A 57,671-nucleotide genomic window follows, 5' to 3' on the forward strand; every position below is an offset into this window, starting at 1 on the left:
AGCTGCTCAGGAGCCTCGTGGCCTCGGAGATGTGTATAAGAGCCAGCCTTCCGGCACCCCACGCGCGGATCGGCAGCCCAGGTCACCTGCGATGGGCAGGATCGCGCGCCAGGTGGGGGGAGGGCGGACGGGAGGATCGTGGCGGCACCGCCACGATCCTCCCGTCCGGCGCGCCATCGGACCGCCACGATCTTCTGAAAGTCCTCCACTTTCCTCCACTGCGCTGAGCCGCGCCCTGATCGCCGTGATTCCGGGGATGTGGTCCACGCGCCGGCTCGCTGACCCTGCCCTGGACGCCCCCATTCCGGGGGATCCGGGGAATTCACGGGGCCGCTTCCGGTTCGCGGGGAGCGAAGTGGAGTAAAGTGGGGAACACGACGGTCCGGTGGAGCGGAGGGGAGGCCCCGACGTGCTGCTCGGTACCCATGCCCCGAAGCTCGACGAGAAGGGTCGCGTGATCCTCCCCGCCAAGTTCCGGGACGAGCTGTCCGGCGGGCTCGTGATGACCCGTGGGCAGGAGCGCTGCGTCGTGGTCTTCAGCGCGGACACGTTCGAGCAGCTGCACGAGCGGATCCGCACGGCGCCGATGACCTCGAAGCGCACCCGGGACTACATGCGCCTGTTCCTCTCCGGAGCGAGCGCGGAGACCCCGGACAAGCAGAACCGCGTGACGATCCCGCAGAACCTCCGCGAGTACGCGGGGCTCGAGCGGGACCTCACGGTCATCGGCAGCGGTGACCGTGCCGAGATCTGGTCGACCCCCGCGTGGGAGGCCTACTACGCCGAGGTCGAAGAGGGCTTCGCCGACAACGACGAGGAGGTGATCCCGGGGATCTTCTGATCCGCGGATCGGGACTCCCAGCCGTGGTGCCCTGACACACCTTCCCCGGTGTCAGGTCGCATGGATGGGGATCCGGATGCGTGGCCCAGGAGTCCGAGGGGCTGCACATGGCCGACGACCAGCCGAAGTTCCCGCACACGCCGGTGATGCTCGACCGCATCGTCGAGCTGTTCGTGCCCGCCCTCGACGGCCCGGGCAAGGTCGTCGTCGACGCCACCCTCGGCATGGGCGGCCACTCCGAGGGCCTGCTCGAGCGCTTCCCGGACCTGACGCTCATCGGGCTGGACCGGGACACCGACGCGCTCGGCATCGCGGGGGAGCGGCTCGCCCGCTTCGGTGACCGCGTCCGCCTGGTGCACACGGTCTACGACGGGATCGCCGACGCGATCGCGGGCGAGGGCTTCGACGCGGTGGACGGCGTGCTGTTCGACCTCGGCGTCTCCTCGCTGCAGCTCGACCGGGCAGAGCGCGGCTTCGCGTACAGCCAGGACGCGCCGCTCGACATGCGCATGGACCGGACCGAGGGGCAGACCGCCGCCGACGTCCTGGCCACGTACGACGAGGGCGAGCTGCGCCGGATCTTCCAGCGCTACGGCGAGGAGAAACTCGCCGGCCGCTACGCCCGGGCGATCGTCGCGCGGCGGACCGAGCGCCCGTTCGAGATGTCCGGCGACCTCGTCCAGGTCCTGCACGACGCGACCCCCGTCGCCGTGCAGCGGCAGGGGCACCCGGCCAAGCGGGTCTTCCAGGCGCTCCGGATCGAGGTCAACGCCGAACTGGCTGTCCTCGAGCGGGCGATCCCGGCGGCGCTCGACGCCGTCGCGGTCGGCGGTCGGATCGTCGTCGAGTCCTACCAGTCCCTCGAGGACCGGCTCGTCAAGCGGGCCCTCGTCGAGCGCACCACCTCGAGCGCCCCCGCCGGCCTGCCGGTCGAGCTGCCCGAGCACGCCCCCACCTTCTCCCTCGTCGTCAAGGGCGCGGAACTGGCCGACGAGGCCGAACGCGCCGCCAACCCCCGAGCCATCCCCGTGCGCCTGCGCGCGGCCCAGCGGATCCGGAAGTGACATGAGCACGAACCTCGCACTCGTCGACCCTGCCGTCGCCCCGCCCCGTGCGCCCCGCGGCTCCCGTCACGAGCGTCCCGAGCTCGTCGAGGTCGCCCCGACCAAGGCGCAGCGACGGGCCCGCCCCCGCATCGCCTACGCGGTGGTGGCGGTCGCGGCGCTCGGCGTGCTGCTGCTCGCGCAGCTCGGCATCAGCATGGTCCTGAGCCAGGGCGCGTACACGCTCAGCTCACTCGGGGCTGAGCAGACCGCGCTCTCCCGGACGCAGCAGTCGCTGTCCGAGGAGCTCCGGGTGCTCGACTCCCCGCAGAACCTCGCCAGGAACGCGCAGTCCCTCGGGATGATCGCGAACTCGACGCCGGTGTACCTCGACCCGAAGACCGGGCAGGTGTTCGGCACGCCGACGCCCGCCGCCCCGGACGAGGCGACGGCGAGCAGCGACAACCAGGTCCCGAACGCCCTGCTCGACCAGGTGCCGCTCGCCGCGAAGTCCGGCGACACGGCCGCCAGCAAGGAGACGGGCGGCGCAGCCGACGCATCGGCGACGAGCGCACCCTCGACGGACGCGTCCTCGACGAGCGCACCGTCGAGCGGCGACGCTGGGAAGACCACAGGGTCCAGCGCGTCGGCCGGGGCATCCTCCACCCCCGACGTAGAGTCCGACCCGAACCAGCTCCAGGCTCCCGCCACCCGGTGACCTGCGGGTCGGGACACCCTGCCGCACAATCCGGGAAGGACCGCACCGCGTGACGAAGACGATCCGCAACCGCCGACTGCGCTACGGCATCGTGATGATGGCGGTGATCGCCCTCGTGGCGGTCTTCGTGATCCGTCTCGTGGACATCCAGGTCGTGCAGGCCGCCGAGCTCAACGAGCAGTCGAAGGCCAAGCGCAGCATCCCGGTCACGATCTACGGCACCCGCGGTGACATCGTCGACCGCAACGGCGTCGAGCTCGCGGACAGTGTGAACCGCTACAACATCACGACGGCCCCGCGCCTGGTCGCACCCTTCAAGGGCAGGCTCGGCGGCACCCGTGTGAAGGACGTGTCGGTCGACGACGCCCTCCAGGCGATCGCGAAGGCGTCCGGCGGAGACGTCGCCACGATGCATAAGAACATCGCGGCGAACCCGAAGTCGGACTTCGCGTACCTGGTCAAGGGCCTCGACGTGAAGCACTACGAGGCCGTCCGCGACCTCGAGGTGCCGTGGCTCTACCCGGAGCAGCAGTCCGCGCGCATCTACCCGACCGGTGCGACCGCCGGTGCCCTGACCGGCTTCATGGGGACCGACGGCGCCCAGGCCGGCCTCGAGTACTCCTACAACCAGTGCCTCGCGGGCACGAACGGCTCGGAGACGTACGAGCGCGGCGAGGACGGCGTCCAGCTCCCCGGCAGCACGGTGACGAAGCAGCAGGCCAAGGACGGCGGCACGCTGCAGACCACGATCGACAGCGACCTGCAGTACATGGCGCAGCAGACCATCGCGTCCGCGGCGAAGGAGCTGCAGGCCGAGTCGGCGACCGCCACGGTGACGAACGCGAAGACCGGCGAGCTCCTCGCGGTCGCGGACTACCCGACGGTGGACCCGAACGACGTCGACGCGACGAAGGACACCGGTGCCTACGGCTCCCGCGCGCTGACCGCGACGTACGAGCCCGGCTCGACCATCAAGGCGGCGATCGCCGCCGCGCTCATCAACGAGGGCAAGTCGAGCCCGACCGACCGCGCCGTCGTGCCGTACTCCCGCTCGTTCCCGTGGGGCGGACGGATCCAGGACTCGGAGTTCCACCCCACCGAGAACCTGACGCTGACCGGCATCCTGCAGAACTCGTCGAACGTCGGCATCACCGAGCTCGGTGAACGCCTGACGCAGCAGCAGCGCTACGAGTACATGAAGAAGTTCGGCCTGTTCGAGCCCGAGTCGGCGATCGAGTACCCGGGCCAGCCGTCGATGCAGTACGGCGCCACCCCCGACTGGAGCAGCCAGACGAACATCAACTCGATGTTCGGCCAGGGCATCTCGACGACCGCGATCCAGGTCGCGAGCGTCTTCCAGACCCTGGCGAACAACGGCGTCCGTATCCCGCTGCACATGGTCAAGGGCTGCCAGACGGCCGACGGCAAGACGATCGACGCGCCCGACGTGCAGGGGACGCAGGTCGTCTCGCCGGCCGCCGCGCAGCAGACCGTGAAGATGCTCCAGAGCGTCGTCACGGGCGGCACGCTCGTCGGCATGAAGCCGATCTCCGGCTACAACGTGGCCGCGAAGACCGGTACCGCCGAGGTCGCCGAGGGCTCGAAGGGCTACGGCGGGCAGCGCATCACCTCGGTGGCCGGAATGGCACCCGCCGAGGACCCCCAGTATGTTGTCACGGTGACGTTCACGAAGCCGCAGACCAACAAGTGGTCCAGCGGAGCGGCTCCGGCGTTCCGCACACTCATGTCCCAGGTGCTCGAGAAGTACCGAGTAGCCCCCTCCACGTCCGAGGCGCAGCTGTACCCGTCCACGTGGTGAGGAAGAAGGAGCACTTGTCCGCACGGATCCCCCCGGTCCTCCGACCCGAACACCCGACCCCGAGGAGCGTGGCCGAGCTCGCGAACGCGTTCGGCATGCGCGTCGTGGGGACGGTCGACGCCGTCGAGACGACGGGCGTCACCCTGAGCGCCGCCGAGGTGCAGCCGGGTGACCTGTTCGTCGGCGTGCACGGAGCGAACCGGCACGGTGCGCAGTTCGCCGCCGAGGCCGCCGAGCGCGGCGCGGTGGCCGTCCTGACCGACGCCGACGGCGCCGCCCTGGCAGAGCCCTCCGGGCTGCCGGTGCTCGTGGTCGAGGACCCGCGCGCGGCCCTCGGCGACGTCTCGGCGTGGGTCTACCGCACCCACCCGGACGAGGCCACCGACCTGCCGCAGCTCTTCGCGACGACCGGCACGAACGGCAAGACGAGCACGTCCTACATCCTCGAGGGCATCCTCAAGCAGCTCGGCCTGATCTCCGGTCTGAGCTCGACCGCCGAGCGCCACATCGGCTCGCTCAGCGTGACGAGCCGTCTGACCACGCCGGAGGCCAGCGAGATGCACGCCCTGCTCGCCCGCATGCGCGAGTCCGAGGTCCGCGCCGTGGCCGTCGAGGTCAGCGCCCAGGCCCTCAGCCGGCACCGGGTCGACGGCATCGTCTTCGACGTGGCCGGCTTCACGAACCTGTCGCACGACCACCTCGACGACTACGCCGACATGGAGGAGTACTACCAGGCGAAGCTCCCGCTGTTCCAGCCCGAGCACGCCCGCCGCGGCGTCGTCTCGCTGGACACGGACTGGGGCCACCGCGTGGTGCAGGACTCCCGCATCCCGGTGACGACCATCACGGTGCACCCCGACGTCGAGGCCGAGTGGCACGTCGACGTCACCGCCGCACACGCGGCCTACACCGAGTTCCGCCTGACCGGTCCCGAGGGCCGCGAGCTCACCACCCGCGTGCCGCTCATCGGCTGGCACATGGCGGCGAACGCGGCGCTCGCGATCGTCATGCTCGTCGAGGGCGGCTTCGAGCTCGGCGCGATCGCCCAGGCGCTCGAGTCCGGGCACCGCCGCTACCCGGACGAGACCGAGGACGGCCCCCGCGTCAGCGCCATCGAGTGCTACCTGCCCGGTCGCACTGAGCGGGTGTCCGGTCCGCACGGCCCGAGCGTCTACGTCGACTTCGGTCACTCCGCCGACGCCTTCGAGAACACCCTCGCCGCCGTCCGGCAGTTCACGCCCGGCCGCGTCCTGATGCTGTTCGGCGCCGACGGTGACCGCGACACGACGAAGCGCGGCGACATGGCGCGCGTCGCCGCCGCGGGGAGCGACATCCTCGTGATCACCGACCACCACCCGCGCTTCGAGGACGCCGCGAGCATCCGGAAGACGCTGGTCGACGCGGCGCGCGAGGCGTTCCCCGACCACGAGCTCCACGAGGTCAGCCCGCCCGAGGCGGCGATCCGCACGGCCGTCGGCCTGGTCGGCGAGGGCGACTCGATCCTGTGGGCCGGTCCCGGTCACCAGGACTACCGCGACATCCAGGGCGTCCGCACGCCCTACTCGGCCCGTGACGAAGCGCGTCAGGCGCTCCGCGAGGCCGGATGGGAGCCGAACAGCGGCCCGGCGGAGGAGATCCGATGATCGCCGTGACCCTCGCCGAGATCGCTGCCGCGATCGGCGGCGAGCTCGTCAGCGGCGCCCCGGAGCAGGTCGTCGACGGGTCCGTGCAGACGGACTCGCGGCTCGTCGGCCCCGGCAGCGTGTTCTTCGCCCTGCTCGGCGAGGAGACCGACGGCCACCGCTTCGTCCCCGCCGCCGCGGAGGCCGGTGCGGCGCTCGTCGTCACCGAGCGCGTGGTCGACCTGCCCGAGGGCTCCGCCACCGCGCAGGTCGTCGTGTCCGACGGGTACGCCGCCCTCGCCGCGCTCGCGCACGAGGTCGTCGCCCGCGTCCGGGCATCGACCGCGGACCGCGTCGACGCTGACGGACGCCCGGCACCGCTGCGCGTCGTCGGCATCACCGGGTCGAACGGCAAGACGAGCACGAAGAACATGCTCCGCACGATCCTCGCCACCCAGGGCGAGACGGTCGCGCCGCAGGGCTCGTTCAACAACCACGTCGGCGCCCCGATCTCGATGCTCGGGATCACGCACGACACCCGGTTCCTGGTCGTCGAGATGGGCGCGAGCGGCAAGGGCCACATCGCCAAGCTCGTCTCGATCGCCGAGCCGGACGTCGGCGTCGTCCTCAAGGTCGGACTCGCGCACGCCGGCGAGTTCGGCGGGATCGAGGCCACGCAGCGCGCGAAGTCGGAGATGGTCACCGACCTCCCCGCGACCGCCACAGCCCTGCTGAACGTCGACGACGACCGCGTCGCGTCGATGCGCGGCCTCACGGCCGCCCACGTCGTCGGGTTCGGCACGTCGGAGACGGCCGACTACCGCATCACCGGCATCGAGACGGACCGCAGCGGCACCCGCTTCACCCTCACCGCGCCTCCCGTCGACGGTGGCGACAGCCCGCCCGCAGGGACGGAGCAGGCCGACGTCCGTCTCGCCATCCTGGGTGAGCACCACGCGATGAACGCGTCCGCCGCGCTCACGGTCGCCCACCTGTGGGGCGTTCCGCTCGCGGACGGCGCCGCGGCGCTCGCGTCGATGACGCGCGCCGAGCGCTGGCGCATGGAGCTCCTGCAGGGCGGCCCCGAGGGCGTCACCGTGATCAACGACGCGTACAACGCGTCGCCGGACTCGACCGCCGCGGCGCTGCGCACCCTCGCGCAGGTCGTCCGACCGGGGGAGCGGTCCGTCGCCGTGCTCGGCGAGATGGCCGAGCTCGGGGAGTTCTCGACGGAGGAGCACGACCGCATCGGCCGGCTCGTCGTCCGTCTCGGCATCGGACAGCTCGTGGTCGTCGGCCGCGGTGCGATGGCCATCCACCAGGCCGCCACCCTCGAGGGATCGTGGGACGGCGAGTCCGTGTTCATCGAGGACGTCGACGACGCCGTCCACACCCTGCAGGAGATGGTGCGCCCCGGCGACGTCGTCCTCGTCAAGTCCTCGAAGTCCGCCGAACTGCGATTCCTCGGCGACCGCCTCGGAGGTGTCCCCGAATGATCGCACTCCTGATCGCCGGCGCCGTCGCGCTGGTGTTCACACTGCTGACCACGCCGCTGTTCATCAAGCTGTTCCACCGCCTCGGCTGGGGACAGTTCATCCGCGACGACGGTCCGCAGTCGCACCACACCAAGCGCGGCACGGCGACCATGGGCGGCATCGTCCTCATCATCGGCGCGGTGCTCGGGTACTTCGTCGGACACCTCGTCGGCCGTGACTCGGTGACGCTGTCCGGCCTGCTCGTGCTGTTCCTCATGGTCGGACTCGGCTTCGTCGGCTTCATCGACGACTTCCTCAAGGTCCGGCGGCAGCGGAGCCTCGGGCTCGGCGGCTGGGCGAAGGTCCTCGGGCAGGTGATCGTCGGCGTCGTGTTCGCGACGGTCGCGCTCGTGGTGCCGACCGGCAACGGCAAGCCCCCGGCGTCGACGATGATCTCGGCGATCCGGGACGTGCCGTGGCTCGACTTCATGGCGCTCGGCACCGTCATCGGCACCGTGCTGTTCCTGGCGTGGATCGTGCTGCTCACGGTCTCGACGTCGAACGGCGTGAACGTGGCGGACGGCCTCGACGGCCTGGCGACCGGTTCGAGCATCCTCGCGATCGGCTCGTACGTCATCATCGGCTTCTGGCAGTCGAACCAGATCTGCGGTGGTGTCCGGCTCGACGCCTCGACGGAGCACGCCTGCTACAGCACCTCGGACCCGCTCGACCTCGCGGTCGTCGCGGCTGCCGTCTGCGGTGGGCTGATCGGCTTCCTCTGGTACAACACGTCGCCCGCGCAGATCTTCCTCGGCGACACCGGCTCGCTCGGCCTCGGCGGTGCCCTGGCCGGTCTCGCGATCCTGAGCCGTACCGAGCTCCTGCTGATCCTGATCGGTGGCCTGTTCTTCATCGTCACCGGGTCGGTCATCCTGCAGCGCGCGTACTTCAAGATCACCCACGGCAAGCGGATCTTCCGGATGAGTCCGCTGCACCACCACTTCGAGTTGAAGGGGTGGGCCGAGGTGACCGTCGTCGTCCGGTTCTGGATCATCGCGGGGCTCTGCGTCGCGGCCGGGGTCGGGCTCTTCTACCTGGAGTGGATCGCGCGTGTCGGCTGAACGCCTGGACGGACTCGACAGCTGGTACGCCGAGGGCTGGAAGGGGCTGCGGGTCGCCGTCCTCGGTCTCGGCGCCACCGGGTTCTCGGTCGCCGACACCCTCGTCGAGCTCGGCAGCGCCGTCACCGTGTACGCGCCGGACGGCCCCGCCGACACGGTCGAGCTGCTCGACGTGATCGGCGCCGGGTTCGAACGCACCGCGCTCGACACCGTGCCCGCAGCGCTCGAGCAGCAGGCACCGGACCTGGTCGTCGTCTCGCCCGGTCTGCCGCCGCACAACGCCTCCGTCCGCTGGGCCGTCGAGCACAGCACCGTCTGGGGCGACGTCGAGCTCGCCTGGCGCGTGCGCGACAAGGTCGTCCGCGGACCGATCGCGGCGCCGTGGGTGACCATCACCGGCACGAACGGCAAGACCACCACCACGCAGCTGACGACGGCGATGTTCGCCGCCGCCGGGCTCCGGGCGGTCGCCTGCGGGAACATCGGCGTGCCGGTGCTCGACGTGGTCCGCGACCCCGAGGGCTTCGACGTGCTCGTGGTCGAGCTGTCGAGCCACCAGCTGCACTACATGCCGACCACCGGCGACGGCGCCGTCGTCCCGCTCGCCAGCGCGTGCCTGAACATCGCCGACGACCACCTCGAGTGGCACGGCTCGGCCGAGGCCTACCGCGCCGCCAAGGCCAAGGTGTACGAGCGCTCGGTGATGGCGTGCGTCTACAACACCTCCGACGACGCCACGCGGCGCATGGTCGAGGGCGCCGACGTCGTCGAGGGCTGCCGCGCCGTCGGCTTCACCCCGGGGGTCCCGGCGCCCGGCGACGTCGGGATCGTCGACGACGTGCTCTGCGACCGCGCCTTCACCGAGGACCGGCGGAACAGCGCGCTCGAGCTCGCGACCCTGGCCGACCTCGAGCAGGCCGGGCTGGCGAGCCCGCACATGACGATGAACGTCCTGGCCGCGGCGGCCCTCGCCCGCGCCGCCTCGGTCGAGCCCGCGCACATCCGGGCCGCCGTGCAGGGCTTCCGCGCCGACCACCACCGCACCGAGCACGTGGCGACCGCCGACGGCGTCACGTGGGTGGACGACTCGAAGGCCACGAACCCGCACGCGGCGACGGCCTCGCTGGCGTCCTTCGACACCGTGGTGTGGATCGTCGGCGGCCTGTTCAAGGGCGTCGACGTCGACGGGCTCGTCGAGCGCTTCGGTCCCGGCGTCCGCGCGGTCGTCGTGATCGGCACCGACCGGACGCCCGTGCTCGAGGCATTCGCGCGACACGCGCCCGGGGTCCCGGTCCTCCAGGTCGAGGCGACGGACACTGAGCAGGTCATGCCCGAGGCGGTCCGGCATGCCGCCTCGGTCGCACGACCGGGCGACACGGTCCTCCTCGCCCCGGCCGCCGCGTCGTTCGACCAGTTCGGGTCGTACGCGGACCGGGGGCAACGATTCGCGGCGGCGGTCCACGAGCACCTGGGAGGCACAGCCGATGGCGACCACGGATCTCCCGAGCAGCCGTAGCGGGCGTCCCGGCAGCAGCGCTGGACGCGGCGCGAGCGGGGCTGCTCCCCGCCGTCCGCACGGCGCGGTCGTCGCGGTGAAGAACGTCTTCGTCGCCGAGTCGAGCACGTTCTACACGATCCTCGGCGTCACGCTGTTCCTGGTCGTCTTCGGCGTCGTGATGGTGCTGTCGTCCTCGAGCGTCGAGCAGTACGCCAAGACGCACGACTTCTTCGGCGCCGCGTCCCGCCAGGGTCTCTACGCCGTCCTCGGTGTGCCGCTCATGCTCGTCGCGAGCCGCATCCCGGCGCGGGTCTGGCGGAAGTGGGCGATGCGCTTCTTCGGCGCGGCCCTCGCGCTGCAGCTGCTCGTCTACACACCGCTCGGCATCGAGGTGCAGGGCAACCGGAACTGGGTCGGGTTCGGCTCCTTCACGGCGCAGCCGTCCGAGGCGATCAAGCTCGCCCTCGCGCTCGGCATCGGCGCCATCATGTACGTCAAGCGCGACAAGCTCGACGACTGGAAGGAGATCTTCGTCCCGGTCGGCATCGCCACGGTGCTGCCGCTCGGCATGGTGCTCCTCGGCGGCGACCAGGGCACGGCGATGATCATGCTCATCCTCGTGCTCGGCGCGCTGTACATCGGCGGTGCCCGGGCGCGGCACCTGCTCGTGATCCTCGGATCGATCGCGGTCGTGCTCCCGTTCGTCACGATGTCCTCGGCGTCCCGCCAGGTCCGCATCAGTGCGTGGCTGTCCGGGTGCACCGACTCGAACCAGTACCAGGACCTCTGCTGGCAGCCCGTCCACGGCATGTGGGCGCTCGCGTCCGGCGGCGTGTTCGGCGTCGGGCTCGGCAACTCCAAGGCGAAGTGGTCGTGGCTGCCCGAGGCGGACAACGACTACATCTTCGCGATCATCGGCGAGGAGCTCGGGCTCGTCGGCGCCGTCGTCGTGCTGGCGCTGTTCATCGTCCTCGCGGTGAGCATGATCAAGGTGATCCGGCAGTCGGACGACCCGTTCGTCAAGACCGTGACCGGCGCGATCATGGCCTGGATCATCGGGCAGGCGCTCGTCAACATCGCCGTCGTGCTCGGGCTGCTGCCGGTTCTCGGCGTACCCCTCCCACTCATCTCCGCCGGTGGGTCCGCGCTCATCATGACGCTCATCGCCATCGGCGTCGTGCTGTCCTTCGCGCGCGACCTCCCCGGTCGCCGCACCGACACCGGCCTCGACCCGAGGACCTTCGGCGCGGGCGGCACCGCACCACAGAACGGACGGCTCCGGTGAGCACCTACCTCTTCGCCGGCGGCGGGACCGCCGGGCACGTGAACCCGCTGCTCGCGGTCGCCGACCGGCTGACCGAGCGTGACCCGGACGCCCGCGTCCTCGTCCTCGGCACGGCGGAGGGCCTCGAGGCCCGGCTCGTCCCGATGCGCGGTTACGAGCTGCTGACGATCCCGCGCCTGCCGTTCCCGCGGAAGCTGAACGGCGCCGCACTCCGGTTCCCCGGCCGCTTCCTGGCCGCCGTCCGTCGGACCGAGCAGCTCATCCGCGAGCACGACGTCGAGGTCGTCCTCGGCGTCGGGGGCTACGCGGCCGCGCCGGCGTACATCGCCGCGAAGCGGACCGGCACCCCGATCGTCGTGCACGAGCAGAACGCCAAGCCCGGGCTCGCGAACCGGCTCGCGGCGTTCCTGACGAAGCACGTCGGCCTGACCTTCTCGAACACCCGACTCCGGCACGGCCGCGTGGTGGGCATGCCGCTCCGCCGCGAGATCGAGACGCTCGACCGCCGGGTGTCCCGTGCCGAGGGCCTCGCCGAGTTCGGGCTCGACCCGGACCGCCCGGTGCTGCTCGTGACCGGCGGGTCCTCGGGCGCACGGAGCATCAACCGCACCGTGAACCGCGCGGCGGCGACGATCGTCGGCGCCGGGTGGCAGGTGCTGCACGTCGTCGGTGGCAAGTCGGACATCGGCCCGAGCGACCTCGACGGCTACCACGTGCTGCCGTACTGCGACCGGATGGACCTGGCGTACGCGGCGTCCGACTTCGTGGTGTCCCGCTCGGGCGCCGGCATGGTGTGCGAGCTCACGGCCGTCGGGCTGCCGAGCGTCCTGGTGCCCTACCCGGTCGGCAACGGCGAGCAGCGGCACAACGCCAAGGACGTCGTCGACGCCGGGGGAGCGGTGCTCGTGGCGGACGGGGAATTCGACGAGCAGTGGGTGACGTTCCACCTGCTCGGCATCCTGCAGGACCGCGCCCGGATCGCGGACATGGCCGTCCGGGCCGGCAGCGTCGGACACCGCGACGGCGCCGACCGGATGACCGAACTCGTCCGCGACGCGGCTGCAGCCCCGAGCACGACCAGCACCACGGAGGAACGATGACCATCAAGCCGGACCTGACCCAGCCGATCCCGGACGACCTCGGCACGGTCCACTTCGTCGGCATCGGCGGCTCCGGCATGAGCGGCATCGCCCGCATGTTCCTCGCCGCGGGGCACCGCGTGACCGGCAGCGACTCCCGCGAGACCGCGACCACCACCACGATGCGCGACCTCGGCGCCGAGGTGCACATCGGCCACGACGCGGCGAACGTCGGCGCGGCGGACACGATCGTCGTGACCAGCGCCCTCTGGCCGGACAACCCCGAGCTGCTCGAAGCGCAGCGCCGTGGTCTGCCGGTCCTGCACCGGTCCCAGGCCCTCGCCGCGCTCATCGCCGAGCACCGCCTCGTCGCGGTCGCCGGCGCCCACGGCAAGACCACCTCCACGGGCATGATCGTCACGGCGATGGTCGAGCTCGGCCTGGACCCGAGCTTCGTCAACGGCGGGGTCATCCAGTCCCTCGGCACGAGCTCCGCCCCCGGCAGCAGCGACCTGTTCGTGGTCGAGGCCGACGAGTCCGACGGTTCCTTCCTGCTCTACGACGTCGCGGTCGCGCTGATCACGAACGTCGACGCGGACCACCTCGACCACTACGGCAGCGAGGAGGCGTTCATCGACGCGTTCGTCGAGTTCGCCGGCAAGGCGAGCGAGCGCATCGTCGTGTCGAGCGACGACGCCGGGGCGCAGCGCGTCACCGCGGGGGTCCGTGCACGCGAGCACGCGCCCGAGATCGTCACCTTCGGCGAGGCCGCGGACGCCGACGTCCGGATCGACCGCATCGTTGAGGCAGCGAGCGTCGAGGTCGACTTCACCGCGGGCGGTGCGTCGCACCACCTGACGCTGCGCGTCCCGGGCCGCCACAACGCGGTGAACGCGGTCGGCGCCTTCGCCGTGCTCACCGGGCTCGGCGTCGAGCCGACGGACGCGATCCGGGGCATCGAGGCGTTCGGCGGGACCGAGCGCCGCTTCGAACTGCACGGCGTCGAGCGCGGCGTGTCGGTCTACGACGACTACGCGCACCACCCGACCGAGGTCGCGGCCGCCCTCCGCGCGGCCCGCAACGTGGTCGGCGACGGCCGGATCATCGCGATCCACCAGCCGCACCTGTACTCGCGCACCCGGCTGATGGCCGGCGACTTCGCGAAGGTCTACGAGGAGCTCGCCGACCACACGGTCGTGCTCGACGTCTACGGCGCGCGCGAGGACCCGGAGCCCGGCGTCACCGGCGCCCTGGTCCAGGAGCGCTTCGCGGACCAGTCACGCGTCGAGTTCCTGCCGGACTGGGACGAGGCCTCGGCCCGCGCGGCCGCCGTCGCGCGCGACGGCGACATCATCATGACCCTGAGCTGCGGCGACGTGTACCGCATCATCCCGCAGGTGCTCGGCGCCCTGCGCCAGGACGAGGACACCCCGGCGCGATGAAGCGGCCGGAGGGCTTCGACGACCGACCGGACGAGCCGGCCGGTCCGGCCGAGGGCGCGTCGGCTCCCCGGCAGCGTCGTGGTCCCCGGCAGCGCCCTGTTCCTTGGTCGGCGCGCCGTCCGTTCCGCCCGTTCGCCGACGCGGGTGCTCCGGACGACGGCCTGGAGGCACGCCCCGCGGCCGACGCGCCCGTGACGGACGACGAGACGGCCGGTCCCGTCGACGACCGCGTGACCGACCGCGCGGCCGCACCCTCCAACCGCGAGCGCGCGGGCGCGCTCGCGGGCGCCGCCGGACGGCGGCTCGGCGCCGGCTTCTCGTCGGTGGCGGAGCAGCTCCGCGGCTACTCACCGGACGAGGAGCACCCGAGCGCGTCGCGTCGGACCGCCGAGCGCGACCACGTCGCGACCGTGACCGACGTGCTCGACGTGCACCGTGCCTCCCGGTCGACCGACCCGGAGGCGGACGGCCACGACACCCGGGACGACCACGGCGACGCGCCAATCGGTACCGGTGTCCGCGCTGCGGAGACCGCGCGTGAGGCGCGCGTCGCGAAGCGGCGCCGGCGCCTGCTCGAGCGGGCCGAGGTCCGACGGTTCACCCGTCGCGCCCGCCACCGCCGAGCGGCCTGGATCACCGCGGGCGTGGTGGTCGTGGTCTTCGGCGCGTCGCTCCTGGTGGCGGTCTACTCGCCGCTCATGGCGCTGCAGACCATCGAGGTCAAGGGCACGAACCGGGTCGACGACGCCGCGCTCCGGCAGGCGCTGTCCGACCAGGTCGGCACCCCGCTGGCGCGACTCGACTTCGACGAGGTGAAGCGCGACATCGCGAGCTTCCCGCTCATCGAGAGCTACGTGACGGAAGAGGTGCCGCCGCACACGCTCGTCGTCACCGTCACCGAGCGGACGCCGGTCGTCGCGGTGCAGTCCGGCGATGCGTTCGACCTCGTGGACCCCGCGGGCATCGTCGTGCAGTCCTCGCCCTCGCGTCCGGACGGCATGCCGCTCGCCGACGTTGCCCGTGCGAAGCTCGGCTCGCCGGTGTTCCGGACGATGACCGAGGTCGTCCTCGCGCTGCCGTCGACCGTTCGGGCGCAGGTCACCGACGTCGCCGCCTCGACCGCCGACGACGTGACGCTCACGCTGCAGGGCGGGTCGACGGTGGTGTGGGGGAGTCCCGAGGACTCGAGCGCCAAGGCGGCCCTGCTCGCCGCGCTCGTCAAGGACCACGAGGCCCGCAGCCCCGGCTCGGTCGTCGAGTACGACGTGTCGGCGCCGGACAACGGCATCGTCCGCGCGAAGTCCTGACCACGGGGCCGGGCGGTGCGTCGGTCGACCGGCGATGTCGAGGCGGAATCGCGCGACACGCGGCGTGGCGGGGCGACAGTGCGCGGAGCGCACCCGTAGCGTCGTCGGGAGCACCACATCTACCAGCATTGCCCCTGAACTTCAAGTAGAGGTTGAGGGTTCAACCGGAGGCCCGACTGACGTGACCACGAACCACAACTACCTCGCCGTCATCAAGGTCGTCGGTGTCGGCGGCGGCGGCGTGAACGCCGTGAACCGCATGATCGAGCTCGGCCTCCGCGGCGTCGAGTTCATCGCGATCAACACCGACGCACAGGCACTGCTGCTGAGCGACGCCGACGTCAAGCTCGACGTGGGCCGCGAGATCACCCGTGGTCTCGGCGCGGGCGCGGACCCCGAGGTCGGCCGTCGCGCCGCCGAGGACCACGCCGAGGAGATCGAGGAGGTCCTCGCGGGTGCCGACATGGTCTTCGTCACCGCGGGCGAGGGCGGCGGCACCGGCACGGGTGGTGCGCCCGTCGTCGCGCGCATCGCGAAGTCGATCGGTGCGCTCACCATCGGCGTCGTCACGAAGCCGTTCAGCTTCGAGGGCAAGCGCCGCCAGTCCCAGGCCGAGAACGGCGTCGCGGGCCTCAAGGACGAGGTCGACACCCTCATCGTCGTGCCGAACGACCGCCTGCTCGAGATCTCCGACCGCGGCATCTCGATGGTCGAGGCGTTCGCGACCGCCGACCAGGTGCTCCTCGCCGGCGTGCAGGGCATCACGGACCTCATCACGACCCCGGGTCTGATCAACCTCGACTTCGCCGACGTCAAGAGCGTCATGCAGGGTGCCGGCTCGGCGCTCATGGGCATCGGCTCGTCCCGCGGGGCGGACCGGGCGATTAAGGCGGCCGAGCTCGCCGTGGCGTCCCCGCTGCTCGAGGCCTCGATCGACGGTGCGCACGGCGTGCTGCTCTCGATCCAGGGCGGTTCGAACCTCGGCATCTTCGAGATCAACGACGCCGCGCGCCTGGTGCAGGAGGCGGTCCACCCCGAGGCGAACATCATCTTCGGTGCGGTCATCGACGACACCCTCGGCGACGAGGTCCGCGTGACGGTCATCGCCGCCGGGTTCGACGGCGGCGAGCCGAGCGCGCAGCAGAAGGAGCGTCGCTCGAGCTGGGTCGACCCGGAGTCGGGCGCCGCGTCGTCCGCCGCCGGTGCGACCGGTTCGGTGGAGGACACCGCGACCACGAGCCCGTCCTGGGCGTCGCAGCAGCACGAGGCCCCCGCGCAGCGCGCCGCCGACCCGGCCTTCGACGGCGACGACGAGCTCGACGTCCCCGACTTCCTGAAGTAAGCCGTCCTTGGCAGCCGACACGCGCCTCCCGTCCGCCTCGTCACCCGACGACGGACCGGAGGCGCGTCTCGCGTCCGTCCGGTCCGGGATCGCGGACGCGGCCCGCGCCGCGGGTCGGAGCGTCGACGAGCTGACGCTCGTCGTCGTGACGAAGTACCACCCGGCGTCGCTCGTCCGCGAGCTCGCCGCACTCGGCGTCACGGACGTGGGGGAGAACCGGCACCAGGAGGCGCAGACCAAGGCCGCCGAGCTGGCCGACCTCGACCTGACCTGGCACTTCGTCGGGCAGCTCCAGTCGAAGAAGGCCCGCCAGGTACGCCGGTACGCCGACGTGGTGCAGTCGCTCGACCGTGACTCCGTGGTGGACGCCTTCGCGCCGACCGAGGCCGAGCCGGACCCGCGGGTGATCGACGGCTTCGTGCAGGTCAACCTCACCGACGACCCCGGTCGTGGCGGGGTGCAGCCGGACGACGTCGAGGCGATGGTGACCCGCGTGCTCGACACCGGGACCATCCGACTCCGCGGCGTGATGGCCGTCGCACCGCTCGACGAGGAGCCCCGACGGGCCTTCGCCCGGCTCCGCACGATCTCGGAGCGCGTGGTCTCGCTCGCGCCCGACGCGACGGACGTGTCCGCCGGCATGAGCGGCGACTACGCCGACGCGATCGCCGAGGGCGCGACACACCTCCGGATCGGGACCGCAATCACGGGAAACCGGCCCACCGCGCCCTAGCCTCGTCCCAGGGCATCCACGAGCACGAACTCCGGAGGAACCATGGCCAACCCGCTCAAGAAGACGATGGTCTACCTCGGCCTCGCCGACGAGGAACTGTACGAGGACGAGCAGCAGCAGCCGGTGCCCGCCCAGGCGCGCCAGCAGGCCGCTCCGGCCCCCACCGCGGTCCCCGCCGCCGCTCCCGTGCAGGAGGCGCCCGTCGCGGCCGCCCCCGCCGCGGCGCCCGCGGAGCCCAAGACGCACACCCACCAGCGCGGCGCGCAGGTCACCCCGCTCCGACGCGCGCACACGACCGCACAGAAGGCGACCCCGGTCCAGGAAATGAACGAGATCCTCACCGTCCACCCGCGCGAGTACAAGGACGCCCAGTCCATCGCCGAGAGCTTCCGCGACGGCATCCCCGTCATCATCAACCTCTCGCAGATGACCGAGTCCGACGCCCGTCGCATGATCGACTTCGCCTCGGGGCTGTCGCTCGGGCTGTACGGCAAGATCGAGCGCGTCACCAACAAGGTCTTCCTGCTGTCGCCGGCGCACGTCGCGGTGAGCGGTGAGCCCGCTGAGGTAGAGTCCGACATCGAGGCGTCCTTCTTCGCCCAGTCCTGAGCCGGACCCCGGCCCAGTAGCCCCCGTGCGGTGATCGCCTGAGCACCGCACCCGAGCCGAGCGAGCCCCACCGTGTCACTGGTCTTCGGGATCCTGTCCTTCGCCCTCCTGCTCTACTTCTTCGTGATGTGGGGTCGGTTCGCGTTCGACATCGTCCAGGCCTACAACCGCAGCTGGCGCCCCCGTGGCGCGATGCTCGTGGTCGCCGACGTCGTCTACACGCTGACGGACCCGCCGATCCGGTTCGTCCGCCGGCTGCTCCCGCCGCTGCGGATGGGACCCGTCGCGCTCGACTTCGGCTGGACCATCGTGATGCTCGTCGTGATCATCCTCCGGGTGATCGTCGGCGGACTCGCTCGCTCCTTCTGATCCACCACCCGCACACGAATCGCGCCACGCCCGCCCAGAGGTCACGGTCGGACACGCGCGTCGGTGTACGGTGGTCGGGATCGATGCCCGCCCCGGCGGGCCTCCGCACCACACGGCACGACTGGTAGGTTCGGTCGTGACGCAAGTGGTTCCACACGTTCAGCAGTTCTATTGAGGTGACGGCAATGGCTTTGACGCCGGAAGACGTAGTCAACAAGCGGTTCCAGCCGACGAAGTTCCGCGAGGGCTACGACCAGGACGAGGTCGACGACTTCCTGGACGAGGTCGTCGTCGAACTCCGCCGCCTGACGGCCGAGAACGACGAGCTCCGCCAGCGCCTGCAGGCCGCCGAGTCGGCGCCGAAGCTCGAGAAGACCGAGCAGCCGGAGCCGGCCGCCGCTCCCGAGCCCGAGCCCACCCCGGCTCCCGTCGCCGCCGCCCCGGAGCCCGCTCCGGTCGCCGCAGCAGCGCCGGCTGCCTCGACGGTCCCCGCCGACGAGGACACCGAGGGCACCACGAACCTCCTCACGCTCGCTCGTCGTCTGCACGAGGAGCACGTGCGCGAGGGCATCGAGAAGCGCGACGCGCTCATCGCCGAGGGCACCGCGCAGGCCGCCCGCCTGGTCTCCGAGGCCGAGGCGAAGCAGCGCCAGATCATCGCCGACACCGAGAACACGAACCGCCAGCGGGTCGCCGTGCTCGAGCAGGAGCAGCGTCAGCTCGAGGGCAAGATCGACGAGCTCCGCACGTTCGAGCGCGACTACCGTGCGCAGCTCAAGAGCTACATCCAGTCCCAGCTGTCCGAGCTGGACGGGTCGGGCTCGGAGCAGTCCGGTCTCACCCCGGCGCCGGCCTCGGCGCAGGGCTTCGGCAACTGACGTTGTCGCGACCAGCAACACGAGCGAAGGTCAGTGTCCGCGCGATCGCGGCACTGGCCTTCGCCGCTGTCGTCGTGGTGGCGCTCGACCAGGGCGTCAAGGCCCTCGTCGTCGCGAACCTGCCGTATGGCCAGGCCGTGCCGGTGCTCGGCGACGCGCTGCAGTTCCTGTACGTCCGGAACCCCGGTGCCGCGTTCTCGTTCGCGGTGAACATGACGTGGGTGTTCTCGATCGTCAGCACGGCCGTCGTCGTCGCGATCATCGTCTTCGCCCGGCGCATCCGCTCGATGTGGTGGGCGATCGTGCTCGGCATGCTCCTCGGCGGCGCGCTCGGCAACCTGCTCGACCGGCTCTTCCGTGAGCCCGGCTTCGGCCGCGGGCACGTGGTCGACTTCATCTCGACGCCGTGGATGATGCCTGCGATCTACAACATCGCCGACTCGTTCATCTGCGTGAGCATGGTGGTCTTCGTCCTGCTCGTCGTCTTCGGCGTGAACCTCGACGGCACGCGGGCGCTCTCCGCGAAGCAGCAGCGCGCAGCCGACGCCCGCGCGGACGCCGCCGCAGCTCCCTCCGACGCGGCTCCTGCGGCCGCTCGGACCGCCGGCGCCCCGGACCCCCGGGCCCCGCGCGACGACCGGGACGCCCTCGGGCACGACGCGACGTGACCGAGTCACGTTCCCTGCCCGTGCCCGACGGGCTCGCCGGTGAGCGTGTCGACGCCGCCATCGCGAAGCTCCTCGGGTTCAGCCGGTCCTTCGCGGCCGAGGTCGTCGCCGCCGGTGGCGTGACCGTCGACGGGGTCACCGTCGACAAGTCGGACCGCCTGCACGCCGACGCATGGCTCCAGGTCGAGTGGTCGCCGAAGGAACCCCCGCGCATCGTCCCGGTCGCGGTCCCGGGCATGACGGTCGTGCACGACGACGACGACATCGTCGTGGTGGACAAGCCGATCGGCGTCGCCGCGCACCCCTCGCCCGGGTGGGACGGTCCGACCGTGCCCGGTGGCCTCGCCGCGGCCGGGTTCACCATCGCCACCTCGGGTGCCGCTGAGCGCGCGGGGATCGTGCACCGGCTCGACGTCGGCACGTCCGGCCTGATGGTCGTCGCCAAGACCGAGCTCGCCTACACGCACCTCAAGCGCGCCTTCAAGGAGCGCACGGTCGAGAAGGTCTACCACGCCCTCGCGCAGGGGCACCCGGACCCGACCTCGGGGACCATCGACGCCCCGATCGGTCGACACCCGTCGAGCGATTGGAAGTTCGCGGTCACGGCCGACGGCAAGCCGAGCGTCACGCACTACGAGACGCTCGAGGCCTTCCGCGCCGCGACCCTGCTCGAGGTGCACCTGGAGACCGGCCGGACGCACCAGATCCGCGTGCACATGGCGGCGACGCGGCACCCGCTCGTCGGCGACACGATGTACGGCGCCGACCCAGTGCTCGCGAACGAGCTCGGGCTGACCCGCCAGTGGCTCGACGCCGTGCGGCTCGGGTTCGAGCACCCGCGCACGGGGGAGTGGGTCACGTTCGAGGCGTCCTACCCCGACGACCTGCAGCGGGCGCTGGACCGGATCCGCGCGGCATAGCCGGGCAGGCGGGGCGGGGCGGCTCGCGAACGGGCCACATCTGTCACGCTCGGTACCTCGAGGCGACCGGTACTGCCCGAGCCGCGCAACGCGCGCGGCGTGTCGTGCCCGCTCGCGTCGACCGCGCTGCTTGCGTCGACCGCGGCTGGACAGCGTCGGACTGGAGGCCCGTGGCGGCGCCGCCCCGCGCCTCCAGTCCGCCACCCGGTCACCGCCCGCCCGTACCGCGCTCCCTGTGCTGGTCCGCCTCTCCCGAGCGCGCCACATCTGTCACGACGGGTCGCGTCCGGCGACCGGTCGTGCGCGGTCGGCGACACACCGACGGCGTGTCCTGCCCGCTCGAGCGACGCTGTCGAGCGCGCCGCGCGCGCGGGGCGCACCGAGCGCCCTGACGACACGCGCGGAGAAGTCGGTGCCCGCGGTTAGGCTTGTCCCGCCCCGCAGCCATCCGTCGAACCGGAGGTCCCGTGTCGGATTCCGACTCCTTCGTCCACCTGCACGTGCACAGCGAGTACTCGATGCTCGACGGTGCAGCGCGGTTGACCGACCTGGTCGCCGAGACCGCCGCGCAGGGCATGCCCGCGGTGGCGGTGACCGACCACGGCAACATGTTCGGGGCGTTCGAGTTCTGGAAGGCCGCGAAGGCCGGCGGCGTCAAGCCGATCATCGGGACCGAGGCCTACATCACGCCGCGGACGCACCGCTCCGACAAGACCCGGGTGCGCTGGGGTGACGGCGGCGGTGACGACGTGTCGGGTTCCGGCGCGTACACGCACATGACGATGTTCGCCGAGAACACGACGGGCATGCACAACCTGTTCCGGCTGTCGTCGCGGGCCTCGATCGAGGGCTACTACTTCAAGCCCCGCATGGACATCGAGCTGCTCGACCAGTACCACGAGGGGATCATCGCGACGACGGGCTGCCCCTCCGGCGAGATCCAGACGCGCCTGCGGCTCGGCCAGTACGACGAGGCGCTCAAGGCCGCGGCCGACTACCGCGACATCTTCGGCAAGGACAACTACTTCGCCGAGATTATGGACCACGGGCTCGAGATCGAGCGCCGCGTCATCGAGGACGTCGTCCGGATCTCGAAGGACCTCGGCATCCCGCTCGTCGGCACGAACGACCTGCACTACACGCACGCGCACGACGCCAAGTCGCACGCGGCCCTGCTCTGCGTGCAGTCCGGCTCGACCCTGAACGACCCGAACCGCTTCAAGTTCGACGCCGACGAGTTCTACCTGAAGACCCCGCAGCAGATGCGCCACGTCTTCCGCGACCACCCCGAGGCCTGCGACAACACGCTGCTCATCGCCGAGCGGTGTGAGGTCGAGTTCGACACCGCAGCGAACTACATGCCGAAGTTCCCGGTCCCCGAGGGCGAGACCGAGCACTCTTGGTTCGAGAAGGAAGTGGCGAAGGGGCTGGAGTACCGGTACCCCGAGGGCATCACGAAAGAGGTCCAGGAGCGCGCCGACTACGAGGTCGGGATCATCAACCAGATGGGCTTCCCGGGCTACTTCCTGGTGGTCGCGGACTTCATCAACTGGTCGAAGAACAACGGCATCCGCGTCGGTCCCGGTCGTGGTTCGGGTGCCGGCTCGATGGTGGCGTACGCGATGCGCATCACCGACCTCGACCCGATCCGGCACGGCCTGATCTTCGAGCGGTTCCTCAACCCGGACCGCGTCTCGATGCCCGACTTCGACGTCGACTTCGACGACCGGCGCCGCGGTGAGGCGATCAAGTACGTCACCGAGAAGTACGGGTCGGAGCGCGTCGCGCAGATCGTCACGTACGGCACGATCAAGGCGAAGCAGGCGCTGAAGGACTCGTCGCGCGTCCTCGGCTTCCCGTTCGGCATGGGCGAGAAGCTCACCAAGGCGATGCCGCCGCCCGTGATGGGCAAGGACATCCCGCTCACCGGGATCTTCGACAAGGACCACCCGCGTTACAAGGAGGCGGTGGACGTCCGGACGGTCGTCGAGACCGACCCCGAGGCGAAGACCGTGTTCGACACCGCGCTCGGGCTCGAGGGCCTGAAGCGGCAGTGGGGCGTGCACGCCGCCGGTGTGATCATGTCGAGCGAGCCGCTCATCGACATCATCCCGGTGATGAAGCGCGAGCAGGACGGCCAGATCGTCACGCAGTTCGACTACCCGGCAGCAGAGTCGCTCGGCCTGATCAAGATGGACTTCCTGGGCCTCCGGAACCTCACGATCATCAGTGATGCCCTCGACAACATCAAGAGCAACCGGGGCGTCGACCTCGACCTCGAGACGATGGGCCTCGAGGACGAAGCCGCGTACCAGCTCCTGCAGCGCGGCGACACGCTCGGGGTGTTCCAGCTCGACGGCGGCCCGATGCGCGGGCTCCTCCGCCTGATGAAGCCCGACAACTTCGAGGACATCTCCGCGCTCATCGCCCTCTACCGTCCGGGGCCGATGGGTGCGAACTCGCACACGAACTACGCGCTCCGCAAGAACGGCGAGCAGCCGATCACCCCGATCCACCCGGAGCTCGAGGAGCCGCTCCAGGACATCATCGGCACGACCTACGGCCTGATCATCTACCAGGAGCAGGTCATGGCCATCGCGCAGAAGGTCGCCGGCTTCTCCCTCGGACAGGCCGACATCCTCCGCCGCGCGATGGGCAAGAAGAAGAAGTCCGAGCTCGACAAGCAGTACGCCGGCTTCGAGAAGGGCATGCAGGACAACGGCTACTCGGCCGCGGCGATCAAGACGCTGTGGGACATCCTGCTGCCGTTCTCCGACTACGCGTTCAACAAGGCGCACTCCGCGGCGTACGGCGTGGTCTCGTTCTGGACGGCCTACCTCAAGGCGCACTACCCGGCCGAGTACATGGCCGCGCTCCTGACGAGCGTCGGCGACGCACGCGACAAGCTCGCGCTGTACCTCAACGAGTGCCGCCGGATGGGCATCAAGGTGATGCCGCCGGACGTCAACGAGTCGATCGGCTTCTTCGCGGCCGTCGGCGACGACATCCGCTTCGGCATGGGCGCGATCCGCAACGTCGGCTTCAACGTCGTCGACGACATCGTGCAGGCCCGGACCGAGAAGGGTGCGTTCGAGTCGTTCCACGACTTCCTGCGGAAGATCCCGATCTCGTCGGCCAACAAGCGGACCGTCGAGTCGCTCATCAAGGCCGGTGCCTTCGACGAGTTCGGCGACAGCCGCCGGGCGCTCGTCGAGATCCACGAGGGCGCGGTCGAGAGCGCCGTCAAGGTCAAGCGCGACGAGGCCCACGGCAACGTCGGCTTCGACTTCGACTCGCTGTTCGCCGAGGTCGCCGAGGAGGAGCCGTCCTCGGCCCCGGTGTCGCAGGTGCCGGAGCGGCCGGAGTGGGCCAAGCGCGACAAGCTCGCCTTCGAGCGCGACATGCTCGGCCTCTACGTGTCCGACCACCCGCTCGCCGGACTCGAGATCGAGCTCGCGAAGCACCAGTCGATCACCATCGCCGACCTCATCGCGGCGGACGACTCGGTCGAGGGCGAGACCGTCACGGTCGCGGGGCTCCTGACGAGCGTCCAGCACCGAGTCGCGAAGTCGAGCGGCAACCCGTACGGCATCGTCCAGATCGAGGACTTCGGCGGCGAGATCGGCGTCATGTTCCTCGGCAAGACCTACGCCGAGTTCGGACCGTCGCTCGTCGCCGACTCGATCGTCGTGTTGCGCGGCCGAGTGAACGTCCGCGACGACGGCAAGGCGCTACACGCGGTCAGCATGTTCCAGCCGAACGTCGGCGACGCGATGGGCTCCGGCCCGCTCACGCTGTCCCTGCCGGAGCGCCAGGCCACGACGACGACGGTCACCGAGCTCGCGGCGGTGCTCGGGCGGCACCAGGGCGAGACCGAGGTGCGGCTGCGGCTCCTGAAGGAGGACGTCGCGCGCACGTTCGAGCTGCCGTTCCCGGTCAACCTGACGCCGGACCTGTTCGGGGAGCTGAAGAGCCTGCTCGGCCCGCGCTGCCTGGTCTAGGCGAGCGGTGACGACGCCCGGAGCACCACGGCCCTCGGCCGCGGTGCTCCGGGCGTTCCGGGTCTCGGGGCACGTTCCGGAACAGCTCCCCGGCGGCCGGGGCACGACATGGCGCGTGGGCGACGTCGTCCTGCGACCGGCGGGCGACGTCCGGGAGGCCCAGTGGCGGTCCGACGTGCTGGCCTGCCTCCCGCACACGGTCGCGTTCCGCACGCCGCGCCCGGTCGCCGCGTCGGGAGGGGGTCGGGACCGCAGCGGACGGTCCGGCGACCGGGTCGGCGACCGCTGGGTCGTCGACGGCTGGGAGGCGTGGGAGCGGCTCGAGGGCGCACCCGACCCCACCCGCGTCGAGGACGTCGTCCGCGCCGGGACGGCGTTCCACCGCGCGGTCGCGGGGCTCGCCCGGCCGTCGTTCCTCGACCGCGTCGACGACCCGTGGAGCCGTGCCGAGCGGCTCGTCTGGGCTGACGGACCTGCGGGCGATGACCGACTCCCGGACGATCCGCTCGTCCGACGCCTGACCGCCGCCTTCCGACCGGTCCAGGGGCGGTCCCAGGTCGTCCACCGCGACCTGCTCGGCAACGTGCTGTTCGCCGCCGGCCGACCGCCCGCCGTCTTCGACTGGGCACCGACCTGGCGACCCGCGGGCTTCGGTGCCGCGGTGGCGGTCGTCGACGCGGTCTGCTGGCACGGAACGCCGCCCGCCCGGCTCGCGGCACTCGGCACGCTCGCCGAGGCGCCCGGGTGGCCGCAGCTGCTCGTGCGGGCACTCGCGTTCCGGATCGTCACGCTGCACGTCCTCGGCGGGTGGGACGCGGAGCAGCACGCGCGGCACCGTCCCGTCGTGGACGCACTGCTGTCGGGGAGCGCCGGTACGCTGGACGTCCCATGATGCAGCGAATCGACCTCCGTGGCGGCCTGCCCGCCCGTGCCGACCTCCTCCGCCTGATGCCGCGTGCCGCCGGTGACGTCTCGTCCGCCGTCGCCGCCACCCGGGAGCTCGTGGACGACGTGCGACACCGCGGGGCCGACGCGCTGCACGAGCAGGCCGAGCGGTTCGACGGGGGAGCGCCCGAGCACGTCCGGGTCCCCGCGGACGAGATCGCCGCCGCGGTCGCCGGGCTCACCCCGGAGCTCCGCGCCGCGCTGGACGAGGCGATCCGCCGCGTGCGCGCCGCGAGTGCCGCCCAGGTGCCGACCGGTTCGGTGACGACGCTCGCCGACGGCGCCGAGGTGCACCAGCGCTGGCAGCCGATGCGCCGCGTGGGGCTCTACGTCCCCGGTGGCAAGGCCGTCTACCCCTCGAGCGTCGTGATGAACGTCGTCCCCGCGCAGGTCGCCGGCGTCGGGTCCATCGCCCTCGTGTCCCCGCCGCAGCGGGACCACGGCGGGCGCGTGCACCCGACGATCCTCGCCGCAGCAGGGCTCCTCGGCGTCGACGAGGTCTACGCGATGGGCGGTGCCGGAGCGGTCGGTGCGCTGGCGTACGGCGTCGCGTCGATCGGTCTCGAGCCCGTCGACCTGGTCACCGGGCCCGGGAACAACTACGTCGCCGCGGCGAAGCGCCTCGTGCGCGGTGTCGTCGGCATCGACTCCGAAGCCGGGGCCACCGAGATCCTCGTCATCGCGGACGACACCGCCGACGCGGGCTTCGTCGCCGCCGACCTGGTCAGCCAGGCCGAGCACGACGAGCAGGCCGGCAGCGTCCTCGTGACGACGTCGGCGTCCTTCGCCGATGCGGTGGAGGCGGCCATCCCGGAACGGGTGGCGGCGCTGGGGACTGCCACGCGCCTCCAGTCCGCCCTGGACGGTCCGCAGTCGGCGGTCGTCCTGGTGGACTCGCTCGCCGACGCGGCGGCCGTCAGCAACGCCTACGGGCCGGAGCACCTCGAGATCCAGACCGCGGACGACGACGCCGTGCTGGCGGAGATCGACGCCGCGGGTGCGGTGTTCGTCGGGCCGAGCACGCCCGTCAGCCTCGGGGACTACCTGGCGGGGTCGAACCACGTGCTGCCGACCGGCGGCCAGGCACGATTCGGCTCCGGGCTGTCGGCGTCGACGTTCCTGCGCCCCCAGCAGGTGATCCGGTACTCCGCGACGGCCCTGGCCGAGGTCGCGCCGCACATCGTCGCGCTCGCGACCGAGGAGCAGCTGCCCGGCCACGGCGCCGCGGTCACCGAGCGGACCGCTCGCGCCTGAGCCGACCCGCTCGCGTCTGAGCCGACCCGCTCGCGCCTGGACGGACCGGGGAGCCGGTAGCCTGGGACGGACATGTTCTGCCCCTTCTGCCGCCACCCGGACTCCCGCGTCGTCGACTCCCGCACGAGTGACGACGGCACCTCGATCCGTCGCCGCCGCCAGTGCCCGAACTGCGGGCGTCGGTTCTCGACGACCGAGACCGCCTCGCTCAACGTGGTGAAGCGCAACGGCGTCACCGAGCCGTTCAGCCGCGACAAGATCGTCTCCGGCGTGCGCAAGGCGTGCCAGGGCCGCCCGGTCACCGACGGCGATCTGGCCGTGCTCGCGCAGCGGGTCGAGGAGACCGTCCGGTCGTCCGGCTCGAGCCAGATCGACGCGAACGACATCGGGCTGGCGATCCTCGCGCCGCTCCGGGAACTCGACGAGGTCGCGTTCCTGCGCTTCGCGAGCGTCTACCAGGCGTTCGAGTCCCTCGAGGACTTCGAGGACGCCATCGGCCAGCTCCGCCTCGACCACCACGCCGCGGACCCCGCCGGGGGTGCGGCGTGAGCGGCATCGCCGAGCGGATCGTCCGGGGCGGGTACGCCGTCGTGTTCCGGGCCGTGTTCGCGAACATGGACCCGGAGCGGGCGCACCACCTGGCCTTCGGGGTGATCAAGGCGTTGCCCGGCATCCCCGTCCTGAGCGGTGTCGTCGAGCGGTACTCCCGCCCCGCGGCCGAGGACGGCGTCACGACGATGGGCATCCACTTCCCGTCGCGCTTCGGGCTGGCCGCCGGCTTCGACAAGGACGCGCGCGGCATCGCCGGTCTGGGGCTGCTCGGCTTCGGCCACGTCGAGGTCGGCACCATCACGGCGAAGCCGCAGCCCGGCAACGACCGTCCGCGGCTGTTCCGCCTGATCGCCGACCGGGCGCTCGTCAACCGGATGGGCTTCAACAACCACGGCGCCGCCCGAGCCGCCCGTCGCCTGGAGCGCGCGCGACGGAACCCGGGGCGCCCGGTGATCGGCGTCAACATCGGCAAGAGCCGCGCCGTCGCGGTCGAGGACGCCGTCGACGACTACCTGGAGTCGACCCGGCTCCTCGCGCCGTTCGCGGACTACCTCGCGGTGAACGTCAGCTCCCCGAACACGCCCGGCCTCCGCGGCCTGCAGGAAGAGGACCAGCTGCGGCCGCTCCTGACCGCGGTGCGGGACGCCGCCGGGAAGACCCCGGTGCTGGTGAAGATCGCGCCGGACCTGACCGACGAGCAGATCGACGCCGTCGCCGGGCTCGCGGTGGACCTCGGGCTCGCGGGCATCATCGCGAACAACACGACGATCGAGCGGACCGGGCTCGTGACCCCTGTCGAGAAGGTCGCGGCGATGGGCGCCGGCGGTCTGTCCGGTGCGCCGATCGCGGCCCGGTCGCTCGAGGTCCTGCGGCGGGTGCGCGCCGCGGTGCCGTCGGACTTCTGCGTCGTGGCCGTCGGTGGGGTCACCACCGAGCAGGACGTGCAGGACCGCATCGATGCGGGTGCGACGCTCGTGCAGGGTTACACGGCGTTCCTCTACGAGGGGCCGACCTGGGCGACGCGGATCAACCGTCTCCGTCGTCGTCGGTTGCGGCGCGCCGCGCGCTGAGCTCCCGCGGGCGTCGAGCCGGCGGCGCTTCGGTCTCGGCGTCGGTCTCGGCGTCGGCGTCGGCGTCGGTCTCGTTCCGCCGGCGATGGAGCAGGAACCGTCGGGTCCAGACCGGGACCCCGACGTCTTCTGCTCCATCGACGTCCGGGGCGCCGACACAACCTCGCGCCCAGCTCGGTGCGCAGCGCCCGCCGCGCCCTCGGAACGACGAAGCGCCGTCCGGTGGACCGGACGGCGCTTCAGGGGAGCGGTTCGCGTGCTACAGCGCGGGGTACTGCCCGCGGCGCACCTGCGGCTTCGGCAGGCGCAGGAAGCGCAGCTGCCACGCCCGGGTGAGGATGTAGAGGAAGGTCCCGCGCTGCATCTCGCCGAACTTCGCGGCGAGCTTCTTGCGCAGGGACAGCCAGAGCACGATGCAGTCGAGCACGAACAGCGCCACGAACGCCCACACCATCAGGAGCGCGTACGACGCGATCACGGTCTGGGCAGCGGCGAAGCCGAGGATCAGGAAGAGCACGAGCACGGGCATCATGACCTCGCCCACGTTCCAGCGCGCGTCGATCCAGTCGCGCACGAACCGGCGCTGCTCGCCCTTGTCCTTGGCGGGCAGGTACCGCTCCTCGCCGTTGGCCATGCCGACGCGGGCCTTCTCGCGCTCGGTGTTCAGCCGGGCGCGAGCGGCCTTCTTGTCCTGCGGGCTGTTGCCGACGAGGGGACGGCGGTTGGCTGCCTCACGCTCGCGACGCGACGGCGTCGGGCGACCCTTGCCCTGCGCGAGGAGTTCTTCCTCGGAGGGGTTGACGGTCGTGTTGGTCTTGGGGGCTGCCTTCGCCACGGTGCGTTCCTGACTGCGGTTGCGTGCTGGATCGTCCTCTAGATTACGGGACATGACCGACACCGACCAGCACAGCACCGCGACCGACCCCGCGCTCCTCGACGCCCTGCGCGAACACGTCCAGGGGGCGCTGCCGACCACGATCGCGGACCTCTCCGCCCTGGTCCGGCTGCCGTCGGTGTCCTGGTCGGCCTTCGATCCGGCGAACGTGCAGGCGAGCGCCGAGGCCGTCGCGGACCTGGCACGCTCAACCGGGGTCTTCGCCGACGACGCGGTCCGCATCGTCCGCTCGGCCGTCGAGGGCGACACCCCGAGCACGGACGCCCCGTCCGCCGACACCGCGTCCCAGGCCGACGCCCCCGACGTCGAGCTCGGCCAGCCCGCGGTCCTGGCGGTCCGCCCGGCCCGGAACGGCAAGCCCACCGTGATGCTCTACGCGCACCACGACGTGCAGCCCCAGGGCGACGACGCACTCTGGGAGACCCCGCCCTTCGAGCCGACCCTCCGCGGCGACCGCCTCTACGGCCGCGGCGCCTCGGACGACAAGGCCGGCGTGATGACCCACATCGCCTCGCTCCGGGCCCTGCACGCGCAGTTCGGCGACGACCTCGACCTCGGCGTCGTGCTGTTCGTCGAGGGCGAGGAGGAGTTCGGCTCCCGGTCGTTCCGCACGTTCCTGCGCGAGCAGAAGGAGCACCTCGCCGCCGACGTCATCGTCGTGGCGGACAGCGACAACTGGTCGGCCGAGGTCCCCTCCATCACGGTCTCGCTGCGCGGCAACGTCACGTTCAAGCTCACCCTGACGACGCTCGAGCACGCCAGCCACAGCGGCATGTTCGGGGGAGCGGCCCCGGACGCGATGATCCCGATGGCCCGCCTGCTCGCCTCGCTGCACGACGACGCCGGCTCGGTCGCGGTCGAGGGGCTCACGGCGTACGAGGCCGACGTCCCCGAGCGCTCCGACGCCGAGCTCGCCTCCGACGCCGCGCTCCTCGAGGGCGTGCAGCCGGTCGGCACCGGCCCGGTGCTGTCCCGTATGTGGTTCCAGCCGTCGATCACGGTCACCGGCCTGGACGTCCCGAGCGTCGCGAACGCCTCGAACACGCTGCTGCCGACGGTCGCCGCGCGGGTCTCGGTCCGCGTCGCCCCCGGGCAGGCCGCCACCGACGCGTTCGCCGCCGTCGAGCGTCACCTCCGCGCGCACGTGCCGTTCGGTGCGCGGCTCGAGATCACCGAGGTCGACACGGGCGACGGCTTCCTCGTCGACACCGCCGGCTGGGCCGTCCAGGAGGCCCGCACGGCCATGCACGAGGGCTGGGGCAACCCCGCCGTCGAGCAGGGCATCGGCGGCTCGATCCCGTTCGTGTCCGACCTGGCCGCGGAGTTCCCGGACGCGCAGATCCTGGTGACCGGCGTCGAGGACCCGGACACCCGCGCGCACAGCCCGAACGAGTCGCAGCACCTGGGCGTCCTGCACCGCGCGATCGCGTCCGAGACGATCCTGCTGGCGCGACTGGCGTCGCGCGGCTGACGCCGCACCGGACGGGAGGCACGTGGTGGGCCCGCCACGTGCCTCCCGTCCGTCCGTCGCCGGCTGACGAGCCGGACTGTGGAGAGATGCTCGCCCTGTCGGCCGGCGTGCTTACAATCGTGAACAGGCGCGGTGATCGTCACCGCCCGGAGGGAGAAGCGCGATGAGCGACACCATCATCGACAACGCACCGGCGACGGACGCACGCTCGCACGGCGTCGCGCTCAGCGACACGGCCGCGGCGAAGGTGGCGAGCCTGCTCGAGCAGGAGGGCCGCGACGACCTCCGCCTGCGCCTGGCCGTCCAGCCCGGCGGGTGCTCGGGCCTGATCTACCAGCTGTACTTCGACGAGCGGCTGCTCGACGGCGACGCCACCGCCGAGTTCGGCAGCGGGGTCGAGGTCGTCGTCGACAAGATGAGCGTCCCGTACCTCGACGGCGCGACCATCGACTTCGAGGACACCATCCAGAAGCAGGGCTTCACCATCGACAACCCCAACGCGCAGGGCAGCTGCGCGTGCGGCGACAGCTTCCACTGACACTGTCAGGTTCGGCGTCACCGGGTCCGGGTGTCCACCACCCGTGATCGACACGCGAGCGGGGAGTGACCGATCTGGTCGCTCCCCGCTCGTCGTCCGTGGGGGCTCCGGCCGCGCGCGACCGGGGGAAAGCCGTGCGGTCATCGGTGTCCGGCGTGCGAGTCCGGCACCCGGATCGGCCGCCGAACGGGCCGCGTGTGCACGAGTGTCGGCGAGCTGCGAGTAAGCTAGGAGTGTTCCAACCAAGCTGGGAACCAGCAATGAGCCGCCTTGGCGCGCTCGGTTCCCCGCCACGTCTTCCGAGAGGTAACAGTGCGTTCGAATCGCCGTATACGTTGGGCGGCCGTCCCGGTGGCCGTCGGTCTGGTCATCGCACTGGCTGGCTGCTCGCAGCAGCAGCTGAACGGGTGGCTCCCCGGCACGGAGGAGACGAAGGACGTCACGAACCACACGAGCCGCGTCGTCGGCCTGTGGACCACCAGCTGGGTCGTCCTGCTCGCGGTGGGTCTCATCGTGTGGGGCCTCATCATCTGGGCCGCGATCGTCTACCGCCGCCGCAAGGGCCAGACCGGCCTCCCGGTGCAGATGCGGTACAACATGCCGCTCGAGATCTTCTACACGATCGTGCCGCTCATCCTGGTGCTCGGCTTCTTCGCCTTCACCGCCAAGGACCAGTCCGCGATCGAGAAGCCCTTCACGGACCCCGACGCGACGATCCACGTCTACGGCAAGCGCTGGGCGTGGGACTTCAACTACATCGACAAGGACAACCCCGAGGACAGCGTCTACTACCAGGGCATCCAGGCCCAGGAAGAAGAGAACGGGAACGGCTCGATCGACGAGTCCCAGCTGCCGACGCTGTACCTGCCGGTCGACAAGAAGGTCAAGATCGAGCTCAGCTCGCGCGACGTCGACCACTCGTTCTGGATCATCGACTTCCTCTACAAGAAGGACATGCTCCCGGGCAAGACGAACTACGAGTACTTCATCCCGCAGAAGATCGGCACGTACCAGGGCAAGTGCGCGGAGCTCTGCGGTGAGTACCACTCGCTGATGCTCTTCCAGGTCAAGGTCGTGTCCGACTCGGACTACGAGAAGTACCTCGACACGCTGCGCGAGCAGGGCAAGGTCGGTCTGCTCGGCAACGAGTACGACACCAACACGAACGAACCGAACAACAAGGCGCCGGTCGAGGCGTCGAGCGAGAACAAGTAGGGGCTCGTCTGATGACAACGTCACTCGTCGGCCAGCCGACCAGGCCCTCGACGCCGGACTTCCAGGCGTCGAAGGTCGGGCGGAAGGGCAACATCATCGTCCGGTGGATCACCTCCACCGACCACAAGACCATCGGGTACATGTACCTGATCGCCTCGTTCGTCTTCTTCCTGCTCGCGGGTGTGATGGCGCTGGTCATCCGTGCCCAGCTCTTCGAGCCCGGCCTGCACGTGGTCGCGACGAAGGAGCAGTACAACCAGCTCTTCACGATGCACGGCACGATCATGCTGCTGATGTTCGCGACGCCGCTCTTCTCGGGCTTCGCGAACGCGATCATGCCGCTGCAGATCGGTGCGCCGGACGTCGCCTTCCCGCGTCTGAACGGGTTCGCCTTCTGGCTGTACCTGTTCGGCTCGCTCATCGCGGTCGGTGGCTTCCTCACCCCGCAGGGCGCCGCGTCCTTCGGGTGGTTCGCCTACGCGCCGCTGAGTGACACGACGTTCACACCGGGTCTCGGGGGCACGCTCTGGGTCTTCGGCCTCGGCATGACGGGCTTCTCGACGATCCTCGGCGCGGTGAACTTCATCACGACGATCATCACGATGCGCGCCCCCGGCATGACGATGTTCCGCATGTCGATCTTCACGTGGAACACCCTCGTGACCTCGCTGCTCGTGCTGATGGCCTTCCCGGTCCTCGCCGCTGCACTGTTCGGCCTCGGTCTCGACCGTGTGTTCGACGCCCAGATCTACAACCCGGCCAACGGCGGGGCACTGCTGTGGCAGCACCTGTTCTGGTTCTTCGGCCACCCCGAGGTCTACATCATCGCGCTGCCGTTCTTCGGCATCGTGTCCGAGGTCTTCCCGGTCTTCAGCCGCAAGCCGATCTTCGGGTACAAGACCCTCGTCTACGCGACCATCTCCATCGCGGCCCTCTCGGTCACGGTGTGGGCGCACCACATGTACGTCACCGGTGGCGTCCTGCTCCCGTGGTTCTCGCTCATGACGATGCTCATCGCGGTCCCGACCGGCGTGAAGATCTTCAACTGGGTCGGCACGATGTGGCGCGGTTCGGTCACGTTCGAGACGCCGCTCCTGTGGGCCGTCGGCTTCCTCATCACCTTCACGTTCGGTGGTCTCACCGGTGTGATCCTGGCGTCGCCGCCGCTCGACTTCCACGTGTCCGACTCGTACTTCGTCGTCGCGCACTTCCACTACGTGGTCTTCGGCACCGTCGTGTTCGCGATGTTCTCCGGCTTCTACTTCTGGTGGCCGAAGTGGACCGGCAAGATGCTCAACGAGCGCCTCGGCAAGATCCACTTCTGGCTCCTGTTCATCGGCTTCCACACGACGTTCCTCATCCAACACTGGCTGGGCGTCATCGGCATGCCGCGTCGCTACGCGACCTACCTGCCGAACGACGGGTTCACCTGGATGAACCAGCTGTCGACGATCGGCTCGATGATCCTCGCGATCTCGTTCCTGCCGTTCATCTTCAACGTCTACGTCACGGCCCGGAACGCGCCGAAGGTCGCCGTGAACGACCCGTGGGGCTACGGCCGCTCGCTCGAGTGGGCGACCAGCTGCCCGCCGCCCCGGCACAACTTCACGTCGATCCCGCGGATCCGTTCCGAGTCCCCGGCGTTCGACCTGAACCACCCCGAAGCGGGTGTGCCGATCGGTGTGGGTCCTGCGAAGGACGCACCGGACGCTCCGACCTACGACGCCGCGAAGGGCGAGGTGAAGTAAGGCGATGCGCGCCAACGTCAACCTGTTCTGGATCCTCTTCGGGTTCTTCATCCTCGCGGACGCCGCGTACACCATCTGGGCGATGCTCTACTACGGGCACCCGGAGTGGGTGGGCACGGTCGCGATCGGCCTCACCGGCATCATGAGCGCGTTCATCGCGTTCTACCTCGGCAAGGTCATGTCGTCGCAGGGCGGGGTCCTCCCGGAGGACCGCGCCGACGCCAACATCGAGGACGGCGACGCCGAGCTCGGGCACTTCAGCCCGTGGTCGTGGTGGCCGATCCTTCTGGCCGGCTCCACCGCCGTCTGCTTCCTCGGTCTCGCCGCCGGCCTGTGGATCGTCCCGATCGGGCTCGCGCTCGTCACCGTGACGCTCGTCGGCTGGGTCTACGAGTACTACCGCGGCAACTTCGGGCACTGAGTCCCGGCGGGCTGCGGCCCACCGCACCTGACACCTTCGGGCGGCACCACCACCGGTGCCGCCCGAAGTGCGTCCGGGGCCAGCCGTACGCGAGCAAGCTGGTCCGAGCAGACTCGTACCTGCCCCCTCGACCTCCCGCATCGATCCGCGCAGAACCGGTACCGATCGGGAATCAACCGGCCCGCTCTCGGCTTGGCCTCGAGCGGACCCCCTCCACCACAGCGAAAGGACTCACCTCCGGTGACCGACAAGCGCACCCTCATCATCTTCGGCGCGACGGGCGACCTCGCCTCCCGCCTGCTGCTGCCGGGCCTCGGCACGTTCCTGCAGAGCGGTCGAGCGGTTCCGGTCCAGCTCATCGGTACCGGTCGCAGCGCCCGCAGCGAGGACCAGTGGAAGGACGTCGTCACGAAGTCCTTCGCATCGCAGGACGTCAAGGGCGAGGAGGTCGACGCCACCCTCGCGTCGACGCAGTTCATCCAGGGCGACCCGACCGACCCGAAGCACCTCGAGGCACTCCTGGCCGCGGCCGACGCCGAGCCCATCCTGTACTTCGCGCTGCCGCCGCAGATCGCGTCGGACATCTGCGAGGCGCTGCAGGAGGTCGAGCTCCCCGCGGGCACGACCCTGGCGTTCGAGAAGCCGTTCGGCACCGACGTCGCCAGCGCGAAGGCCCTGAACGAGACGGTACTCAGGCTCGTCCCCGAGGAGCGCGTGCACCGCACCGACCACTTCCTCGGTCGCACCACGGTCCTGAACATCATCGGTCTGCGCTTCGCGAACCGCCTGTTCGAGCCGATCTGGAACGCGGACAACATCGAGAAGGTCGACATCTTCTACGACGAGACCCTCGGTCTCGAGAACCGCGCGCAGTACTACGACGAGGCCGGCGCGATGGTCGACATGATCCAGTCGCACCTGCTCCAGATCCTCGGCATCGTGACGATGGACGCCCCGGCGGACATCGACGCGGTCGAGTTCCGCTCGTCCCTGGCCCGTGTCCTCCGGTCGACCGAGCTCAAGGGTGGCGACGCGACGATCGCCTCCCGCCGCGCCGTCTACACGGCCGGCACCATCGACGGCAAGGAACTGCCGTCGTACCAGGACGAGGACGGCGTCGACAAGTCGCGCGGCACCGAGACCCTGGCCGAGATCGAGGTCGAGGTCGACACGGCGCGCTGGAAGGGCGTCCCGTTCACCCTCCGCTCCGGCAAGGCGCTCGGCGCCAGCCGCAAGGAGGTCCTCATCACCTTCAAGCCCGTGACGCGCCTGCCCTCCGGCCTGTCCGGTCGCCCGAAGGCGGACACGCTGCGCATCGTCCTCAACCCGGACGAGATCGAGCTGTCGGTGTCGGCGAACGGCGGCGGCAACCCGTTCGAGATGGGGCAGGTCACGCTCTCGTCGACGTTCGACGACGGTGAGCTGACCCCCTACGGCGAGGTCCTCAACGGCATCTTCCACGACGACCCGCTGCTCTCCATCCGCGGCGACGTCGCGGAGCGCTGCTGGGAGATCGTGGAGCCGGTCGTCGAGGCCTGGAAGTCCGGTTCGGTCCCGCTCGAGGAGTACCGCGCGGGCTCGCGCGGCCCGGCGGAGTGGGTCTCGTCGTCCTGACGGACCGAGCGTCCTGACGGACGTCACCCCCTGACGGACGGGAGGCGCGGTGCCAGCTGGCACCGCGCCTCCCGTCCGTCATGTGGTCGCGCCCACGGCACGACCGCGACGTTCCTGCCCATCGCGACCGACATGGGAGACCTATCCGCGCATTGGAGGCCGGAAGGAACGGCATCCCACGCGCGGATCGGCATCCTGTGCGCGGATCGGCACACCATGCGCGGATCGGCACCCCTTGCGCGGATCGGCATCACACGCGCGGATCCGCCGGCTCAGGAGGGCGAGCCGGCCCGGCGGCCGCCGCCCGTCCACGAACGCGTGCCGCCGTCGTGCACGGCGAGCCGCGTGCGGTGCCCGGACGCCTCGCCGCGGGCCCGCGCGATCGCGTCCGCCGCGGACACGAGCGTCAGGTGGGACAGCACCTGCGGGGTGTTGCCGATGTGGTGCCCGGTGGCGACGTCGATCTCCTCGGAGAGCATGCCGACGTCGTTGGCGTACCCGACGAGCACGTCCATCAGGCGCTCGGCGTCGTCGACCCGACCGGAGGCCGCGTACTGCTCGACGAGCCAGAACGAGCACGCCAGGAACGGGTGCTCGCTGCCGGAGAGCCCGTCGAAGCCGGCGCTCGTCCGGTAGCGCAGGACGAGGCCGTGGTCACCGACGCGCAGGTCCTGCTCGATCGCGGCGACCGTGCCCGTCATCCGGGGGTCGTCGGCGCGGCAGAACCCGATCTGGGGCAGGACGAGCAGGCTCGCGTCGACCTCGTCGGTGTCGTAGTGCTGGCGGAAGGCGCCGCGGTCGGCGTTCCAGCCGTGCTCCTCGATCTCGGCGCGGACCTGGTCGCGGAGCGTCCGCCAGCGGTCGACGGGACCCTCGAGCCCGAACTCCTCGACGGCCGCGACGCCCCGGTCGAACGCGGCCCAGATCATCGCCCGCGAGTGCGTGAAGTGCCGTCGCGGACCGCGCATCTCCCAGATCCCGTTGTCGGGCTCCTGCCAGTGCTCCTCGACGTAGCCGAGCAGGGCACGCTGCAGCGCCCACGAGTCCGCGTTCTCCTCGACGCCGAGCTCGCGGGCGTCGTGGAGCGCGGCGAGGACCTCGCCGAAGACGTCGCCCTGGTACTGGGTCGAGGCGCCGTTGCCGAGCCGGACCGGGGTCGAGTCGAGGTACCCGGGGAGCGCCTCGAGGGTGCGCTCCGGCAGCTCGCGCTCCCCGGCGATGCCGTACATGATCTGGACGTCGGCGGGGTCCCCGGCGATCGCGCGGAGCAGCCAGCCTCGCCAGTGCGCGGCCTCGTCGCGGTACCCGTGGGCTATCAGGGACGCCAGGGCGAGCGACGCGTCGCGCAACCACACGTAGCGGTAGTCCCAGTTGCGTTCTCCGCCGGGGTCCTCCGGGAGGCTCGTGGTCGCGGCCGCCACGACGCCGCCGGTCTCGCCGTGGGTCATCGCCCGCAGGAGCAGCAGGGAGCGTCGGCTCGCTTCGGCGTACTTCCCCTCGGTGTGCGCGGTCGCCATCCAGTCCCGCCACCAGTGCTCGGTCCGGTGCAGGGCCGCGTCCACGTCGAGCGGCGCCGGTGGCTCGCGGTGGGACGGGTACCAGGTCAGGACGGTGTCGAGGACGTCGCCGTCACGCACGGTGGTCGTGTTCGTGTGCCGGTGGTCGTCCGCACGGAACCGGACGCCGCGGACGATGACCGACCCCGGGCCGGCGGTCGCCAGGACGGCGGGGTCCTCGTCGCCGCCGATCTGCCGGACCCAGGGCAGCGCACGCGCGTAGTCGAAGCGGATGCGGAGGGTCTGCTCGACCTCGACCGCCCCCTGCAGGCCGCGGACACGGCGGACGATCGCGGCCTGGTGCGCCCCGACGGGCATGAACTCGGTGACCTCGACGACACCCGTCGCCGTGGTCCACACGGTCGAGAGCACGAGCGTGTCGCGGTGGTGGTGCCGGACCGCGGTCGCGTGCGGGTCGCTCGGTCGCAGCGTCCAGTGCCCGTGGTCCTCGGTGCCCAGGAGGGACGCGAACGTGGACGGACTGTCGAAGCGGGGCAGGCACGCCCAGTCGATCGTCCCGTCGCGGCCGACGAGGGCTGCGGTGTAGGTGTCGCCGATCAGGGCGTGGTCCTCGATGCGGTTGCGCGGCGTCGCGGTGCTCATGCGCACATCGAACCACCGCCACCAGTCCGCGACGGGAGGAGCGCTGAAGGAGCGCTCAGGCGCCGGACTCAGGCGCCGGGCAGGGGAGCCTGCGGGTCCGCGTCGGCGACGCCCACCCGGGCGAGCTCGGTCCAGAGCCCGGCGCCGTCCGGCGCGTAGACCCACGGGGCCGCCGAGTCGCGGGAGCGCTCCTGCGCACGGGAGCGGCCACCGGCGAGCACGGCCTCGCTCGTGGAGAGCTGCCGGATCGCCACGCCGGCGACGTTGTCCGGGTGCTCGCGGGCGAAGTCGCCGTACAGCGTCTCGTCGTGCTGCCCGTCGTCACCGACCAGCAGCCACTGCACGTCGGGGAAGTCCCGGGCCAGGCGGCGGAGGTTGTCGCGCTTGTGCTGCTGCCCGCTGCGGAAGAAGCGGTCGTGGGTGGGACCCCAGTCGGTGAGCAGCATCGTGCCGTTCGGGTACATGTTGCGGGTCAGGAAGCGCTGCAGGGTCGGCGCGACGTTCCACGCCCCGGTCGACAGGTAGACCGTGGGGGCACCGGGGTGCTGGGCGAGGATGCGCTCGTAGAGCACGGACATCCCCGGCACCGGGCGGCGGGCGTGCTCGGTGAGCACGAAGGAGTTCCAGGCGGCGAGCATCGGGCGGGGGAGCGAGGTCACCATCACGGTGTCGTCGATGTCGGACAGGAGCCCGAAGCGCGTCGACGGGTCGACGATGAACACGTCCGCCTCGACGTCGCGCATCCCACCGGCCGAAAGCCGCACGGTCTGCCACCCCGGTTCGAGGTCGATCGGGACCTTCACGTCGACGACGCCGCCGCGGTCGGACTGCACCACGTGGGTCGTGCCACCGGCGGTCACCGTGACCTCGGCGTCGTCGACGGCGACGCTCGTGAAGCTCTTCCACCCGCGCACGCCGTAGTACGAGGCGTCGGACGCGAGCCCCCGCCGGGTGAGCAGGACGCGGCAGAGCACGCGGATCCAGCCGGGAGCGCCGTACCCGGTGTACGGGATCACGGTCGGCACGAGCCCACGACGGCGGGCACGGTGCTCCCGGAACTCCTGCACGGCGTCCTCGATGCGGGCGGCTCGGTGCAGGATCGGCTCGGCCAACGACGGCTCGTGGGGCGTCCAGTCGGGCATTCGTCCACTATCCCACGCTGTCGGAGGCTGTGGTGAGTCGCAGCGATGTTCCAGCCGGTCTCTGCGAGAGTTGCCCCGTCACATCCCACATGACCGCGTCCGTCCGGGCGCAAGAGGAGAACACGTGCTCGTCACCGAGGTATCGAACGCACTGCCGGGGGGATCATCACTGCTCAGGAACGAGCCGGTCCAAGCCCGCAGTTCGGCGCGCCTCGCGGGACTCCTCGACGCCGCTGCGGCCGTCATCGACGAGATCGGCTTCGAGCGCCTGACGACCGCCATGGTCGCGGAGCGCGCCGGTGCGTCCATCGGCACGGTCTACCGGTACTTCCCGGACCGCATCGCCGTGGTCGAGGCCCTCGCGATCCGGAGCACGCAGCGGCTCGCCGAGCGGTTCCTCACGGCGCTCGACGAGAGCGACGCGACGACCTGGCAGGACGCCTGCGACGCGCTCATCGACGCGACCGTCGAGATGTACCGCACCGAGCCGGGCTTCCGGGCGATCCGCTTCGGTGACCCGGCGGACACCGGGACCGGGGACGCCGAGGACCGGATGGCCGCGCTGGGGGCGGCCGTCGCGCAGGTCCTGCACGACCGGTTCGACTTCCCGACGGGGGAGCGCGTCGAGCGCACGTGGGTCGTCCTCGCGGAGTCAGCGCACGCCGTCATCGCGCGCGCCGTGCGAGACCGGGCGGAGCCCGATACCGCGCTGATCGAGGAGTACCGCACGATGAGCCGGGCGCACCTCGAAGCGGTGATCGCCGCCTCCTGACCGGATCCCGGCTCTGCAGCCGGGCGCGACCCGCCCGGCCGACCGGCCGACCCACCTGCCGACGCCCGCGCTCCGAAGAGGAGTCGCGGGCGTCGGCGCGATCGGGACCGAGCTGTCGGGGGCGTGCTGTCCGCGAGCCGTCATGGGCCGTCACCACGCGGACCGGACGACGACCGCGTGTGTACGCTCGGTCGGAGTCGGGCTACCTCCGGACAGAAGGGCACCCACATGATCGAGTTCCGCTCGGTGCGCAAGACGTACCCGGACGGCACGACGGCGGTCGACGACTTCAGCCTCGTCATCCCCTCCCGCACCACGACGGTCTTCGTCGGGTCCAGCGGCTGCGGCAAGACCACCCTCCTCCGCATGATCAACCGCATGGTCGACCCGAGCTCGGGCACCGTGTCGATCGACGACGAGGACGTCGCCGGTGTCGACCCCGTGCAGCTCCGGCGGCGCATCGGGTACGTGATGCAGAACGCCGGGCTCCTGCCGCACCGGAAGGTCGTCGACAACATCGCGACCGTCCCGCTCCTGACCGGTGTCTCGAAGGGCGAGGCCCGGGCGCGCGCGCTCGAGCTCATGGACACCGTCGGGCTCGACCGGGCCTTCGCGGACCGGTACCCGTCGCAGCTCTCCGGCGGCCAGCAGCAGCGCGTCGGTGTGGCCCGTGGCCTCGCGGTGGACCCGAACGTCCTGCTCATGGACGAGCCGTTCGGCGCCGTCGACCCGCTCGTCCGCAACGACCTGCAGGACGAGCTCATCCGGCTGCAACGCGAGCTCGGCAAGACGGTGGTCTTCGTCACGCACGACATCGACGAGGCCTTCAAGCTCGGCGACCAGGTCGTCATCCTCAAGAAGGGCGGCGAGATCGCCCAGCTCGGGACCCCGGCCGAGATCCTCGCCGAGCCGGCGGACGAGTTCGTGGCGAACTTCATCGGCGTCGGCCGTGGTCGGCGGGCGCTCCGGGTGGAGCAGACCCCGACCGGCCCGATCGTGGTGGACGGCGACGGCCGCGCGGCCGGCGTGCTCACCGGTCCGGTGACGGTGGTGGACGCGGCAGCCGCCGTGCCGCAGGGTGCAGAGGCCGGGGCGCGTGACACCGCCCCGGGTGCTCCGGCGCAGGGTGGGGGACCCCGGTGAAGTGGGTCCTGTCGAACCTCGACACGATCAGTGACGCCACGCTCGCGCACCTCGCGATCGCGATCCCACCGATCTTCATCGCGTTCCTGCTGTCGATCCCGATCGGCTGGCTCGTGGTCCGGCTGCAGCGTCCCGGCGGCTCCCGCGTCGCCGCGGGTGTCGGCACCGGCATCGTGACCGTGGCCGGGCTCCTCTACGCGATCCCGTCCCTCGCGCTCTTCGTCGCCCTGCCGGCCGTCATCGGCACGGGCCTGCAGGACCCGGTCAACCTCATCATCAGCCTGACGCTCTACGGCCTCGCGCTCATGGTCCGCTCGACCGTCGACGCCCTCACCTCGGTCGACGCCGGGACGAAGGCCGCCGCGACCGCCATGGGGTACTCGGGTGTGCAGCGCTTCTTCCGCGTGGAGCTGCCACTGGCCGGGCCCGTCCTGCTCGCGGGGCTTCGGGTCGTGGCGGTGTCGACGATCTCGCTCACGACCGTCGGCGCGGTGCTCGGCATCCAGAGCCTCGGGTCGCTCTTCACGGACGGCCTCGGTCGCGGCATCTACGAGGAGATCCTTTCGGGCATCGTGATGGTGCTCGTCCTGGCCTTCGCGCTCGACGGGCTGCTGGTGCTGCTCGGCCGGCTGGTCATGCCGTGGACCCGTCGTGCACCCCGGAGCCGCCGTGCCGTCCGGCGCGTGCTGCAGCGTGCGGAGGTGGCGTCGTGATCATCGCGCAGGCGTTCGGGTGGGTCTTCGACCCGCAGAACTACACGGGCTTCAACGCCATCCCCGGCCGGGTGTGGGAGCACGTCTGGATCACGCTGCTCGCCGTGCTCATCGCCGCGGCCGTCGCCGTCCCGATCGGGTACGCGATCGGCCACACCGGGCGCGCGCGCGGGTTCTCCATCGCGCTGTCCGGCGGCATCCGGGCGCTGCCCACGCTCGGCGTGCTCTCGCTGTTCGGGCTCCTGCTCGGCATCGGGCTGCAGGCGCCGCTCCTCGCCCTCGTCATCCTGGCGATCCCGTCGGTGCTCGCCGGCGCGTACTCGGGCATCGAGTCGGTCGACCCGGTGACGGTCGACGCGGCGAAGGCGCAGGGCATGACCGGGTGGCAGGTCCTGTGGAAGGTCGAGATCCCGCTCGGGCTGCCGCTCCTGATCGGCGGCCTCCGCGCCGCGGTCCTGCAGGTCGTCGCGACCGCCACGCTCGCCGCGTACGTCGGCGCCGGTGGTCTCGGCGGCTACTTCTTCCTCGGGCTCAAGACCCAGGACTACGCCGAGATGCTCGGCGCCTCCATCCTCGTGATCGCCCTCGCGATCGCGTTCGAGATCGTGTTCGCCGCTCTCCAGCGGGCGGCGGTGCCGAAGGGCACCGTCGACCCGTCGGCCCGGCGGCGCCAGGGGTCGCGCGAGCGCTCCCGCAATCCCATCCCGGAAGGAAATCCATCGTGATCACAGCAAAGATCCGTGCCGGCGTCGCAGCAGCGCTGGCACTGGGCGTCGCCGCCGCCCTGACCGGCTGCGCGTCGAGCAACCCGCTCGACAGCGGCTCGAGTGCGTCGAGCGACTCGAAGACCATCGTCATCGGTTCGCAGCAGTACTACTCGAACGAGATCATCGCCGAGATGTACGCGCAGGTCCTCGAGAAGGACGGCTTCTCGGTGAAGCGGAACTTCAACATCGGCCAGCGTGAGATCTACATCCCGCAGCTCGAGAAGGGCGCGATCGACGTCATGCCCGAGTACAGCGGCAACCTGCTGCAGTACTTCGACAAGGAGTCGACGGCGAAGACCGCCAGCCAGATCGACGAGGGCCTGTCCAAGGCGCTCCCGTCCGGCCTGCGGGTCCTCGACGCGGCCGAGGCCACCGACCAGGACAGCTACACCGTGACCAAGGAGTTCTCCGAGAAGAACGACGTCACGAGCCTGGCCGACCTGAAGAACGTCAGCGAGAAGCTCACCGTCGGCGCGAACTCCGAGTTCCAGACCCGCCCGTACGGCCCCGACGGCCTGAAGTCGGTCTACGGCGTGGACGTCGACTTCAAGGCGATCGAGGACTCCGGCGGCGCCCTGACCGTCAAGGCGCTCAAGGACGGCACCGTCCAGCTCGCCGACATCTACACCGCGGACCCGAGCATCAAGGCGAACGACCTCGTCTCGCTCAAGGACCCGGAGAACCTGATCCTGCCGCAGAACGTCATCCCGGTCGTCTCGAAGAAGGTCGACGACAAGGCCGCGGCGGACATCGACAAGGTGAACAAGGTGCTCACCGAGGCCGCGCTCATCGAGGTCAACTCGAAGAGCACCGTCGACAAGGAGAAGGCGTCGCAGATCGCGAAGGACTTCCTCTCCTCGAAGGGCCTCCTGTAGGGGTTCCACAGCGTCAGGAGACGACAGGCGTCGGGCATCGTGCCCGGCGCCTGTCGTCGTTCCGGGGCGGCTCGTCCAGCACCGATGTTCCGCACGGTTGTGCCGATCACGGCCCCTGCACGTTCGTGCAGTTCTGCCCTCTACAACTTGTCGAAGCAGGTGTCCGGCCGGTAGCGTGGAGGTGTCCCAACGGCCAGTGACAGCAGAAGTCCCCCTTCCACAGGAAGCAACTGACGTGCAGCACCAGCGCGCGGCGACCCGGCATGGACGCGCCGCATGAACGACATCCTCGACCCCCTGATCCTGTCGCGGTGGCAGTTCGGCCTCACGACGATCTACCACTTCCTCTTCGTCCCGCTGACGATCGGCATGGCCCTCGTCGTGGCCGTGTTCCAGTCCGCCTGGGTCCGCACCGGCCGGGCGCACTACCTGCAGCTCACGCGGTTCTTCGGGCGGATCTTCCTCATCAACTTCGCGATGGGTGTCGTCACGGGCATCGTGCAGGAGTTCCAGTTCGGCATGAACTGGTCGAACTACTCACGGTTCGTCGGTGACGTCTTCGGCGCCCCGCTCGCCCTCGAGGGCATCCTGGCGTTCTTCTTCGAGGCCGCGTTCATCGGCATCTGGATCTTCGGGTGGGACCGCCTGCCGAAGGCCGTGCACCTGGCGAGCATCTGGTGCGTCAGCGTCGGCACGATGCTGTCGGCGTACTTCATCCTCGCGGCGAACGCGTTCATGCAGCACCCGGTCGGCTTCGCGATCAACGAGGCCAAGGGTCGCGCGGAGCTCACCGACATCTGGGCCGTCCTGACGAACAAGGTCGCCCTCGCCGCCTTCCCGCACACGCTGTTCGGCGCGTTCATGGTCGCGGCCTCGGTGATCGTCGCGGTGGCGGCGTACCACCTGGCGCGGAACCAGCACCTCGAGACCATGCTGCCGGCGCTGAAGTTCGGCATGTGGACGATGCTCGCATCGGGCGCGCTCACGGTGCTGTCCGGCGACCAGCTCGGGCTGACGATGGTCGACACGCAGCCGATGAAGATGGCAGCGGCCGAGGCGCTCTACAACACCTCGACCGGCAAGGACGCCTCCTTCTCGATCTTCACGCTGGGGACGCCGGACGGCGTGCACGAGCTCTTCTCGATCCGCATCCCGTACCTGCTGTCGTTCCTGTCGACCCACACGTTCACCGGCACGGTCGAGGGCATCAACGACCTGCAGGCGCAGTACTCGCAGGTGTACGGCCCCGGCGACTACAAGCCGATCATCTGGGTGACCTACTGGTCGTTCCGGTGGATGATCGCGCTCGGTGTCGGCGCGGTGCTCGTGTCCCTGGTCGGGCTCTGGCTGACCCGCAAGGGTCGGTTCCCGACGCAGCGGTGGGTGTGGCGCGTGGCGACCTGGTCGGTGCCGCTGCCGATGGCCGCGATGATCATGGGCTGGGTCTTCACCGAGATGGGCCGCCAGCCGTGGCTCGTGTTCGGGTTGCTCAAGACCGCCGACGGGGTCTCCCCGAACGTGACCGGGGTCGAGGTCCTCATCTCGCTCGTCGTGTTCACACTCATCTACGGCGCGCTCGCGGTCGTCGAGTTCCGCCTCATCAAGAAGGTCGCGCAGGAGGGCCCCGCCGCCCCGGCAGAGGTCGACGAGGAGACCGGCGCGGTCAAGCACGAAGTGACGGTCTACTAGAAATGGAAACTGTCTGACCATGGACCTCCCCGTTCTCTGGTTCGCGATCGTCGGTCTGTTCTTCGTCGGGTACTTCGTGCTCGACGGGTTCGACTTCGGCGTCGGGATGTCGCTGCCGTTCCTCGGCAGGGACGACACCGACCGTCGCGTGCTCATCAACACGATCGGCCCGGTCTGGGACCTCAACGAGACGTGGGTCATCGTCGCGGGGGCGTGCCTGTTCGCGGCGTTCCCCGAGTGGTACGCGACGATGTTCTCCGGGTTCTACCTGGCGCTGCTGCTCATCCTCGCGGCGCTCATCGCCCGCGGGGTCTCGTTCGAGTACCGGCACCAGGAGAAGCACCTGGCGTGGAAGCGCCGGTTCGACCTGATGATCGTCGTCGGCAGCGCGGTCCCGTCGTTCCTGTGGGGTGTCGCGTTCGGCAACGTCGTCCGGGGCATCCCGATGGACGCCGGGCACAACTACACCGGCACCTTCCTCGACCTGCTCAACCCCTTCGCGCTCCTGACCGGGCTCGCGACCCTGCTCGTGTTCTTCACACACGGCGTGGTGTTCGTCGCGCTGAAGACCGAGGGCGAGATCCGCGAGCGGGCGAAGCGCCTCGCGACCCGGGCGGGCGTGCTGACGATCGTCGTCGCCGCGGCGTTCCTCGTCGCGATGGCGTTCGTCCGCGCGACCCCGGCGAGCCTCGTGCTCTCGGTCGTCGCGGCCCTGGCCCTCGTGCTCGCGGTGCTCTGCTCGGCGTGGGGGAAGGAGGGGCGGGCGTTCGCGCTCATGGCCGTCACGATCGCCGCGGTCGTCCTGGCGATGTTCACCGCGATCTTCCCGGACGTCATGCCCGCGTCGAACGACCCGGCGAACAGCCTGAACGTCGTCAACGCCGCGAGCGGGACCTACACGTTGACGGTGATGAGCTGGGTGGCGCTGATCTTCGTGCCGCTCGTGCTCGCCTACCAGGCCTGGACGTACTGGGTGTTCCGCAAGCGGGTCTCCCGGGCCCACATCGCGCAGGCCGCGCACTAGGAGGACACCGCCGTGAAGCCGCTCGACCCCCGACTGCTCCGCCTGTCGCGCACGGCGCGCGGGGCGGTCGCGGCGTCCGCGGCCACCGGCCTGGTCCGGACGCTCGCCACCGTCGCGATCGCCTGGGGCATCGCCACCGCCGTCACCCTCGGCGTCGACGGGGTGCGCGACCGCGTCGTCCCCGCCGCGCTCACCCCGACGCTCGCCCTGCTCGGCGCGGCCTTCTTCGTGCGGGCCGTCGCCGCGTGGGCGACCGACGACCTCGCTGCCCGGGCGGGTGCTCGGGTGAAGAGCGAGCTCCGGGCCACCGTCCTGGCGCGTGCGGCGGAGCGCGGACCGGCGTGGCTGCAGGGGCGGTCGAGCGCCGCGTTCGCGACCACCCTCGGCCCCGGGCTCGACGCGCTCGACGCGTACTTCGGCCGGTTCCTGCCGCAGCTCGCCCTCACCGCCGTGGCGACCCCGGTCCTGCTGCTCGCGATCGGGGCCGGCGACCTGACGAGCGCGCTCGTCATCGTGCTCGCGATGCCGGTGATCCCGGTGTTCATGGTGCTCATCGGGCTCGCGACCCAGTCGCTGCAGCGCCGGCAGGCCGATGCCCTCGCCCGTCTCGGGAGCGCGTTCACCGAGGCGGTCGAGGGCCTGGCGACGCTGAAGGTGTTCGGCCGCGCCCGCCGCCAGGTCGGCCGGATCGGGGACGTCACCGACGAGTACCGTCGCGGCACCCTCGGCGTCCTGCGGCTGTCGTTCGTCAGCGGCTTCGCGCTCGAGCTCGCCGCGAGCCTGTCCGTCGCGCTCGTCGCGGTGTCGATCGGCGTCCGGCTCGTCGACGGCTCGCTCGGCCTGGGCGCCGCGATGTTCGTGCTCGTCCTCGCGCCGGAGGCCTTCGCGCCGATCCGGCAGGTCGGCGCCGACTTCCACGCCGCCCAGGACGGCGTCGAGGCGTCCACGGCCGTCCTCGACGTGCTCGACGACCGCGCTGGACACGACCGCGCAGGAGACGACCCCGCAGGCGACCACCGCGTCGTCCCGCGCGCACCCGACCACGACGGACCGACGGACCCCGGGACCGACCTGGTCCTCGACGGCCTCACGGTCACCCGCCCCGACACCGTCATCGGCCCGCTCGACCTGCGCGCCGCCCCCGGCACCGTCGTCGCGCTGGCCGGCCCGAGCGGCTCCGGCAAGTCGAGCCTCGTCGCCGCGATCCGCGGCGTGCTCCCGCACGACGGTACGGTCGCCGTGCCGTCCGGGACCGATCGGTTGGTCCCCGCGACGCGGTCGGTCGCCGAGCGCACCACGTGGGCCGACCAGCGGCCGCGCCTCGTCCGCGGAACGGTCGCCGAGAACGTCGCCCTGCACTCCCGACCCGACACGGCCGACGTACGTCGCGCCCTGGGCGACGCGGGGCTGGGACTCGACCCGGGCCTCCCGGTCGGACCCGGCGGAGCCGGCCTCTCCGGCGGTCAGGCGCAGCGGGTCGCGGTGGCCCGCGCGCTGTACCGCGCCCGGCGCGAGCGGACGCCGCTCGTCCTGCTCGACGAACCGACGTCGGCCCTCGACGCCGAGGCCGAGCAGACCGTCGTGCGCGCCCTGCGCGCCCTCGCGGACGACGGGGCGGTCGTCGTGGTCGCCAGCCACCGCCCGGCCGTGCTCGCCGCGGCCGACGTGCGCGTCGACCTGCACGCGGACGGCGCGACGACCGTGACGGCCCGACGGGCGGCGCGGGCATGAGCCGGGAGGCACGGCGCACGTCGGTCCTGCGGCTCGCCCTGCCGCACGGTGCGGGTTGGGCGAAGGCGGTCGCCGCCGGGACGACCAGCGCGCTCTGCGCGGTCGCGCTCCTCGCCGCGAGCGGCTACCTGATCACGCGGGCGGCCGAGCAGCCGCCCATCCTGTACCTGACGCTCGTGATGGTCGGCGTCCGGGCGTTCGCCCTCGGACGGGCCGCCCTGCGCTACGTCGACCGGCTCGCCGGGCACGACGCGTCGTTCCGGCAGCTCGCGGTCGTCCGGACGGAGATGTACCGCCGCCTCGCGTCGGTCGCCCCGGCCGGGCTCGGCCGCACCGGTCGCGGCGACCTGCTCACGCGGCTCGTGACCGACACCGACCGCCTGCAGGACCTGCCGATCCGCGTCGTCGGGCCGCTCGTGTCGGCGGGGGTCGTCGCGGTGCTGTCCGTGGTCGCCGTCGCGGTCGTGTGGTGGCCGGCCGCGCTCGTGCTGCTCCTCGCCCTCGGTGCCGCCGCGGTGCTCGGGACGGTCGTGACGCTCGCGGTCGCCCGGCGGTCCGACCGCGAGACCGCCGCGGAGCGCGGCCGGGTCGCGGACCTCGTGCTCGACACCGTGCGCACGCTCGACGTCTTCGCCGCCTACGGCACGCTGCCGGACCGACTCGCGACGATCGCGGCGCTCGACGACCGGGTCACGCGGGCGGTGCGGCGCCGCGCGACCGTCGAGTCGCTCGTCGGGGCGCTCGTCGGGCTGCTCGGCGGCGGCGCGGTCGTCGGCGTCCTTGCCGTCGGCGCACCCGCCGTCGTCCGTGGTGCGCTGGACGGACCGCTGTGGGCGCTCGCGGTGTTCGTGCCGCTGGCCCTGTTCGAGGTCGTCGGCGGTGTGCCGCTCGCGGTCCTGACGCTCCGTCGGGTCCGGGCCGCCGCCGAGCGGGTGGAGCAGGTCGTCCCGGCAGCGGTGCCGGCCGGGATCGTCCCCGAGCCGGACGAGCCCGCGACCGCGGACGAGCTCGCCGTCGACGGGCCGGTGACCGTGGCCCTCCGTGACCTCACCGTGCGGTGGCCCGGTGCCGGGACACCCGCGGTCGACCGGGTCTGCCTCGACCTGCGGCCCGGCGAGGTCGTCGTCCTCGCGGGGCCGAGCGGCGCGGGGAAGTCCACGCTCGTCGACGCCCTGGTCCGGTTCGTCGACCACGAGGGCTCGTACACGCTCGACGGCGTCGAGGCGCGTCGGCTGCACCCGGACGCCGTGCGCGCCCGGGTCGGACTCGTCGAGCAGGACCCGTTCGTGTTCGACCAGACCGTGCGGCAGAACCTGCTCTTCGCCCGCGACGCCGCGACCGACGCCGAGCTCGTCGACGCCCTCGAACGGGTCGGCCTGGGCGGCTGGCTCGCCCGACGCGGCGGACTCGACGCACCCGTGGGGGAGCGGGGCACGCTGCTGTCCGGCGGCCAGGCGCACCGGCTCGCCCTGGCGCGGGCGTTGCTCCACGCGTTCCCGGTGCTCGTGCTCGACGAGCCGACCGCTGACGTCGACCCCGACCTCGGCGACGCCGTGCTGCGCGACCTCGTCGGGGCGGCGCGGTCGGCTGGACGGACGGTGCTCGTCGTGTCGCACGTACCGGTGCCGGCCGACCTCGTGGACCGGACGCTGCGGATGCGGGACGGACGGCTCGTCTCGGCGTGAGCCGCGGGCCGGAGGCGGGGCCGGACGGGCGTCGGGACGGATGTGGCCCGCGGTCCGGGGTGGGCGCGACCCGGTGGCGGGAGCGACGGTGCGGGGCGGGGCCGAGCCGTGCCTCCAGGCCTTGTACGCTGGGTGACCGTGACCACCGAGCACCCCACCGAGCAGGCACCCGTCGACCCCGACGCCTACGACTTCCGGCGCATCCAGGAGAAGTGGCAGCCGCGGTGGGAGGAGCTCGGACTCTTCACCACCGACCTCGACGACAGTCGCCCGCGCAAGTACATCCTCGAGATGTTCCCGTACCCGTCCGGCGACCTGCACATGGGCCACGCCGAGAACTGGGCGCTGGGCGACTTCGTGGCGCGCTACTGGCGGCAGCAGGGCTTCAACGTGCTGCACCCGATCGGCTGGGACTCGTTCGGGCTGCCCGCCGAGAACGCCGCCATCAAGCGCGGGGTCGACCCGCGTGAGTGGACCTACGCGAACATCGAGCAGCAGAAGGCGTCGTTCAAGCGCTACGCGCCGTCCTTCGACTGGACGACCGAGATCCACACCTCGGACCCCGAGTACTACAAGTGGAACCAGTGGCTGTTCCTCAAGATGTACGAGAAGGGCCTGGCGTACCGGAAGGACAGCTGGGTCAACTGGGACCCGGTGGACCAGACCGTGCTCGCGAACGAGCAGGTGCTGCCCGACGGCACCTCGGACCGCTCCGGCGCCGTCGTCGTCAAGAAGAAGCTGACGCAGTGGTACTTCGCGATCACGAAGTACGCGGACCGCCTGCTCGACGACCTCAACCAGCTCGAGGGCCGCTGGCCGGCGAAGGTCATCGCCCAGCAGCGCAACTGGATCGGCCGCTCGGTCGGTGCCGACGTCGACTTCGTCATCGAGGGTCGCGACGAGCCGGTCACCGTCTTCACCACGCGCCCGGACACGATCCACGGCGTGACGTTCCTGGTCGTGGCGCCGGACTCCGACCTGGCGGCGTCGCTGGTCTCCTCGGCCGAGCCCGCGGTGCGCGAGGCGTTCGACGAGTACCTGACGGCGACGCAGAAGACCTCCGAGATCGACCGGCAGAACGCCGACCGTCCGAAGACGGGCGTCCCGCTCGGCCGCTTCGCGATCCACCCGCTGACGGGCGAGCGTCTGCCGATCTGGGCCGCCGACTACGTGCTCGCCGACTACGGCCACGGTGCGGTCATGGCCGTCCCGGCGCACGACCAGCGCGACCTCGACTTCGCGCGGGCGTTCGACCTGCCCGTCAAGGTCGTCGTCGACACGAACGCCGCCGTCACCGGCGCGATCCCGGTGATCCCCGAGGGCGCGACGCTCGAGGACCTGCCCGCCCTCGACCCGGTGTCCACGGGCGAGGCGCTGACCGGCCAGGGACGAATGATCAACTCCGGCCCGCTCGACGGCATGTCGAAGCAGCACGCGATCACCGCCGCGATCGGCCTCCTCGAGGAGCGCGGCACCGGTCGTGCCGCGAAGACCTACCGCCTGCGCGACTGGCTCATCTCGCGCCAGCGCTTCTGGGGCACCCCGATCCCGATCATCCACGGCGCCGACGGCACCGAGCACCCGGTGCCGTTCGACCAGCTGCCGGTGCGCCTGCCGTCGACCGAGGGCCTCGACCTCAAGCCGAAGGGCACCTCGCCCCTCGGCGGCGCCACCGACTGGGTGAACGTGCCGAACCCGGTGGACGGCACGCCGGCGCTGCGCGACACCGACACGATGGACACGTTCGTCGACTCGTCGTGGTACTTCCTGCGCTTCCTCGCCGCGAACGACGACACGCAGGCGTTCGACCCGGCCATCGCGCGCAAGTGGGCTCCGGTCGACCAGTACATCGGCGGCATCGAGCACGCGATCCTGCACCTGCTGTACGCCCGCTTCGTCACGAAGGTCCTGTTCGACCTCGGGTACCTCGACTTCACCGAGCCGTTCTCGGCGCTCCTCAACCAGGGCATGGTGCTGTCCGGCGGTTCGAAGATGTCGAAGTCGAAGGGCGGCGTCTCGCTCGGCGACGAGCTCGACGCGAACGGTGTCGACGCGATCCGCCTGGTCATGGGCTTCGCCGGCCCGCCGGAGGACGACATCAACTGGGAGGACGTCTCCCCGTCGGCGTCCGCGCGCTTCCTCGCCCGTGCCTACCGCCTGGCGACCGACGTCACCTCGTCGCCGGACGCCGTGTGGGCCGACGGCGACCGTGCACTCCGGCAGGTCACGCACCGCTTCCTGGCGGACGCCCCCGGCCTCATGGAGTCGTTCAAGTTCAACGTCGTGATCGCGCGGCTCATGGACCTGGTGAACGTCACCCGCAAGGCCATCGACAGCGTCCCCGGCGCCGGTGACCCGGCCGTGCGCGAGGCCGCCGAGACCGTCGCACTGGCCCTCGCCGTGTTCGCGCCGTACACCGGCGAGGAGATGTGGGAGAAGCTGGGCTACGAGGCCACCGTCGCCACGTACGGCTGGCGGAAGGCCGACCCGACGCTGCTCGTGCAGGACACCCTGACGGCGGTCGTGCAGGTCAACGGCAAGGTCCGGGACTCGTTCGAGGTGTCGAAGTCGATCGAGGCGGACGAGCTCGAGCAGCTCGCGCGTGCGTCGGCGAACGTGCAGCGGTACATCGGCGAGCGCGAGATCGTGAAGGTCATCGTGCGGGCGCCGAAGCTCGTGAACATCGCGATCAAGGGCTGAGGCCCTCCTCCACAGGCATCGGCCCGGCGTCGCCCTCCACAGGGGCGGACGCCGGGCCGTCGGCGTCGATGCGGCGGTCCTAGCGTGCCGGCATGGCTCCTGCTGACCCGGTCCCCGACGCCCGCTGGCGACGCTGGACGCTGACGCCGCGCACGGCGGTGGTGCTCGGGGCGGTGGTCGTGGCGGTCGCGCTCGCGATCGTCGGCGTGGGTGCCGTCGGGGAGCGATCGACGGGGCAGGTCACGGTGTCCGGTGGGCCGGCCGGGTCGGGCGCGGGGGCGGGTCCGGCGTCCGGGGCCGCGTCCGGCGGGACGGACGGTCGGACAGGAGGCTCAGGGGCGCCCCGGTCGCTCGACGCACGTCCGACGGGTGGTCCGACTCCGTCATCGACGGCGGCGCTCGTCTCCGTGTACGTGGTCGGCGCGGTCGCTCGCGCGGGGGTCGTCGAGCTGCCGGACGGCTCCCGCGGGCAGGCCGCGATCGAACGAGCGGGCGGGGCGACCGACGTCGCGGACCTGACGCGGGTGAACCTGGCGCGCCCGGTGGTCGACGGTGAGCGGCTGTACGTGCCCGCGGTGGGCGAGACCGAGGTGCCGGCGGCGCTCGGTCCGGACGTGGCGGGCGGCGCCGGCGGTGGTGCCGGGGCTGGCGCCGGTGGCGGCTCGGCTGCCGGTGCCGGCGGCGCGGGTGACGTCGTCGACCTGAACCGGGCGGACCAGGCGACGCTCGAGACCCTGCCCGGGATCGGTCCGGCCCTCGCCGCGCGGATCATCGCCTGGCGGGACGAGCACGGCGGCTTCACCACGGTCGAGGACCTGCTCGACGTCAGCGGCATCGGCGACGCACGGTTCGCGGAGCTCCGGGAGCGGGTCCGGGTGTGAGGGCCGTCGACCTCCGTCCGGTCCTCACGGACCTGCGGTTCGCCGGCCCGGTCGCCGTGGCGTGGATGGTCGCGGTGCTCCTGGTCGCGCATCCCGGGTCCGCGATCGTCGTCGCGGCGGTCGCGGCCGGCGTCGCCGTGCTCGGCGGAGTCGTCACCGGGCACCCGGCGCTCCGCCCGCGGGTGCGGGCCGTCGGCGCCGTCGTGCTGACCGCAGGGGCGTGCTGCGTGCTCGTCGCGGTGTCGATCGCGGTCGGGCAGGTGCACCGCGACCCCGAGGCCCTGCGGCGAGCCGTCGGGCACAGCACCAGGGTCGTGGTCGACCTGCGCCGCGACCTCGCGCCGGGCGACCGCTCGGTGGTCGGAGCGCTCCGCGTGGTGGACGGGCACGGTGTCGGGGCCGTACCGGTGCGGGTGGTCACGACCTCCGACACGGTGCTGCCCGCGGGGACCGTGCTCACCGGGCGCGCGACCGTCGAGCGGGACGACCCGGGATCGCCGACCGCGGCGGTGCTCTTCCTGCGCGGCGAGCCCGAGCGGGAGCCACCGACCGGCGCACCGGCGGCGACGGCCGAGGTCCGGCGGGCCTTCGTCGCCGTCACGGCGGACCTGCCGGAACCGGGCGCCGCCCTCCTCCGCGGTCTCGCGATCGGCGACCGCAGCGGACTCGACCCCGAGACGGAGGCCGCGATGGAGACGTCGGCGCTCACCCACCTGACGGCGGTGTCCGGCTCGAACTGCGCGGTGGTGGTCGCACTCGTGGTCGCGGTCGGCCGCGGGCTCGGCGCGCCCAGGGTCGTGCGCGCTCTCGCGGCGGTGGCGCTCCTCGTCGCCTTCGTCGTGCTCGTCCGACCGGACCCGTCCATCCTGCGGGCGACCGTGATGGCCGTCGTCGTGCTCGTCGTCCGCCTGACCGGACGGCCGGTCCGCGGCGTACCCCTCGTCGCCCTGGCCGTCCTCGGCATGCTCGTCGCCGACCCCTGGACCGGGCGGGCGATCGCGTTCGCGCTCTCGGTGCTCGCGACCGGCGGCATCCTCGTGCTCGGGCCACCGCTCACCGAGATGCTCGCGCGGCGGCTCTGGCCACCGGTGGCCGCCGCGGTGGCGGTCCCGGTCGCGGCGCAGGCAGCCTGCTGGCCGGTGACGATCGTCCTCGCCCCGGTGTTCCCCACCTACGCGGTCCCGGCCAACCTGCTCACCGAGCCGCTCGCGCCGGTCGTCACGGTCCTCGGCCTCGTCGCGTGCACCGTGGCACCGGTGTGGCCCGCAGCGGCGGAGGTCCTGGCCGGCGTCGCCTGGGCACCGGCCGCCGCGATCGGGTGGGTGGCACACACCGCGGCCGCGCTCCCCGCAGCGTCGATCGGGTGGCCCGCCGGCGGGACGGGGATCGTCGCCGCGGTCGTCGTGAGCGGAGCCGTCGCGGCGGCCGTGCTCGTCCGCGAGCGCCAGCGGGTCCCGGTGCTCCTCGTCGGTGCGGTGGCACTCGTGCTGGGTGTCGGCGCTGTCGCGGTACCCCGTGCGGTCCTGCGGACGAGCGTGCCGGCGGACTGGTCGGTGGCGATGTGCGACGTCGGACAAGGGGACGCGGTGCTCGTCCGGGCGCCGGACGGCCCGATCGCACTCGTCGACACCGGGGACGATGAACCGCGCCTGCTCGCGTGCCTCGACCTGCTCGGGGTGGAGCGGGTGGCGCTGCTCGTCCTGACGCACTTCGACCGGGACCACGTCGGCGCACTGCCCGCCGTCGCGGGGCTGGTCGACCGCGCGCTCGTCGGACCGGTCGGGCGCGCCGAGGACGCCCGGGTCGTCGAGGACCTGCGCCGTGCCGACGTGCGGGTCGGGACGGCGGACGACACGACCGAGGGCACGCTCGGCGCCCTGGGGTGGCGGGTCGTGTGGCCGCCGTCGGGGTCCATCGAGGCGGGCAACGACGCGAGTGTCATGCTCGCGACGACAGCGGGCAACGGGTGCGGGACCTGCGTGTCCGGCGTCTTCCTCGGGGACCTCGGCGAGCGGGCGCAGCGGCGCCTCCGCCCGCACCTGGACGTGCACCCCGACGTCGTCAAGGTCGCGCACCACGGGTCGGCCGACCAGGACCCGGGGCTCTACCGGCAGCTGGCGGCGCCGGTCGGGCTGATCGGCGTCGGGGCGGACAACACCTACGGGCATCCCACGCAGCGGACGCTCGATCTGCTCCGGGCCGCGGGGACGACGGCGTTCCGGACCGATGTGCAGGGGACGGTCGTCGTCTCACGGGACCGCTCCGGGGCGCTCCGGGTCTGGACGGAACACCCGGACGGCGCATCTCCGGGGCCGACCTGGGGAGTGCGGGCCGAGCCGTCGCCGGCCGGCCGTAGGATCGTCGCGGGCCACGATCGACCCCGGAGCCGACCCCGGAGCCGACCCCGGCGCCGACCTCGGCGACATCCACGACCCCGCCCGCGACGGAAGGACCGCATGCCCGCCAAGAAGCCCTCGCGCGCCGCTGCCGCGATCGACCAGGTGCCGTGGTCGGGGATCCGTCCCGCGCCCGTGGTGCTCGTCACCGGACCGGAGGCGTTCCTCGCCGACCGTGCGATCGGCGTCCTGCGCGACCTGCTCGTGGGCGAGGACCCCGCGCTCGAGGTGCACGACCTCGAAGCCGACCAGTACGCACCGGGCCTGCTCGCGACCCTCGCGAGTCCGTCGCTCTTCGGCGAGCCCCGACTCGTGCGGGTCACCAACGTCGAGAAGTGCACGGACGCCTTCATCACCGAGACCATCGCGTACCTGCAGGGTCCGGCGGACGACGTCACGCTCGTCCTGCGGCACGGCGGTGGGGTCCGCGGCAAGAAGCTCCTCGACACGATCCGCAGCGGGGTCGGCGGCGGCGTCGAGGTCCAGTGCGACGAGCTCAAGCGCGACACCGACAAGATCGACTTCGTCAACGCGGAGTTCCGAGCCGCCCGTCGCAAGGTCGTCCCCTCGGCCGTGCGCACGCTCGTGGCGGCGTTCTCCGACGACCTGGCCGAGCTCGCGGCCGCGTGCCGGCAGCTCCTGGCGGACGAGGCCGAGGAGATCACCGACAAGGTCGTCGACAAGTACTACGGCGGGCGCGTCGAGACGAACGCGTTCAAGGTCGCCGACATCGCACTCGCGGGGCGCTCGGCCCCGGCGATCGTCGAGCTGCGGCACGCCCTGGCGACGGGTGAGGCCCCGGTCCCGATCGTCGCCGCGTTCGCGAGCAAGATCCGCACGATGGCGAAGGTCAGCTCCTTCCGTGGCACGAGCGGCCAGGCGGCGTCCGCCCTCGGCATGGCGCCGTGGCAGGTCCAGCGCGCGCAGCGGGACGTCGCCGGGTGGAGCGAGGCCGGGCTGGCGAACGCGATCACGAGCATCGCCGAGGCGGACACCGCGGTGAAGGGCGGCTCGCGGGACGCGCACTACGCGCTCGAGGTCATGGTCCGCACGATCGCCCGGCGCGGCGAGGCCCGCTGACGCGACGGCGCCCGTGCTGCCGCGCGGTGCTGGCGCTCGTGCGTGGCGCGTCGTGCGATCGCACAACCGGAAGCACGCCGAACCACGCACTTCCGTGGCGCGTCGTGCGATCGCACAACCGGAAGCACGCCGAACCACGCGCTTCCGTGGCGCGTCGTGCTTCCGGTTGTGCCGCGTCGTGCCCGCCCGCGGCTCGCAAACACGCCCCGGCGCCGGCCCTCGGCGACCATGCCGGCACCGGCGCCGGGCCGGGCCTCCCGGCCGCCGTCGGCCCCGGCAACGACGAAGGCCCCGCACCGATCGGTGCGGGGCCTTCGTGCGGCCCTCAGTGGGTCAGAGCGCCGAAGCTCAGAGAGCGGGATCTCAGAGAGCAGAGACCTTCTTGGCGATGGCCGACTTGCGGTTCGCCGCCTGGTTCTTG

46 protein-coding genes and 1 pseudogene (1 of these 47 cut by a window edge) are annotated in these 57,671 nt (G+C 71.5%); 43 read left to right on the forward strand and 4 right to left on the reverse strand.

Annotated features, from left to right (window positions below):
- Window positions 1-409 precede the first annotated feature (409 nt).
- The 24 genes from mraZ to HUN59_RS10605 all read left to right on the forward strand — a co-directional run bounded on the left by mraZ (window position 410) and on the right by HUN59_RS10605 (window position 28,591).
- A complete protein-coding gene (gene mraZ / locus HUN59_RS10490; protein ID WP_058729729.1) occupies window positions 410-841 on the forward strand; it encodes a division/cell wall cluster transcriptional repressor MraZ in 432 nt (143 codons plus the stop codon).
- Window positions 842-948: 107 nt separating this feature from the next.
- The gene (rsmH, locus tag HUN59_RS10495) at window positions 949-1,905 is read left to right on the forward strand and encodes a 16S rRNA (cytosine(1402)-N(4))-methyltransferase RsmH (protein ID WP_144801889.1); all 957 of its coding nucleotides are present in this window, start codon (window positions 949-951) and stop codon (window positions 1,903-1,905) included.
- A gap of 1 nt (window position 1,906) precedes the next feature.
- Window positions 1,907-2,602, forward strand: coding sequence for a hypothetical protein (locus HUN59_RS10500; protein WP_058742391.1), 696 nt, complete (start codon window positions 1,907-1,909; stop codon window positions 2,600-2,602).
- 49 nt (window positions 2,603-2,651) lie between these two features.
- The gene (locus tag HUN59_RS10505; RefSeq protein ID WP_174778307.1) at window positions 2,652-4,421 is read left to right on the forward strand and encodes a peptidoglycan D,D-transpeptidase FtsI family protein; all 1,770 of its coding nucleotides are present in this window, start codon (window positions 2,652-2,654) and stop codon (window positions 4,419-4,421) included.
- A gap of 14 nt (window positions 4,422-4,435) precedes the next feature.
- Window positions 4,436-6,064 (forward strand): Mur ligase family protein, encoded by a 1,629-nt coding sequence (locus HUN59_RS10510; protein ID WP_174778308.1) that lies wholly within the window; start codon window positions 4,436-4,438, stop codon window positions 6,062-6,064.
- A complete protein-coding gene (locus tag HUN59_RS10515; RefSeq protein WP_174778309.1) occupies window positions 6,061-7,539 on the forward strand; it encodes a UDP-N-acetylmuramoyl-tripeptide--D-alanyl-D-alanine ligase in 1,479 nt (492 codons plus the stop codon). Before HUN59_RS10510 ends, HUN59_RS10515 begins: the two co-directional genes overlap by 4 nt.
- Complete coding sequence (gene mraY / locus HUN59_RS10520; protein ID WP_174778310.1) at window positions 7,536-8,639, forward strand: phospho-N-acetylmuramoyl-pentapeptide-transferase; 1,104 nt, start codon at window positions 7,536-7,538, stop codon at window positions 8,637-8,639. The genes HUN59_RS10515 and mraY overlap by 4 nt, the downstream gene beginning before the upstream one ends.
- Complete coding sequence (murD, locus tag HUN59_RS10525) at window positions 8,629-10,155, forward strand: UDP-N-acetylmuramoyl-L-alanine--D-glutamate ligase (protein WP_141861142.1); 1,527 nt, start codon at window positions 8,629-8,631, stop codon at window positions 10,153-10,155. Before mraY ends, murD begins: the two co-directional genes overlap by 11 nt.
- 76 nt (window positions 10,156-10,231) lie before the next feature.
- A complete protein-coding gene (gene ftsW, locus HUN59_RS10530; RefSeq protein WP_229666894.1) occupies window positions 10,232-11,422 on the forward strand; it encodes a putative lipid II flippase FtsW in 1,191 nt (396 codons plus the stop codon).
- On the forward strand, window positions 11,419-12,522 hold the full coding sequence (gene murG, locus HUN59_RS10535; protein WP_114850869.1) for an undecaprenyldiphospho-muramoylpentapeptide beta-N-acetylglucosaminyltransferase: 1,104 nt from the start codon (window positions 11,419-11,421) through the stop codon (window positions 12,520-12,522). Before ftsW ends, murG begins: the two co-directional genes overlap by 4 nt.
- A complete protein-coding gene (murC, locus tag HUN59_RS10540; protein ID WP_174778312.1) occupies window positions 12,519-13,943 on the forward strand; it encodes a UDP-N-acetylmuramate--L-alanine ligase in 1,425 nt (474 codons plus the stop codon). The genes murG and murC overlap by 4 nt, the downstream gene beginning before the upstream one ends.
- Window positions 13,940-15,250: an FtsQ-type POTRA domain-containing protein gene (locus tag HUN59_RS10545; RefSeq protein ID WP_174778313.1), complete on the forward strand. Its 1,311-nt coding sequence runs from the start codon at window positions 13,940-13,942 to the stop codon at window positions 15,248-15,250. The genes murC and HUN59_RS10545 overlap by 4 nt, the downstream gene beginning before the upstream one ends.
- 181 nt (window positions 15,251-15,431) lie before the next feature.
- Window positions 15,432-16,592 carry a cell division protein FtsZ gene (gene ftsZ / locus HUN59_RS10550; protein ID WP_174778314.1) on the forward strand — a complete coding sequence of 387 codons (1,161 nt, stop codon included), beginning with the start codon at window positions 15,432-15,434 and terminating at the stop codon, window positions 16,590-16,592.
- 7 nt (window positions 16,593-16,599) lie between these two features.
- Window positions 16,600-17,325 carry a YggS family pyridoxal phosphate-dependent enzyme gene (locus HUN59_RS10555; RefSeq protein ID WP_174778315.1) on the forward strand — a complete coding sequence of 242 codons (726 nt, stop codon included), beginning with the start codon at window positions 16,600-16,602 and terminating at the stop codon, window positions 17,323-17,325.
- A gap of 42 nt (window positions 17,326-17,367) precedes the next feature.
- Window positions 17,368-17,934, forward strand: coding sequence for a cell division protein SepF (locus HUN59_RS10560; protein ID WP_174778316.1), 567 nt, complete (start codon window positions 17,368-17,370; stop codon window positions 17,932-17,934).
- 72 nt (window positions 17,935-18,006) lie between these two features.
- Window positions 18,007-18,303 carry a YggT family protein gene (locus tag HUN59_RS10565; protein ID WP_058743346.1) on the forward strand — a complete coding sequence of 99 codons (297 nt, stop codon included), beginning with the start codon at window positions 18,007-18,009 and terminating at the stop codon, window positions 18,301-18,303.
- 185 nt (window positions 18,304-18,488) lie between these two features.
- Window positions 18,489-19,181, forward strand: coding sequence for a DivIVA domain-containing protein (locus HUN59_RS10570; protein ID WP_058743347.1), 693 nt, complete (start codon window positions 18,489-18,491; stop codon window positions 19,179-19,181).
- 2 nt (window positions 19,182-19,183) lie between these two features.
- Window positions 19,184-19,849 (forward strand): signal peptidase II, encoded by a 666-nt coding sequence (gene lspA, locus HUN59_RS10575; protein WP_302690927.1) that lies wholly within the window; start codon window positions 19,184-19,186, stop codon window positions 19,847-19,849.
- Complete coding sequence (locus tag HUN59_RS10580; protein WP_231050545.1) at window positions 19,846-20,769, forward strand: RluA family pseudouridine synthase; 924 nt, start codon at window positions 19,846-19,848, stop codon at window positions 20,767-20,769. The genes lspA and HUN59_RS10580 overlap by 4 nt, the downstream gene beginning before the upstream one ends.
- A 518-nt stretch (window positions 20,770-21,287) precedes the next feature.
- Complete coding sequence (dnaE, locus tag HUN59_RS10585) at window positions 21,288-24,770, forward strand: DNA polymerase III subunit alpha (RefSeq protein ID WP_254630059.1); 3,483 nt, start codon at window positions 21,288-21,290, stop codon at window positions 24,768-24,770.
- 115 nt (window positions 24,771-24,885) lie between these two features.
- Window positions 24,886-25,662, forward strand: coding sequence for a hypothetical protein (locus tag HUN59_RS10590; RefSeq protein WP_254629856.1), 777 nt, complete (start codon window positions 24,886-24,888; stop codon window positions 25,660-25,662).
- Window positions 25,659-26,969 (forward strand): histidinol dehydrogenase, encoded by a 1,311-nt coding sequence (gene hisD / locus HUN59_RS10595; RefSeq protein WP_174778319.1) that lies wholly within the window; start codon window positions 25,659-25,661, stop codon window positions 26,967-26,969. The genes HUN59_RS10590 and hisD overlap by 4 nt, the downstream gene beginning before the upstream one ends.
- 72 nt (window positions 26,970-27,041) lie before the next feature.
- Window positions 27,042-27,518 (forward strand): transcriptional regulator NrdR, encoded by a 477-nt coding sequence (gene nrdR / locus HUN59_RS10600; protein WP_058741696.1) that lies wholly within the window; start codon window positions 27,042-27,044, stop codon window positions 27,516-27,518.
- The gene (locus tag HUN59_RS10605) at window positions 27,515-28,591 is read left to right on the forward strand and encodes a quinone-dependent dihydroorotate dehydrogenase (protein ID WP_174778320.1); all 1,077 of its coding nucleotides are present in this window, start codon (window positions 27,515-27,517) and stop codon (window positions 28,589-28,591) included. Before nrdR ends, HUN59_RS10605 begins: the two co-directional genes overlap by 4 nt.
- A 259-nt stretch (window positions 28,592-28,850) precedes the next feature.
- Here HUN59_RS10605 and HUN59_RS10610 read toward each other — a convergent pair whose 3' ends face one another.
- Window positions 28,851-29,426 (reverse strand): DUF3043 domain-containing protein, encoded by a 576-nt coding sequence (locus HUN59_RS10610; RefSeq protein WP_058741695.1) that lies wholly within the window; start codon window positions 29,424-29,426, stop codon window positions 28,851-28,853.
- 52 nt (window positions 29,427-29,478) lie between these two features.
- Between HUN59_RS10610 and HUN59_RS10615 the strand changes: the two genes are divergently transcribed.
- The 6 genes from HUN59_RS10615 (at window position 29,479) to HUN59_RS10640 (ending at window position 36,493) form a co-directional block, all read left to right on the forward strand.
- Complete coding sequence (locus tag HUN59_RS10615) at window positions 29,479-30,957, forward strand: dipeptidase (protein ID WP_174778321.1); 1,479 nt, start codon at window positions 29,479-29,481, stop codon at window positions 30,955-30,957.
- 163 nt (window positions 30,958-31,120) lie between these two features.
- Window positions 31,121-31,495 (forward strand): HesB/IscA family protein, encoded by a 375-nt coding sequence (locus HUN59_RS10620; protein ID WP_058741693.1) that lies wholly within the window; start codon window positions 31,121-31,123, stop codon window positions 31,493-31,495.
- A gap of 312 nt (window positions 31,496-31,807) precedes the next feature.
- Window positions 31,808-32,710, forward strand: coding sequence for an aa3-type cytochrome oxidase subunit II (gene ctaC, locus HUN59_RS10625; RefSeq protein ID WP_058741692.1), 903 nt, complete (start codon window positions 31,808-31,810; stop codon window positions 32,708-32,710).
- Window positions 32,711-32,721: 11 nt separating this feature from the next.
- The gene (gene ctaD / locus HUN59_RS10630; protein ID WP_058741691.1) at window positions 32,722-34,458 is read left to right on the forward strand and encodes an aa3-type cytochrome oxidase subunit I; all 1,737 of its coding nucleotides are present in this window, start codon (window positions 32,722-32,724) and stop codon (window positions 34,456-34,458) included.
- Window positions 34,459-34,462: 4 nt separating this feature from the next.
- Window positions 34,463-34,879, forward strand: a complete 417-nt coding sequence (locus tag HUN59_RS10635; protein ID WP_174778322.1) for a cytochrome c oxidase subunit 4 — start codon at window positions 34,463-34,465, stop codon at window positions 34,877-34,879.
- 240 nt (window positions 34,880-35,119) lie between these two features.
- Window positions 35,120-36,493, forward strand: coding sequence for a glucose-6-phosphate dehydrogenase (locus tag HUN59_RS10640; protein WP_174778323.1), 1,374 nt, complete (start codon window positions 35,120-35,122; stop codon window positions 36,491-36,493).
- A 272-nt stretch (window positions 36,494-36,765) separates the two neighbouring features.
- On the opposite strand, the gene HUN59_RS10645 is transcribed toward HUN59_RS10640, so the two are convergent.
- On the reverse strand, window positions 36,766-38,652 hold the full coding sequence (locus HUN59_RS10645) for a glycoside hydrolase family 15 protein (protein WP_174778324.1): 1,887 nt from the start codon (window positions 38,650-38,652) through the stop codon (window positions 36,766-36,768).
- A 68-nt stretch (window positions 38,653-38,720) separates the two neighbouring features.
- On the reverse strand, window positions 38,721-39,794 hold the full coding sequence (locus HUN59_RS10650; RefSeq protein WP_174778325.1) for an App1 family protein: 1,074 nt from the start codon (window positions 39,792-39,794) through the stop codon (window positions 38,721-38,723).
- A 124-nt stretch (window positions 39,795-39,918) separates the two neighbouring features.
- Here HUN59_RS10650 and HUN59_RS10655 point away from each other — a divergent pair, with 124 nt between their 5' ends.
- The 13 genes and pseudogenes from HUN59_RS10655 (at window position 39,919) to holA (ending at window position 57,250) form a co-directional block, all read left to right on the forward strand.
- Window positions 39,919-40,566, forward strand: coding sequence for a TetR/AcrR family transcriptional regulator (locus tag HUN59_RS10655; protein ID WP_174778326.1), 648 nt, complete (start codon window positions 39,919-39,921; stop codon window positions 40,564-40,566).
- Between the two features lie 228 nt (window positions 40,567-40,794).
- Window positions 40,795-41,709 (forward strand): ABC transporter ATP-binding protein, encoded by a 915-nt coding sequence (locus HUN59_RS10660; protein ID WP_058741685.1) that lies wholly within the window; start codon window positions 40,795-40,797, stop codon window positions 41,707-41,709.
- The gene (locus tag HUN59_RS10665; protein WP_174778327.1) at window positions 41,706-42,422 is read left to right on the forward strand and encodes an ABC transporter permease; all 717 of its coding nucleotides are present in this window, start codon (window positions 41,706-41,708) and stop codon (window positions 42,420-42,422) included. The genes HUN59_RS10660 and HUN59_RS10665 overlap by 4 nt, the downstream gene beginning before the upstream one ends.
- The gene (locus tag HUN59_RS10670; protein WP_174778328.1) at window positions 42,419-43,147 is read left to right on the forward strand and encodes an ABC transporter permease; all 729 of its coding nucleotides are present in this window, start codon (window positions 42,419-42,421) and stop codon (window positions 43,145-43,147) included. The genes HUN59_RS10665 and HUN59_RS10670 overlap by 4 nt, the downstream gene beginning before the upstream one ends.
- On the forward strand, window positions 43,144-44,064 hold the full coding sequence (locus HUN59_RS10675; protein ID WP_174778329.1) for an ABC transporter substrate-binding protein: 921 nt from the start codon (window positions 43,144-43,146) through the stop codon (window positions 44,062-44,064). Before HUN59_RS10670 ends, HUN59_RS10675 begins: the two co-directional genes overlap by 4 nt.
- Window positions 44,065-44,340: 276 nt before the next feature.
- Entirely contained in the window at window positions 44,341-45,753 is a 1,413-nt protein-coding gene (locus HUN59_RS10680; protein WP_058741682.1) for a cytochrome ubiquinol oxidase subunit I, read from the forward strand.
- A 19-nt stretch (window positions 45,754-45,772) separates the two neighbouring features.
- The gene (gene cydB, locus HUN59_RS10685) at window positions 45,773-46,777 is read left to right on the forward strand and encodes a cytochrome d ubiquinol oxidase subunit II (RefSeq protein WP_141861175.1); all 1,005 of its coding nucleotides are present in this window, start codon (window positions 45,773-45,775) and stop codon (window positions 46,775-46,777) included.
- 12 nt (window positions 46,778-46,789) lie between these two features.
- Window positions 46,790-48,508 (forward strand): thiol reductant ABC exporter subunit CydD, encoded by a 1,719-nt coding sequence (gene cydD, locus HUN59_RS10690; RefSeq protein ID WP_174778330.1) that lies wholly within the window; start codon window positions 46,790-46,792, stop codon window positions 48,506-48,508.
- Window positions 48,505-50,193, forward strand: a complete 1,689-nt coding sequence (gene cydC, locus HUN59_RS10695) for a thiol reductant ABC exporter subunit CydC (protein WP_174778331.1) — start codon at window positions 48,505-48,507, stop codon at window positions 50,191-50,193. Before cydD ends, cydC begins: the two co-directional genes overlap by 4 nt.
- Window positions 50,194-50,331: 138 nt before the next feature.
- On the forward strand, window positions 50,332-52,893 hold the full coding sequence (gene leuS / locus HUN59_RS10700) for a leucine--tRNA ligase (protein ID WP_174778332.1): 2,562 nt from the start codon (window positions 50,332-50,334) through the stop codon (window positions 52,891-52,893).
- 92 nt (window positions 52,894-52,985) lie between these two features.
- On the forward strand, window positions 52,986-53,774 hold the full coding sequence (locus tag HUN59_RS10705; RefSeq protein ID WP_174778333.1) for a ComEA family DNA-binding protein: 789 nt from the start codon (window positions 52,986-52,988) through the stop codon (window positions 53,772-53,774).
- A 65-nt stretch (window positions 53,775-53,839) separates the two neighbouring features.
- Window positions 53,840-55,513: pseudogene (locus HUN59_RS19960) on the forward strand (ComEC/Rec2 family competence protein); the annotation flags it as partial.
- Window positions 55,514-56,230: 717 nt separating this feature from the next.
- The gene (holA, locus tag HUN59_RS19725) at window positions 56,231-57,250 is read left to right on the forward strand and encodes a DNA polymerase III subunit delta (RefSeq protein ID WP_246276370.1); all 1,020 of its coding nucleotides are present in this window, start codon (window positions 56,231-56,233) and stop codon (window positions 57,248-57,250) included.
- 363 nt (window positions 57,251-57,613) lie between these two features.
- Here the strand turns inward: holA and rpsT are convergent, their stop codons facing one another.
- A protein-coding gene (rpsT, locus tag HUN59_RS10715) for a 30S ribosomal protein S20 (protein WP_058742457.1) crosses the window boundary here: on the reverse strand, window positions 57,614-57,671 show its 3' portion. The gene runs 203 nt beyond the window's last position; only the last 58 of its 261 coding nucleotides appear in the window; its start codon lies beyond the right edge, outside the window — the gene reads right to left on this strand; its stop codon occupies window positions 57,614-57,616.

Source organism: Curtobacterium sp. Csp2 (assembly GCF_013347165.1).

Bases quoted from the DNA above. Each gene is read 5' to 3' on its own strand.
- rsmH (WP_144801889.1), top strand. From the start codon at position 949: ATGGCCGACGACCAGCCGAAGTTCCCGCACACGCCGGTGATGCTCGAC.
- HUN59_RS10500 (WP_058742391.1), top strand. From the start codon at position 1,907: ATGAGCACGAACCTCGCACTCGTCGACCCTGCCGTCGCCCCGCCCCGT.
- HUN59_RS10515 (WP_174778309.1), top strand. From the start codon at position 6,061: ATGATCGCCGTGACCCTCGCCGAGATCGCTGCCGCGATCGGCGGCGAG.
- mraY (WP_174778310.1), top strand. From the start codon at position 7,536: ATGATCGCACTCCTGATCGCCGGCGCCGTCGCGCTGGTGTTCACACTG.
- murC (WP_174778312.1), top strand. From the start codon at position 12,519: ATGACCATCAAGCCGGACCTGACCCAGCCGATCCCGGACGACCTCGGC.
- HUN59_RS10545 (WP_174778313.1), top strand. From the start codon at position 13,940: ATGAAGCGGCCGGAGGGCTTCGACGACCGACCGGACGAGCCGGCCGGT.
- HUN59_RS10560 (WP_174778316.1), top strand. From the start codon at position 17,368: ATGGCCAACCCGCTCAAGAAGACGATGGTCTACCTCGGCCTCGCCGAC.
- HUN59_RS10570 (WP_058743347.1), top strand. From the start codon at position 18,489: ATGGCTTTGACGCCGGAAGACGTAGTCAACAAGCGGTTCCAGCCGACG.
- dnaE (WP_254630059.1), top strand. From the start codon at position 21,288: ATGCTCGACGGTGCAGCGCGGTTGACCGACCTGGTCGCCGAGACCGCC.
- hisD (WP_174778319.1), top strand. From the start codon at position 25,659: ATGATGCAGCGAATCGACCTCCGTGGCGGCCTGCCCGCCCGTGCCGAC.
- nrdR (WP_058741696.1), top strand. From the start codon at position 27,042: ATGTTCTGCCCCTTCTGCCGCCACCCGGACTCCCGCGTCGTCGACTCC.
- HUN59_RS10615 (WP_174778321.1), top strand. From the start codon at position 29,479: ATGACCGACACCGACCAGCACAGCACCGCGACCGACCCCGCGCTCCTC.
- HUN59_RS10620 (WP_058741693.1), top strand. From the start codon at position 31,121: ATGAGCGACACCATCATCGACAACGCACCGGCGACGGACGCACGCTCG.
- ctaD (WP_058741691.1), top strand. From the start codon at position 32,722: ATGACAACGTCACTCGTCGGCCAGCCGACCAGGCCCTCGACGCCGGAC.
- HUN59_RS10635 (WP_174778322.1), top strand. From the start codon at position 34,463: ATGCGCGCCAACGTCAACCTGTTCTGGATCCTCTTCGGGTTCTTCATC.
- HUN59_RS10645 (WP_174778324.1), bottom strand. From the start codon at position 38,652: ATGAGCACCGCGACGCCGCGCAACCGCATCGAGGACCACGCCCTGATC.
- HUN59_RS10650 (WP_174778325.1), bottom strand. From the start codon at position 39,794: ATGCCCGACTGGACGCCCCACGAGCCGTCGTTGGCCGAGCCGATCCTG.
- HUN59_RS10660 (WP_058741685.1), top strand. From the start codon at position 40,795: ATGATCGAGTTCCGCTCGGTGCGCAAGACGTACCCGGACGGCACGACG.
- HUN59_RS10680 (WP_058741682.1), top strand. From the start codon at position 44,341: ATGAACGACATCCTCGACCCCCTGATCCTGTCGCGGTGGCAGTTCGGC.
- cydB (WP_141861175.1), top strand. From the start codon at position 45,773: ATGGACCTCCCCGTTCTCTGGTTCGCGATCGTCGGTCTGTTCTTCGTC.
- cydC (WP_174778331.1), top strand. From the start codon at position 48,505: ATGAGCCGGGAGGCACGGCGCACGTCGGTCCTGCGGCTCGCCCTGCCG.
- HUN59_RS10705 (WP_174778333.1), top strand. From the start codon at position 52,986: ATGGCTCCTGCTGACCCGGTCCCCGACGCCCGCTGGCGACGCTGGACG.
- holA (WP_246276370.1), top strand. From the start codon at position 56,231: ATGCCCGCCAAGAAGCCCTCGCGCGCCGCTGCCGCGATCGACCAGGTG.